Origin of the sequence: Inquilinus sp. NPDC058860 (genome assembly GCF_042743185.1) — a bacterium.
Classification (GTDB): Bacteria; Pseudomonadota; Alphaproteobacteria; order DSM-16000; family Inquilinaceae; genus Inquilinus.
In genome coordinates, this window is sequence record NZ_JBHYMS010000020.1 from 54,799 (window position 1) to 109,957 (window position 55,159).

The window sequence follows — 55,159 nt, forward strand, 5'->3', positions numbered from 1 at the left end:
ACGTCGGCGCTGGCAGGAACGTCATGCTGCTGCACGGCTGGACGTGCGATTCCCACGACTGGATCTGGCAGCTGCCGGTTCTCGAGAGCCGGTACCGGGTCGTCGCGGTGGATCTGCGGGGCCATGGCCGGTCCGAGGTCATGCCGCCGGGGGCCTACACGCCCGCCGATTACGTGGCCGACATCGAGTCCCTGATCGCGACGGCCTATGCCGGCCAGGCCTTCGTCCTGGTGGGGCACTCGATGGGCGGGCAGATCGCCGCCTGCCTCGCGGCCAGGCGGCCCGACCTGGTCAGCGCCGTCGTATCGGTCGACGGTGCCGTCGGCCTGTCATCCGACCTGGCCCCGGTCTTCCAGAAGACCGTCGACGATCTGAACGCCGGGAATCCGGGCGTGGTGGGGCCGGCGCTGTTCGAGCTGTTCTACGACGCCGCGACCGATCCGGCCTACAGGCGCTGGCACGCGAGGCGTTTTCAGGGAACGCCGCTGCACGTCGTGCGCGAATCCTTCGGTCCCCTGTTCCTGGGCGCCGGCCAGGTCGGCATCGGCAAGCCGAGCGAAGACTTCCTGAGAGGCCTGAACGTGCCGTTCTACCACCTGAGCCGCAATCCGGCCCAGGCCGGCCCGATGCGCTCATGGCTCTCGCACCCGAAATCGAAGGTCGATCTGTGGACCGGCGCCGGGCACTGGATCATGCAGGACCGGAAGGATGACGTGAACGCCGCGCTGGTCGCGTGGATCGATGCGCTCTAGCCAGCGACGGTCATGCTCGACCGCCCCCCGCGCTGCCAGGCCGTCGAGCCGTGCCGGCTGCCGTGAAGGCCGCCCCTCGGGGCGGCCTTCGACATGCCGCAACGGCTCAATGCCACTGCGCCTTGGCGTCCTTGGCCGTGATGGTGAGATGGACCCGGTCGTCGACATGGTCGACCCAGCCCGTCGGGATGTAGTGATGCTGCGACCCGGCATCCCGGTCCGACCGGGCGAGCTTGATGCGGTCCTCGCCTTCCATATGGTCGACCGTTCCGACATGCATGCCGTCGGAGCCGACCACGTCCATATGGTCCTTGATCTGAGACATCGGCGTCATGGGACATCCTCCTGGTTGCCTTGACTCACCAATGGAGGCACCCGCGCCGATGTTCCGCGGCCTGACGGCGCGCTTTGGGAGCGGGAAGGCCGCGGTATCGGCCCGTCAGCCGTTTCCGGCGAAGGGGCCGCCGAGATACGCGAACTTCTGCCGCAGCTGCGCCAGGTCGCGTTCGAACTGCTCCAGCGGATAGTCGATCTCGGGCGCGGCGCTGGCGTCGGGCTGCCCGGACAGATCCGGGTCGATCCGCCGGATCGAGTCGATCATGCTGTCGGCCTTGGTCACGACGGTCGGATCCTGCCGCGCGCCCTCGTCGGCCTGGAGCTGACGGACCGCGAAATGGACGTTCCACCGCTCGCGCGAGGTCATCCTGTGGCCGGCCTTCCAGCGCCGCAGCCACTGCTCCAGCTGGCCCAGCGCATAGCGCAGATCGCCGTCTCGATCGGCACCGGGCATCGCCTCTCTCCCCTTCGGTCGTTCCAGGGAGATGGCGGCGGCGGGGCGCCCCGGCAAGCTAGGCATGCCCGACCGGGCGGCCGCCGAGCCAGCTCAGATATTCGTATTTCGGCCGCAGCAGCTCCAGGTCGCGCTCGAACTCCGGCAGCGTGTAGTCGACGCCGGGGGCGCCGGCGGCCTCGACCAGGGGCGAATGCTCCGGGTCCGCCGCGGCCAGCAGGTCGGCGATCTCCTGATGCGCCGAGGGATCCGTGTCGTCGTGGACTTCGCCCTCGTCGACGTGCAGCTCGCCGACCGCCCGCTTGATCGCGGCCAGCTGGAGCCCGTTCGGAGCCCGGCCGGCACGCCAGCGCGCCAGCCAGGCCTCCAGCTGGTTCATGGCGTAGCGCAGCTCGTCGTCGCGTTCGTTGGCGGGCATGGTCGGGCTCCCGGCTGTGGTCCGATGGTGATGCGCGCCTTCGGCGGAGGGGGCAAGAATTCCCGCCCCGCCCCGCCGATGACAACGTTGTCTTGACAGCATCCTGCCGGCCCGTCTCTCCTTGCGCGGGGGTGATGTCGTCCTGCCGGCGGCCCGTAGCGGAAGATTGCGGCTGGGGCGGACGGCGTCGCACCATCCCGGCTGCGCCCTGACGGGCTTCGCCGGGCGAATCGACAACGCACCGGCCGCGATGGTCCGGGTCAGGCAGGGAGAGAATGATGACGAAGGATCTGGCGCGCCGCGCCGTCTGCGGTGCCGCCCTCGCGGTCGCGGCCCTGATCGCCGCCACCGGCACGGCCGACGCCGCCGCCAACTGCATCAAGGGCGACCGCAAGCCGCCCTTCACCGTCGGCTGGGCCAACATCTACTCCGTGCCCACCTGGATGAAGCAGACCGAAGGCACCATCGCCAAGGAGGTCGAGGCGCTGAAGGCCAAGGGGCTGGTCGACAAGCTGGTCATCACCGACGCCCAGGGCAACGCCAACACCCAGATCCAGCAGGTCCAGTCGATGATCGACGCCGATGTCGACGCGATCATCCTGATCGCCGGGTCGGCCACGGCGCTGGACCGCGTGGTCGCCGACGCCTGCGCCAAGGGCATCGCGGTGATCAACTTCGACAGCCTGGTGCAGACCGACAAGGTGACGGCCAAGCTGAACACCGATTCGCTGGACTGGGGCCGCCAGGCCGCCGAGTGGCTGGTGAAGCAGATCGGCGGCAAGGGCAAGATCATCGTGCTGAACGGCCCGGCCGGCATCTCGGTCAGCGACGACCGGCGCAAGGGCGCGACGCCGGTGCTGGCCGCCAATCCGGGGGTCGAGGTGCTGGCCGAGACCAACACCGACTACAACGTCGCCCCGGCGCAGGAGGCGGTGACCAGCCTGCTGTTCGCCAACCCGGAGATCGACGGCATCCTGTCGCTGGGCGGCGCGCTGTCGGCCGGCGCGATCCTGGCGATGGACCGGCAGGGCCGCGACTTCGTGCCGACCACCGGCGAGAACTACCGCCAGTTCCTGGAGCTGTGGAAGCAGCACGAGATGAAGGGCTGGGCGACGATGCAGCCGAACTGGCTCGGCGCGCTGGCCGTCTACACCGCGGTGCAGGCGCTGTCGGGCAAGGACGTGCCGGCCTTCGTCAAGGTGCCGTTGCCGGTGATCGACGACAGCAGCATCGACGGCTACCTGAAGCGGGCCGACCAGTTCCCGGCCGACGGCTACATCTTCTCGGAATACGACACGGCGCTGTTCGATACGCTGCTGGCGGCAAAGTGAGCATGGGAGGCGGGGGCGGCGCCGTGACGGCGCCCCCCATTCTCGCTGCGGACGGCGTGTCCAAGGCCTTCTTCGGCAACCCGGTGCTGCGCGACGTCTCGATCGCGCTGCATCCCGGCCGGGTCCATGCCCTGCTGGGCGAGAACGGGGCCGGCAAGTCGACCCTGATCAACATCCTGTCCGGGGCGCTGCGGCCGGATGGCGGGTCGCTGACGGTCGACGGCCGCGGCGCCGGCCATCTGACACCGCGCGAGGCCCAGCGCGCCGGCATCGCCGTGGTGCAGCAGGAGCTGAGCCTGGCGCCGCATCTGTCGATCGCCGAGAATATCGGCCTCGGCGCCTATCCGCGGCGGCTGGGGCTGATCGACTACGGCGCGCTGGCGGCGCGGGCCCGGGCGGCCTGCGACCTGGTCGGGCTGGACGAGCCGCTGGACCTGCCGGTCGACGCCCTGTCGCTGGGCCGCCGGCAGATGGTCGAGATCGCCAAAGCCCTGTACCGCAAGCCGCGGGTGCTGATCCTGGACGAGCCGACCTCCTCGCTGTCGGCGCATGAGGCGCAGACCCTGGCCCGGCTGGTGCGGCGGCTGCGCGACGAGGGCACGGCGATCCTCTACATCTCGCACCGGCTGAACGAGGTGCTGGACCTCTGCGATTACGCCACCGTGCTCAAGGACGGCAGCCGCACCGCCGACCGGCCGCTGGAAGGCGTCGACCCGGAAGGGCTGGTGCGGCTGATGGTCGGGCGCGACCCGGGCGACCTGTTCCCGCCCTGGCAGCCCGCCGCGCAGGCGGAGACCGCGATCGAGATCCGGGGCTTCCGGGCGGGGGCCGCGCGGGAGGTCGACCTGACCGTGCGCTACGGCGAGGTGGTCGGCATCGGCGGGCTGGTCGGGCAGGGGCAGGAGGACCTGCTGCTCGGCCTCGTCGGCGCCCTGCCGGCGGCGGCCGATGCCGCGCGCATCGCCGGCGCCGGCCGGCCCTTCGCCAAGGTGACCGAGGCGACGGCGGCGGGCCTGGCGTATGTGCCGGCCGACCGCAAGAAGGAGGGGCTGCTGCTGCCGCACAGCATCGCCTTCAACCTGATGCTGCCGACGCTGGCGCGGCCGGCGCGGACCTTCCGCGACCGGGCGGGGGAGGCGGCGACGGTGGCCGATCTGGCGAAGCGCCTGACCATCAAGGGCGACACGGCACGGCCGGTGCAGGCGCTGTCCGGCGGCAACCAGCAGAAGGTGGCGCTGGCCAAGTGGCTGCCGCTGGCGCCGCGCGTGCTGCTGCTGAACGACCCGACGCGCGGCGTCGATGTCGAGACCAAGCGGGAGATCTACGTCATGCTGCGGGCGCTGGCGGCGCAGGGGAAGGCGATCGTGCTGCTCAGCTCCGACACGCCCGAGCTGGTCCATCTCTGCGACCGGGTGGCGGTGATGTTCGCCGGCCGCACCGTGGCGACGCTGGAGCGGCCGGGCATCAGCGAGGAGGCGATCGTCGGCGCCGCCATGGGCGTCGCGGCGCCGGGGCTGGCGGCATGACTGGGGCGCTGTATCGGGCGATCCAGGGCCGCCGGCACCAGGGGCTGCGCGGGCTGTACCTGATCGTGGCGCTGTTCCTGGCGCTGTATGTCGCGCTGTTCCCGGGGCTGGTCAGCGTCGAGGGCGTCGCCAAGTTCACCCAGAACTGGTTCCCGCTGGCGCTGGTGGCCATGGCCCAGGCGATGATCATGCTGACCGGCGGCATCAACCTGGCCGTCGGCGCCATGGTCAGCCTCGGCGCCGTGGTCGCCGCCACCAGCTTCGACGGGATGCTCGGCGTGCCCGGCGGGGTGCTGGCGGTGGCCGCGATCGGGCTCGCGGTCGGGGCCGGGGCCGGCGCGATCGTGGCGCTGTTCCGGCTGCCGGCGATCATCGTCACCCTGGCCGGGTCCTTCATCCTCGGCGGCGCGGCGCTGCTGGTGCTGCCGCGGCCGGGCGGCGACGTGCCGGACTGGCTGTCGGAGCTCCTGGCCGGCAACCAGCCGGTGGCGCTGCTGCTGCTGGTGCTGCTGGCGGTCGGCTGGAAGCTGTACCTGGCGACGCCGATCGGCATCGGCCTCTACGCCGCCGGCGACAACCCGGTCGGCGCCTACCGCTCCGGCGTGCCGGTCGACCTGGCCAAGATCGTGGCCTATGCGATCAGCTTCATGCTGGCGGCCTTGGCCGGGCTGTTCGTGGCGGCGCAGACGGGATCGGGCGACCCGGTGATCGGCACGCCCTTCACCCTCAATTCGATCGCCGCGGCGGTGCTGGGCGGGGTCGGCTTCCTCGGCGGGGCCGGCACCATGCGCGGCGCCCTGGCGGGCAGCCTGCTGCTCAGCGTCATGATCAACGTCATGTTCTTCCTGGGCTTTCCGCCCGTGGCGCAATACATCGCCCAGGGGCTGATCATCGTCGGCGCCGTGGCGCTGCCGCAGATCCGCTGGAGGCGGGCATGAGCGCACTCGCGACCAGGCTGCCGGCGATCCTGCGGCACAAGGCGGTGCTGGCCTGGCTGGTGGTGGCCGCGGTGTGGATCGCCGCCAGCCTGCTGACCCGCGGCTTCGGCGCCTATGGCCATCTGCGCTACCTCCTGGAGCTCGCGGCCGTGATCGGCCTGGTCGCCGCCGGGCAGACGCTGGTGGTGATCGGCGGCGGCATCGACCTCGCGGTCGGCGCGGTGATCACGGTGACGGCGATCCTGCTGCCGCTGCTGTCGGTGGCGTGGGACCCGACCGGGCTGGTCGGGGTGGCGGCGACGCTGCTGGTCGCGGCCGGGATCGGCTTCCTCAACGGAATCGGCATCGCCGCGCTGAGGGTGCATCCGCTGATCATGACCCTGGCAATGGCGACGCTGCTGCAGGGCCTCTTGGTGATCGTCGCCGGCGGCAGCGCCATCACCGTGCGCAACCCGGTGGTGGAATGGCTCGGCTCCGCCCGCCCGGCCGGGGTGCCGGTCGGCATCCTGCTGTGGCTCGTGGTCTCGGCCGGGGTCTTGGTGCTGCTGCACCGCACCGCGGCGGGCGCCCGGATCTTCGCCCTCGGCACCAGCCCGCTGGCGGCGCGGTTGTCCGGCGTCGATGTCGGGCGGACGACGGTGCTGCTGTACACGCTGAGCGGCCTCGCGGCCGGCATCGCCGGGGTGCTGGTGCTGGGCATGAACCGGCAGGGCTATGTCGGCATCGGCGACCCGTATCTGCTGACCTCGATCGCCGCGGTGGTGCTGGGCGGCACCTCGATCCTGGGCGGGCGCGGCACCTATGCCGGCACCATCCCGGGGGCGATCCTGCTGGTCACCATCACCGCGCTGATCACCGTGGTGAACGCCTCGCCCGGCTGGCGCAGCATCCTGTTCGGGGGGCTGATCCTGGGCCTGCTGCTGCTGTCGGGGCGAGAGGCTCGGCGCTAATCGATCCGGTAGAGCCGGCGGGCGTTGTCGTGGAACAGCGCCCGCTGCTCGGCCGGGGTCAGGTCGGCGGTGCAGGCCTTGAAGCCGTCCCAGACCTGGTCGAAGGAGGCGTGCAGCCCAGCCACCGGGAAATCGCTGGCGAACAGCGACCGGCCGGGGCCGAAGGCGTCGAGGCAGGCCAGCACCACCTCCCGCAGGCTCTCCGCGGTCCAGTCGTGGTCATAGGCCACGAGGTCGGAGATCTTGAGATGGACGTTCGGCTCGCGGCCCAGCGCCAGGAGGCCGGCGCGCCAGCGGGCCATGCCCTCTGCGTCGCGGTCGGCCGGGCTGCCGCAATGGTTCAGGATGAAGATCTGGTCCGGGAAGTCGCGCACCAGCCGCAGCGCATCCGCCATCTGGCCCGGATAGATCATCAGGTCGAAGGACAGGCCGTGGCCGGCCAGAAGCGCCAGGCCGCAGCGCCAGGCCGGGTCGTCCATCCGGTCCGGCCGGGCGACGAAGCTGCGCGCCGGGTCGGGATGCCAGCTCAGGATGTCGCGGATGCCCGCGACCCGGGGGAAGGCCGCCTGCCGTTCGAGCAGGGTCGCGGCGTCCGGCGAGTCGAGCGGGACATGGGCGACATATCGCGCGGCGATGCCGTCCGCCTTGTCCAGCGTCTCCAGCCACTCCGTCTCCGCCACCGGGTCGGCGGGATCCCAGCCGGCCTCGATATGCACGGTCGCGACCACCGGCTGGTTCCGCGCATCCGCCCGGTAGTCGGCCGGCAGGTAGTTCCGGCGCAGCGGTCCACTGTCGCCGAACACCATGTCCCGCGCCGGGCGCAGCCAGGGATGGCGGTCCATCGACAGATCCCAGAGATGATGGTGCGCGTCGACGATCGGGCCGTCATAGGGCTGGGTCATGGGGCCTCTCCCGCGGGCTCATGGATTTATGACAACGTTGTCTTGACAGATAACCCGCCGCTGCCGTCTAACAAAGCCCGAAGGCAGGGAAGGGGAGCGGCGATCGTGGCCGACGGGAGCATCGACATGCTGCATGACGGCATCCGGGGCGTGCCGCCGGGCGCCGGGCCGATCCCGCTGGATGCCGTGGCGGCGCAGGGCTGGCACCCGGCCGAGGGCGCGATGTCGCTGCCGGTGCTGACCCTGGACGAGGAGGCCTTCGCCGGCAATCGGGCGCTGATGCTGCGCTATGCGGCGGAGCAGGGGGCGGCGATCGCACCGCATGCCAAGACGCCGATGGCGCCGGCGCTGGCGGCCTCGCTGGTCGCGGCCGGGGCCTGGGGCACCACGGTGGCCGACATCCGCCAGGCCGCGGTGATGCTGCGCGCCGGGCTGAACCGTCTGCTGCTGGCCAACCAGGTCGGCGGCCCGGGCGGCGCGCGCCGCCTGGCCCGGCTGCACGAGGCCTATCCCCGGGCCGAGATCTACGCCTTCGTCGATTCCCCCGAGGCCGCCGCGGCGCTGGACGCCGCCTGGAACGAGGCGCGGCTGGCGCCGCTGCCGGTGGTGGTCGAGGTCGGGTCCGGCCGCGCCGGCGCCCGCGACCTGGCGGCGGCGGAGCGGGTGATCGCCGCGGTCAGGGCCAGCGAGGGTCGGCTACGCCTGGCCGGTGTCGGCGCCTATGAGGGCGCGGCGGCGACGGCGGATGCGGAGCGGACCAAGGTCGCGATCGCCGGCCTCGCCGCGCTGGCGGCGGAGGCGTTCGGCAAGGTCCGCGCGGCGGTCGGGCCGCAGGCGCCGCTGATCCTGACCGCCGGCGGCTCGGTCTATTTCGACCTGATTGTGCAATATCTCGGTCCCGTCGCGGCCGCCGACGGCAAGGCCCGGCTGGTGCTGCGCAGCGGCGCGATCTTCTTCCACGACCACGGCATCTACAAGCGCGGCCTGGCGGCGCTCGACGCCCGGCAGGGCTTCCGCCTCGGCGGCGAACCCGCGAGCGCGTCGGACGGCTTCCGCCCGACGCTGCGGATCTGGGCCGAGGTGCTGTCGCGGCCCGAGCCCGGCCTCGCCGTCTGCGGCATGGGCATGCGCGACGTCTCCCACGACCAGGACCTGCCGACGCCGCTGCGACTGCACCGCGACGGCCGGCCGGTGCACGGCTTCGCCGGGCCGGACGAAGCGAAGGTGGCGAAGCTGAACGACCAGCACGCCTTCCTGGCGCTCGGCGCCGGCAGCCAAGTCGCGGTCGGCGACGTGGTCGAGTTCGGCATCTCCCACCCCTGCACCTGCCTCGACCGCTGGCGCGTGATCTGGGGCATCGACGGCCGGTGCCGCATCCAGGCCGCCTATCCCACCTGCTTCGGCTGATCCGGCCGATGATCGTCGCCGCCGCCCGCCTGCGTCCTGAGAAGACAACGTTGTCATGGATCGACTGAACTTCCGGCCGCTATGGCGCTACGAGGGGCAACTGCTGGACGGCGCCCTGATGACGCTGCTGCTGACCGGCATCGCCGCGGCGGCGGGCCTCCTGATCGGCGTTGCCGGGGCGCTGGCGCTGCGCCACGGCCCGCGGCCGCTGCGGCTGCTGGTCCGCGCCTATGTCGAGCTGATCCGCAACACGCCGGCGCTGATCCAGCTGTTCCTGATCTTCTTCGTGCTGCCGGGGATCGGGCTGAGGCTGCCGCCCTTCGAGGCGGCGGCCGTGGCGCTGAGCCTCTATTTCGGCGCCTATGCCACCGAGATCGTGCGCTCCGGCCTCGACTCGATCCACCGCAGCCAGGTGGAGGCCGCGTCCTGCCTCGGGCTCACGCGCTGGCAGGTGTTCCGCCACGTCGTGCTGCCGCCGGCGCTGCGCAACGTCTACCCGTCGATCACCAGCCAGTTCGTGCTGCTGCTGCTCGGCTCCTCGCTCGCCTCCCAGGTCTCGGCGGAGGAGCTGTTCCACACCGCGGGATTCGTCGAGAGCCGCAGCTTCCGCAGCTTCGAGGTCTATGCCGTGGTCTGCGTCCTGTATCTGGCGATGGTGGTGGCCTTCAAGCTGCTGTTCGCGGCGGCCGGCCGGCTGGCCTTCCGCTGGCCGGTCCGGCGCTAGGAGGGCGGGAATGCGCATCTTTTCCGCCGGCGATCTGCTGTCGCTCCTGTCCGCGCTGCAATGGACCGTGGCGCTGACCCTGATCGCGCTCGGCTGCGGCGGGCCGCTGGCCCTCGGCCTCGCCGTGATGCGCGCCGGGCGGGCGGCGCTGCCGCGCTGGATCGCGGCGCTGCTGCTGCAGCTGGTGCAGGGCGTGCCCCTGCTCGGCCTGCTGATGTTCTTCTATTTCGGCATGCCGGTGTTCCTCGGCGTCGACGTGCCGGCGCTGGTCGCCGTCGGCGTCGCCTACACCATCTGGACCGCGGTGTTCCTGGGCGAGATCTGGCGCGGCGGCATCGAGGCGGTGAAGCCGGCGCAGTGGGAGGCGGCGGAATGCCTGGGCCTGACCAAGTGGCAGCAGTTCCGCTGGGTGATCGGGCCGCAGGCCTTCCGCATCGCCCTGCCGGCCACGGTCGGCTTCCTGGTGCAGCTGGTGAAGAACACCTCGCTGGCCTCGGTCGTCGGCTTCGTCGAGCTGGCGCGGGCCGGGCAGATCGCCAGCGCAGCCACCTTCCAGCCGCTGCTGACCTACGCCGTCGTCGCCGCGATCTACTTCGCGATCTGCTTTCCCCTGACCACCTGGTCGCGCTCGCTGGAGGCCCGTCTCAATGGCGCTCGTTGAAGTCCGGAACCTGTGCAAGCGCTTCGGTCCGGTCGAGGTGCTGAAGGGCGTCTCGCTGGATGTGGCGGAGGGCGAGATCGTCACCATCATCGGCCGTTCCGGCTCCGGCAAGTCGACGCTGCTGCGCTGCATCAACGCGCTGGAGACGATCGAGGACGGCGAGGTGCGGATCGAGGGCAAGCCGGTCCGCGCCGGCATGAAGGAGCTGCGGGCGCTGCGCCAGCGCGTCGGCATCGTGTTCCAGAGCTACAACCTGTTCCCGCATCTGACGGTCGAGCGCAACGTCACCCTGGCGCCGATCCTGACCGGCCGGATCCGCAAGGGCGAGGCGCGGGCGCTGGCGGCGGAGGTGCTGGGCCGGGTCGGCCTGGCCGACAAGATCGACGCCTGGCCCGAGCGGCTGTCCGGCGGCCAGCAGCAGCGCGTCGCCATCGCCCGCTGCCTCGCCATGTCGCCGCAGCTGATGCTGTTCGACGAGGTCACCTCGGCCCTCGACCCCGAGCTGGTGGGCGAGGTGCTGCGGGTGATGGAGCAGATGGCGCGCCAGGGCATGACCATGATCCTGGTGACGCACGAGATGGGCTTCGCCCGCAACGTCGCGACCAAGATCGTCTTCATGCACGAAGGCAAGGTCTGGGAGGAGGGGCCGCCGGACCGGATTTTTGGCGCTCCGCAGACGCCGGAGCTGCGCAGCTTCATCGGTTCCGTGCAGTGACTCGAACAAACAAACAGAAGGAGGTTCTCACATGATCACCGGATTCCGCCGCCTGCTGGCCGCCGCCGCGGCGGTCGCGGCCCTGGTTCTGCCGGCCGCGGCCCAGGCCGACAAGCTGCAGGACGTGCTCGACGCCGGCAAGCTCAGGGTCGGGGTGCTGATGGATGTGGCGCCCTGGGGCTTCAAGGACGAGAAGGGTGAGGCCGTGGGCCTCGACATCGACCTGGCCAGGCTGATGGCCGCCGACATGGGCGTGGAGCTCGAGTTGGTTCAGGTCACGGGCGCCAGCCGGATCCCGAGCCTGCTGGCCGACAAGGTCGACGTGCTGATAGCCGCCGCCGGCGCCACGCCGGAGCGGGCGCAGCAGGTGTCCTTTTCGCAGCCCTATGCCGCGGTCGACCTCGGCGTCTACGGGCCGAAGAGCATCAAGCCGTTCGAGGATGCCGCGGCCATGGCCGGCCACAGCATCGCCGTGGCCAAGGGCACGACGCTGGACCTGTGGCTGACCGAGAACGCGCCCGACGCCGCCTATAACCGCTTCGAGGACGCGCCGTCGGCCGTCGCCGCCTATCTGTCGGGCCAGGCCGAGATGTTCGCCGAGAACAGCGCCATCGCCCGCACCGTGTCGCAGCAGAACCCGGGCAAGGAGGTGGAGCTGAAGTTCCTGATCCGCCAGTCGCCCGCCCATGTCGTGATCCAGCACGGCCAGCCGGACCTGCTGAACTGGATCAACACCTTCCTCTACTACAACCGCCTCAACGGCAAGCTGGCCAAGCTGCAGACCACCTGGTTCGGCGCGGCGCAGCAGCTGCCTCTCATGTGAAGCCTTTCGCCGTCGCCCCGCCGGGCGGCGGCATTCCCCGCGCCCCGAGGACCGAGATGCATACGGGTCTGTTCCACACCATCGATTTCGACGCCGACGGCCGCGTCCTGGACCATCTGGGAATCCCCTTCTCGGTCGACCGGTCGCCCTATTTCCACGTCAAGGTCCCGGTCGCGCGGATCCGGAACGGCGACGGCCCCAGCGTGCTGCTGATGGCCGGCAACCATGGCGACGAATACGAGGGCGAGTTCGCCCTGGCCCGGCTGATCCGCCGGCTGGACCCGGCCCGGATGCGCGGCGCGGTGACCATCCTGCCGATGGCCAACGCACCGGCGGTGCGGGCGTCGACGCGCTGCTCGCCGCTCGACGGCGGCAACCTCAACCGCGCCTTCCCGGGCGACCCGGACGGCACCCCGACCCGGCGCATCGCCCATTTCCTCGAGCATGAGCTGTTCCCGCGCCACGACGTGGTGTTCGACCTGCATTCCGGCGGCACCTCGATGGCGCATCTGCCCTGCGCCCTGATCGAGCGGCACGCCGATCCGGCGCGGCAGGAGCGGGCGGTGGCGCTGATGCGGGCGCTGGGCCTGCCCTGGGGCTTCATCGCCGACAACGGGCCGGCGGCGCCGACCTCGATGGGCGCCGCGGCGCGGGCCGGCACCATCGGCCTGTCCGGCGAGTTCGGCGGCGGCGGCACGGTGACGCCGGCGACGATGCGCGGCGCCTCGGCCGCGATCGACGCCCTTCTGCTGGCGCTCGGCGTGATCGACGCGCCGCTGCTGGGCCCGGCGCCGGCAGCGAGACCGATGCGCCTCCTGTCCCTGGCCCGGCACGCCCAGGCGATCTATGCCACGGCGCCCGGCTGGTTCGAGCCGGCGGTCGAGGTCGGCGCCGAGGTCGAGGTCGGGGACCTGGCCGGCTGGTATCATGATCTCGACCGGCTGGAGGTGGCGGAGGCGCCGCTGCGCTTCGCCGAGGCCGGCGTGGTGATCTCGCACCGGTTGCACAGCCGGTGCGAACCGGGCGACTGTCTGATCCAGGTGGCCGAGGTGCTGGACCCCGGCCAGTGAGGCGCCGGCCGGACAAAGGGGAGCGGATGACGGATTCGGAGAAGCGGCCGCCCCGCATCGACGAGGTCGCGCGCATCGCCGGGGTGTCGCCGATCACCGTCTCCCGCGCGCTGCGCCAGCCGGAGAAGGTGGCGGAGGACAAGCGCCGCCGCATCCAGGCGGCGATCGAGCAGACCGGCTACGCGCCGAACCAGGACGCGATCCGCCTGCGCTCCGGCGGCCGGCCCGCGGCGGTGACGTCGGCCGGGGCCGCGGCCGAGGCCGAGGCTGCGCCGTCGACCCTGGTCGCCGCCTTCGTCTCCAACATCGCCAACCCCCAGTTCTCCCGCGCCGTGCGGGCCTGTGCCGACGTGCTGGAGCCGGCGGGCTACCGGCTGATGATGGGCGAGACCGCGTATTCCTATGCGCGCGAGACGGCGATGATCGGGTCGCTGCGCGAGCTGCGGCCGGCGGCGGTGCTGTTCACCGGCGTGATCGAGCTGGAGGAGAACCGCGAGGCGCTGCGCTCGCTCGGCGTGCCGGTGATGGAGACCTGGGCCTATCCACAGGACCCGATCGACATGCTGGTCGGCTTCTCCAACTTCGACGGCGGCCGGCTGGTGGGCGAGCATTTCGGCGAGCGCGGCTATCGCCGCATCGCCTATGTCGGCCGCGGCGGCGGCCGCGGCGTGCTGCGGCTGCAGGGCTTCAAGGAGGGCCTGGCCAAGCACGGGCTGCGCCCGGCGGCCGAGCTGCCGGTCGACGGCCCGGCCGGCCTGGCCGAGGGACGCCGGGCAATGGCCGCGCTGCTGGACCAGGGCGAGCCGCTCGACGCCGCCTTCTTCGGCAACGACCTGCTGGCGATCGGCGCACTGTCCGAGGCGCGGCGCCGCGGCCTGGCCGTTCCGGGCGACCTGGCCGTGGCCGGCTTCGGCGACATCGAGCTGTCGGAGGCGCTGGAGCCGGGCCTGACCACGGTGCGGATCGACAGCGACGACATCGGCCGCCGCGCCGGCCGCATGCTGCTGGCCCGCCTGGGCGGGGAGAGGCCGGAGCGCGGGATCGAGTTGGTGGAGCTGAGCCTGGTGGTGCGGGCGAGCGGGTAGAGAGCGAACCTCGGGGTTCGCGCGGTGACAGCCTGCAGCAGGGCAATCGGCTGAAGGACTATTCACCTATTCTTGCTGTCATGCCCGGGCTTGACCCGGGCATCCAGAAGATGTCGACATTCACTGGATTGCCGGGTCAAGCCCGGCAATGACAATAAAGTAAAGGACTCTCATGCAAGAGATCCGTCATTGCGAGGAGGCGAAGCCGACGAAGCAATCCATGTCTCCGCTCGTGCGGTCCTGGATTGCTTCGCTGCACTCGCAATGACGATCCTTTCATGCGCCCGCTGGTATCAGGCTGCGGGAGAGTTGATCGAGGTGATGAGCGATGGCGGTGACGAAGAGAAGGGGTGAGAGCGGCATCCTTGCATCGGTCCACAAGACCGCGGCGGGCCTGCACAAGGCCGGTCTCGTGGACAAGGCGACCATGCGCGAGTTCGACGCTTTGTGCCTGACGCCGGTCGAGCCTTTGACACCCGATGAAATCCGGGCTCTGCGCGAACGCGAGCAGGTGTCGCAGCCTGTCTTTGCGCACTACCTGAACGTCCGGAAGGATGCCGTCAGCAAATGGGAGCGCGGCGAGAAGCGGCCGGACGGACCCTCGCTGAAGCTGCTGAATCTCGTAAAGGCAAAGGGACTGCGGGCGATTGCCTGAGAGCACGTATCAGGACGTGGCGGAAGCGAACGCAACACGCGCCGAGGGAACGGCTGGGGCGGGAACAGCCAAACCGACATCCCCCGTTTGAAGGATGACGGGGTCGCTGCGGCGGCACTATCGTACAGTCCTCTTCTGCCAACGCCGAGATGGGCGGCGTTTCCGTCGCCGGGACATTATCGTCCCAGCCAGGCTCGGCCCGATATGTGCACGATTGACCGAAGTCGTTTCATTATCCTGTTTCATGGAGGCATTGATGCCCAGGGCCCCCACGATCCCAAACCCACCGGCTTGGACCGCGCCCAGCGCGCCAGCTCAGGTCGGCGGCGTCCCATTTGCTCCGGCCGCGTCAGGGGCGGTCTATTGGCCGATCCGCACGACCGATAGACGCGGCCGGGAGGTCAACTACGAAGAAGGCGACGGCGACATCGTCACCAGCAATGCATCCAGGCGGTTCATGGCGCCGCGCGGGGGCGGGGCACGGCATCACGCCGGCGTGGATCTGTGGGGCAAGGCCAGCGAGATCATCCGCGCCTGCGAAAGCGGAACGATCGTCAATTTCTATCATTTCTACCTGGGGACATATGCACTGCTGATCCAGTGCGACAGCGGGATCGTGATCAACTACGGCGAGGTCGCACCGGACTCCTTGATTCAGTTCGGCCTGAATGTCGGTTCCAAAGTGAATGCCGGCGACAAGATCGGCCGCGTCGGGCTCATGAGCAGCGGCAGTCAGATGTGCCATTTCGAAACCTACATCTCCGGAACCATCCAGAATTCGAGCTGGAAGGCGCACAAGCCGCGGCCGCCGAGCCTGCTGAACCCCACCCAATATCTGATCGATCTGGCCGCCCGGGGCTCGTAGAGAGGGGCTGTCATTCTGCCAGGATCAACAGCCTGGACGCGTGGCCGGCGCCTTCGGGATCTGGGGCTCAAGGCCGGCCCGCCGCGTAGTCGCGCAGCACCCGCCCCAACACCCCCAGATCCCCGCGCAACCCCTCGAACCCCGCCGTCCGCTCCCGGCTCTCCTCGTCCATGTACAGCCGGCGATTGATCTCGATCTGCAGGCTGTGGCGGCCGCGGGGCGGGTCGGAATAGGCCGAGACCAGCTCGGCGCCGCGGAACGGCACGTTGAGCGCGACCGAATGGCCGAGGCCGCGCAGGGTCTCGGCGGCCAGTTGCACGAAGCCGGGCTCGCAGCTGGCGCCGTCATAGTCGCCGAGCACGAAGTCGGGCCGCACCGTGCCGGCCGGGTCGGGCGACAGGGCGTGGCCGAAGGCCGGCATCGAGTGGCAGTTGACGTGGTAGACCCGGCCGAAGGCGCCGTGCACCGCGTCGAGCAGGGCCTTGAGCCGGTCGTGATAGGGCCGCCAGTAGCGGTCGATCCGGGCCTCGACCTCGGCCACCGCCAGGCGCCGGTCGTACATCGCCGCGTCGCCCCAGGCGTAGCGCCAGATCAGCCCCATGCCGCGCCGGGTCGAGCCGCTGTCGCGCACCGGATGCGGCCACGGGCCGTCGACCAGCTCGGGATCGACGTCGAGCAGCGACCGGTTGACGTCGAGGAAGCTGCGCGGGAACTGGGCGACCAGGAAGGGGGCGCCGAGATCCGGCGCGAAGTCGAACAGCGCGTCGACATGGGTGTCGGATGCCATGCGCACCAGCGCCGGCGGCACCGCCGGGCGGAAATCCGCCGGCAGCGCCAGGCCGCTGTGCGGGCTGTCGAACACCATCGGGCTCGGCGTGCCGCGCGGCGGGACGACGGAGAGGACGCCGTCGATCTCGACGGCCTCGATGCGGGGGGCGGGCTGGGTCATCGGCGGGTGGCGGTCAGCGGGTCGCGGCGGAGGCCTGGGAGGTGGGGTAGGTGGTGTCGGCCATGCCGGTGAAGCCGCCGCCCTCGCGGGCGATGGCCGAGGGCGAGGCGAAGGGGCGGGGATAGACCGCGCGCTGGGCCGGGCGGATCGGGCCCAGCGGCTCCAGCGCGGCGACGCAATCCGCCGGCAGGTCGATGTCGACGGTGATGCCGGCGGCCGGCCCGGCATTGATGCGCGGCGCGTTCAGCGCCTCCTCGACGCCCATCCCGGCATGCAGCAGCATGGCGGCCACCTGGGCCAGCGCCGGCACGATCTGGTTGCCGCCGGAGGCGCCGAGCACGGCGAGCGGGCCGTCGGCGTCGGTGATCGCCACCGGGCACATGTTGTTGGGCCCGAAGGCGCCGGGCCGCAGGCTGTTCGCCCGGCCGGGCCGCGGGTCGAACCAGGACATGCCGTTGTTCAGCAGCACGCCGGTCGCGGGCGACAGCACCCGGGCGCCGAAGCGGTTCAGGAGGGTGAAGGTCAGCGCCACCATGCGGCCGTCGCGGTCGGCGGCGTTGAGCTGGGTGGTGCTGGAGGTCGTGCTCAGCTCGGCCGGGGTCAGCCGGGCGCGATGGCCGGCGAAGGCGTCGCGCAGCGCCGCCGTCATCGCCGTGTAGAAGCCGGGGTCTAGCGGCCCGGCGCCGCGCTGCGCGTCGAACTGGCGGAGCGCTCCGTGCAGCCGGCGGCCGCCGCTGCTGTCGCCGGCGACATGGACCTGCCGGCCGGCGATCTCGGCCGCGGAGGCCTGGTAGACGCTCGGCCGGTAGGCGGCCAGGTCCTCGGCGGTGATGAAGCTGCCGCCGCGGCGCAGGTCCTCGGCCAGGCGCTCGGCGGTCCGGCCGGTGTAGAAATCCTCCGGCCCGGCCTCGGCCAGCCGCTCCAGCGTCGCGGCCAGCGCCGGCAGCGGCAGCACGGTGTCCGGCTCCGGCACCGTGTCGCCGGGCATCAGCACGGCGCGGGCGCCGTCGTCGCGGCGCAGGTCGGCTTCGGCCATGGCGATGGCGAGCGTGGCGTGCCAGTCGACGGCCATGCCCTGGCGGGCGCGCTCGATCGCCGGCGTCAGGGCGCGGTCGAAGCCGATCGTGCCGAAGCGCCGCAGCGCCTCGGCCAGGCCGGCGACGCAGCCGGGCACCACCGCCGCCGCGTAGCCGCGGACATTGGCCTGGTTCGCCGAGGCCGGCATGCCGAGGAAGGTGGTCGACCCCTCCGGGTCCGGCCGGTAGGTCTCGGGGTCGAAGCGCAGCGGCGCGCGGCCGGTGAACTCCACCACCTCCACCCGGCCGTCCGGCTCCGCCACCAGCAGATAGCCGCAGGCGCCGAGGCCGCTCATCCAGGGCTCGACCGTCTGCAGCACCAGGGCGCCGGTGACCGCGGCGTCGACGGCGTTGCCGCCGGCCTCCAGCACCGCGGCGCCGGCCTCGGCCGCGGCCCAGTGCTGGGAGGTGACGACGCCGTGCGGCCCGCTGGCCGCCGGCTTGTGTAACTGCCAGCGCTCGACCCGGGCGGCGGCGAAGCGGGGATCAGCCATGGTCGGCCTCCTGGTCGGCGGCGACCAGCCGGCTGGCGCCGGAGAGGTCGCCCAGTTTCTGCCCGGCCTGGGCGCGAGCCTGCCGCTCGGCGATGCGGGCCTCGCGGGCGATCGCTTCGTCGGCCGCCGCCTCGGCCTCCCCGGGCGGCAGGACCAGCACGCCGGTGGCGTCGGCCAGGATCGCGTCGCCCGGCAGCACCGGGACATTGCCGCAGGCGACCGGCAGGTTCAGCGCCCCGCCCAGGTCGTTCAGCCGGGTGGTGATCGCCGAGGCGCCGCGGCACCAGACCGGCAGCCCGGCCTCGCGGATCTCCTCCGGGTCGGTGCAGGGGCCGTCGAGCACCACGGCCACGGCGCCGGTCCGCTTCACCGCCCGGGCGACGCCGCCGCCGAGGCAGGCGTGGCGGTCGTCGCCGAGCCGGTCGATCACCAGCACGTCGCCCGGCCGCAGCAGGCCGATGGCGTGGTGCAGCAGGGTCGAATCCGTGCCCGGGATGGCGACCGTGACGGCGGTGCCGACCAGCGTGCCGCGCACCGGAAGCAGCGGCGCGATGCTGCGGTGGACGAAGCCGCGATGGCGGAAATGGCCGATCGTGGCGATCTCGACCCGGGCCAGCTTCCCGGCCAGGGCCGGGGCGATCTGCGGCGGCACGGCGCCGATCTCATACTTTCTCATGCAGCTTCGCTCCTTCCGGCCCGGCGGCACCCCCGTCGCGGCCCCAGTCGCGGCCGGGCACGGCCGACAGCAGCTCGCGCGTATAGGCCTCGCGCGGGGCGCCGAAGAGGGCGGCGGGCTCGCCCTCCTCGACGATGCGGCCCTGGCGCATCACGGCGATGCGGTCGCAGATCCGGCTGGCCACGCGCAGGTCGTGGGTGATGAACAGCATGGCGAAGCCCAGCCGCTGCTGCATCGCGGCCAGCAGGTCGAGGATCTGGGCCTGGACCGAGACGTCGAGCGCCGAGACGGATTCGTCGGCGATCAGCAGGTCCGGCTCGATCGCCAGCGCCCGGGCGATGCAGATGCGCTGGCGCTGGCCGCCGGAGAATTCGTGCGGGAACCGGCCGGCCGCCTCGGCGTCGAGGCCGACGGCCTGCAGCAGCTTGAGCGCGCGCTGCCGGGCCTCGGCCCGGTCGAGGCCGTGGATCACCGGCCCCTCGGCGATCGCGGCGCCGACGCTCTGCCGCGGGTCGAGCGCGCTGTAGGGATCCTGGAACACGATCTGCACCCGCCGGCGCGCCGCCCGCAGCGCCTTGCCCTTGAGGGCGGAGAAGGAGCCGCCCGGCAGCGTGATGTCGCCGCGCTCGGGCTCGATCAGCCGGATGACGCATTGCGCCAAAGTGGATTTGCCGGAGCCGGATTCGCCGACCAGCCCCAGGGTCTCGCCGCGGCGGATCTCGACATCGACCCCGTCCACCGCCTTGACGCTGCGGCCGCCGCCGAACAGCCCGGATTTGCGGAAGGTCTTGGCGATGCCTTTGGCCGAGACCGCGACCGGACCCAGCCCCGGCCGGGCGCGCCGCGGCTCCAGCATCGGCACCGCGGCCAGCAGGTCGCGGGTGTAGGCCGCCTGCGGCCGCCGCAGCACCCGGTCGCGCGGGCCTTCCTCGACCAGCTGGCCGTTCTGCATCACCGCGACCCGGTCGGCGATCTCGGCGACCACGCCGAAATCATGGGTGATGAACAGGATGCCGGTGCCGTGCTTCTGCCGCAGGTCCAGCATCAGCCGCAGGATCTGCGCCTGGGTGGTGACGTCGAGCGCGGTGGTCGGCTCGTCGGCGATCAGGATGGCGGGGTCCAGCGCCAGCGCCGTCGCGATCATCACCCGCTGGCACTGCCCGCCGGACAGCTGGTGCGGATAGCTGTGGTACAGTTGCTCGGGGTCGGGCAGGCGGACCTCGCGGAACAGCGCCAGCACGCGCTCGCGGATCTCGGCGGCGGAGAGCCTGGTGTGCAGCCGGAAGGTCTCGGCCACCTGGTCGCCGACCCGGTAGATCGGGTTCAGCGCGGCGCTCGGCTCCTGGAAGATCATGGCGAGGCGGCGGCCGGAGAGGTCGCGCCGCTCGCGCTCGGGGAGGGCCAGCAGGTCGCGGCCCTCGAAGATCACGCGACCGCTCGGCGCCGGCAGGTTGGCCGGCAGCAGCCCCATCACCGCCAGCGCCGTCATCGACTTGCCGGAGCCGGATTCGCCGACGACGCACAGGATCTCGCCACGGCCGAGCGCCAGCGACAGGTTGGAGACGGCATCCGGCCGCTCCGCCGCCGGCGGCAGCGGCACCCGCAGATCTTCGATGGCGAGCAGCGGCGTCATGCCGGCGCCGTCTCGACCCGGCGCGGGTCGCAGCGGCGGAAATGGGCGACGAAGCGGGCGGTGAAGCCGGTGATATGCTCGACGATGCGGGCGCCTTTCGCGGCGTCGGCCAGGGTCGGGTCGCCGCCCAGCATGCCGTCCGGATTGACCTCGGTGACGTCGAGCGGCATCTGCACCGGCAGCCCCTCGAAGCTGACCGCGGCGACGCCGTCGGTCGGCAGGCCGAAGGCGCGGGAGGGCGTGGCCGGGCGCACCAGGTCGGGGCGCATCAGCTCCGGGAACAGGTGCAGATAGACCGAGGTCAGCGGGTCGCCGCCATGACCGCGGGCCCGGCCGGCGGCGTCGCCATGCAGCTCGCGCCACAGCTCCGGCGGGATCAGGCGCCAGATGTTCAGCGCCGCCACCGCCACGCCGCGCTCGCGCCGCAGGCGGCGCAGCGTCTGGTCGATCAGCGGCGCGTTCGAGCTGTGGCCGTTGAACACCACCAGATGCTCGACGCCGTGGTCGAGGAAGGCGGCCACCGTGTCCTCCAGCACCGCCGAGAAGGTCTCGGCGCGCAGCTGGATGCCGCCCGGCACGGTGCGGAAGAAATCGGCATAGCCGAAGGGGACGGTGGGGGCGGCGATCGCATCCGCCGCCTCCGCCGCCAGCAGCGACAGCCGCTCGGTCAGCATGTAGTCGCCCATCGGGGCATGCGGGCCCTGCTCCTCCTGGCTGCCGAAGGGCAGCAGGACGACCGGGCGCTCGGCCAGACGCTCGCGGAACTCCACGAAGGTCATGTCCTTCAGGGCGTGCTTGCGCAGCGGCATCGATCTCAGCCCAGCTTCAGGTAGTCGCCGTACATGCGCATGTCGCTGTCGGCGATCGGCGTCCACTGGATGTCGGCGCGGTGCGCCCAGTTGTAGACGCTCTTCCACAGGTAGAAGCCGGGGGTGACCCGCTGCCACTCCTCGGACAAAGCGAGATAGGCCGCCTTGCGCTTCTCGAACTCGGTCTCCTTCTCGAAGGCGCGGCCGAGCTCGACGAATTTTTCCGTCGGGGTCCAGGACTTCCAGCTGGCGGTGGAACGGGTCGCGGTCGGGCCCCAGTCCAGCCACAGCGGCTGGTACGGGTCGCCCGGGATGAAGTCCGAGCTCATCGACATGTTCATCAGGTGGTAGGGGCGGCGGTAGACCAGCTCGAAATTGTCCAGCACCTGGGCCTCGACATTGACGCCGATCTCGCGCCACTGCTCGACCATGATCTCGGCCGCGGCCTCGTAGTTCGGATAGAACTGGCGGGTGATGTGCCACAGCAGCTTCTGGCCGTCATAGCTGGTCTCCTTGACCAGGGCCTTGGCCCGCTCCGGATCGAAGGGCAGCTTCGGCTTCAGGTCGGGGTCGTAGAACTTGCCGTATTCCTTGAAGTTGAACGGCACCGCCGGGTGGAAGGTGGCGTCGCCGAACAGGGCCGCGACGATCTCGTCCATGTTGACGCCCTGGACCATGGCGTAGCGCAGCTTCGGGTCGACCAGCGGGTTGTCCGGCGGGTCGGGCAGGGTGTTGAAGGCGAAGGCCGGGTAGTTGTCGGCCTGGCGGCGGACCAGCTTGACGTCGGAATAGCCCGCCAGCGTCGGCTCCTGGTCGGTCGGGATGTTGACGATGAAGTCGAACTCCTTCGACACCAGCCCGGCCAGCCGCGCCGCGAATTCCGGCACGATCTTCCACACCAGCTGCCGCGCCGGCGGCGGGTCGCCCCAATAGCCGTCGAAAGCGTCGAGCACCATCACCTCGCCGGAACGGAAGGTGGTGACCTTGTACGGGCCGGTGCCGATCGGCGCCTGGCCGAAGCGGTCGACGCCGACCTCGAGATAGTATTTCTTCGGCACCACCAGGCCGATATTGCCGGTCAGCTTGCCCGGGACGTTCGGGTCGGGCGCCGCGGTCTCGATCTCGATGCTGTGCGGGCCGGTCGCCTCCACGCGCTTGAAGCCGGCGGTGAAGGTCTTGCCGCGCGGCTCGAACGGCTTCGGGCCCCACAGCCGGTCGGCGCCCAGGGTGAAGGCGACGTCCTCGGCGGTCATGTCCGTGCCGTCGTGGAACTTGACGCCCTGGCGCAGCTCGATGGTCCAGACCGTGCCATTCTGCTGCCACTTGGTCGCCAGCTTCGGCTTCAGCGCCAGGCCGTTGGGGTCGGAGATGTAGTCGCGCTCGATCAGCCCGTCGTAGAAGTTGGGGAAGATCCGGCCCGAGGTGGTGCTGAGGCCGTTGATCGGCGACATCGTCTGCCACAGGTTGTCGACCGCGATGGTCAGCACCGGCCGCTCCGCCGCCCGTCCGTATCGCAGCGGTGTCGCCAGCGAGACGGCGCCGGCGCCGAGCGCCAGCTTGCCGAAACCGCGTCTCGTGAACATCGAAGCCTCCTCTGTTTGTTTCGTTCTCAGGCGGTGCGGACGCGCAGCATCGGGTCCAGCCGGTCGCGCAGCCAGTCGCCGACGATGCTCATCGACAGGGTGACGGCGAAGATCACCAGCCCGGGCCAGACCGCAATCCACCAGGCGCTGGACAGGTATTCGCGGCCGTCGCCGAGGATCTGGCCCAGGCTGGTCATGGGCGGCTGGATGCCGAGGCCGAGGAAGCTCAGCGAGGTCTCCAGCAGGATGATCTGCGGGAAGTTGAGGGTGACCTGGACGATCAGCGCGCTGGCCACATTCGGCAGGATGTGCCGCAGGTAGAGCCGCATCGGCGCGGCGCCCAGCGCCACCACCGCCTTGGCATAGGGCTGGCCGGCGGCGGACAGGACCACGCCGCGCGCCAGCCGGGCATAGGACTCCCAGCCGTGCAGTCCCATCAGGATGACGAACAGCGTCAGGCTGTTGCCGAAGAAGGCCAGCAGGGTCAGCGCGATCAGGATGAAGGGCAGGGACGCCTGGAAGTCGACCAGCATCATCAGCGACTCCTCGACCCAGCCGCGGAAATGCGCGGCGATGAAGCCGATGGCGCTGCCGACCACCGCCCCGATCAGCGTACCGGCGACGGCGACCGACAGCGACATCTGCAGCCCGCCGACCAGCCGGGCCACCATGTCGCGGCCGAGCCGGTCGGTGCCCAGCAGGTAGCGCGGGTCGCCGCCCAGGAAGGACGGCGGCTTGAGCCGGGCGAGCAGGTTCTGCTGGGTCACGCCGTAGGGCGTCAGCCAGCCGCCGAACAGGGCGGCCAGCAGCGCCGCCGCCAGGATCGCGAAGGCCGCTGCGAGGAGCCAGGGGAAGCGCCGCATCGCCCGGCCCTCAGCGCGCCGTGCGGATGCGCGGGTCGAGCAGCCCGTACAGCAGGTCGACCGCGAGATTGGCCGCGACCATGGTGGCGGCGACCAGCAGCACCAGCGCCTGCACCACGGCGAGGTCGCGCGAGGTCACGGCGGTGACCAGCAGCCGGCCGATGCCGGGCCAGGCGAACACCGTCTCCACCACCACCGCGCCGCCGACCAGGGCGCCGAGATTGAGGCCGATCACGGTGACGATCGGGATGGCGGCGTTGGGCAGGGCGTGGCGCAGCACCCGGTACAGGGGCGGCGCGCCCTTCGCCGCCGCGGCGCGCATATAGGGCTTGCTCAAGACCTCCAGCATCGCCGAGCGGGTGAAGCGCGCCAGCGTGCCGGCGGTGTAGACGCCGAGCGTCGCCGCCGGCATCAGCAGGTGCAGGATCGAGCCGGTGCCCGAGCTCGGCAGCCATTGCAGGGTCAGCGAGAACAGCAGAATTAAGAGGATGCCGAGGAAGAAGTTCGGCAGGGCGAAGCCGAACACGGCGAAGCCCATCACCAGCCGGTCGAGGGCCGAGCCGCGGCGCAGCGCCGCGACGATGCCGGCCGGCACCCCGACCAGGATGGCGACGGCATAGGCGGACAGGCCGAGCAGCACGGTCCAGGGCACACGCTCGGCGATGATCTCGGTCACCGGCCTTCCGTCGCGGTAGGAGGTGCCGAACTGGCCCGACGCCATCTGCACGACGTAGCGCAGATACTGCTCGGGCAGCGGCCGGTCGAGGCCCCAGGCCTCCCGGAACTGGGCGATCTCCTCATTGGTGGCGTCCGGGCCCAGCAGCGACTGCACCGGGTCGCCCGAGACGCGCAGGACGATGAAGGCGAAGGTCACCACGAACCAGAGCGTCAGGAGGGTCCGCGCGGCTTTCACCGACCAGAAGCGCACCATGCAGCAGCCTTCTCCGTCGTCGGGGCGGGCAGGGCCTGTCTCGGGAGGGCGCCCGCGATCGGCAAGAAAGGGTCCGATCCGGGGCGTCGAGGGCGCTAGCGAACCACAGCGATCCCATGGGATCTATCATAAAATTACAGGGGGATTTATATGTCACAGATATGAATAGGGGCATCGAGCTGCGTCATCTGAGCTACTTCGCCTGCCTGGCGGAGGAGCTGCATTTCGGCCGCGCCGCCGACCGCCTCGGCATGGCCCAGGCGCCGCTCAGCCAGCAGATCCGGCAGCTGGAGGAGCGGCTCGGCGTCCGCCTGTTCGACCGCACCACGCGGCGGGTCAAGCTGACCGCGGCCGGCGAGATCCTGCTGCGCCATGCGCGCGACGTGCTGAGCGGCCTGGACCGCGCCATCTCCCACACCCGCGCGATCTCGGGCGAGCATGTCGGCCACCTCGTCGTCGGCGGCGTGCATCTGGCGCTGTCGCAGTTCCTGCCCGCCATCATCCGCGCCTTCCGCCAGGACTATCCCGCGGTGACGGTCGACGTCGTGCCCTTCACCACCGCCGAGCAGCTGAAGACGCTGGAGGCGGGCGGCATCAACGTCGCCTTCATCCGGCCGACCAATGCGGCCGGCTTCATGCAGATGGAGAGGCTGTCGAGCGAAGGCTTCGTCGCGGTGCTGCCCAGGGCGCATCCGCTCGCCGCCAAGCCCGACCTGTCGCTGCGCGATTTCTCCGGCCAGCCCTTCATCGGCTATGCGCCGATCCTCGGCGCCAGCTACAGCAACCTGGTGCTGGACGCGCTCCGCCAGGCCGGGGTGCGACCGATGGTGGTGCAGGACGCCTCGCACACCCTGTCGATCGTCACCCTGGCCGCCGCCGGGGTCGGCCTCGGCATCGTGCCGTCCTGGGTGTCGCACATGCCGCTGCCGGAGCTGGTGTACCGACCGCTCGACGACCTGCCGCGGGCGGTGGAGCTCGCCATCGCCTGGCCGGCCGGCGAGACCTCGCCGGTGGTGCTCGACTTCGTCCGCATCTCCCGCCTCGTCGCGGCGCAACGCCGGGCGAATTAGTGGAGGTTCGATGATCACGCAGTCACGGCCCGGTTGCGGGCGATGACCTCGTCATGGGTGAGCTTGTCGCCGGCTGCCATGAACTCCCTGATGAGGGCTTCACGGCTGCCGGGAGCACGGGACCGATCGGCGGACTGCAGCGCCGACTCCAGTTCGCTCGCCGTCAGTTCCGTGCAATAGGCAGGGGTGCCGGGCTGCTGCCGCCAGGACTCTGTGAGGCCCCCCGCATCCACCGCGTCGAAACCGGTGGCCTCTACCAACTCCATGGCAATGGCCTTGGCCTTCAGATCATCACCCGCGACCGGAATGGCGATGCGACCCGATGCTCCGGCCGGTCGTCCCTTCCCGGACAACGTCGCCGCCAGCACGGCGTTCCACGCTTTGACGACCGGTCGACCGATCCGCTCGCCGACCCAGACGCTCTCGGGCTTGCCGCCCTCGACTTCGGCGATCGCACCGTCGCGGAACGGATAGTAGTTGGAGGTGTCGACGACGACGTCGGCGGGCACGTCGTCAAAGAGGCCCGCAAGCTCGGGATGCCTCGCAAACGGAATCGAAAGGACGACCGCTTCGACGCCCTGAACGGCATTCTCCTTCGAGACAGCGGTGGCGCCGAGGTCGCGAGCCAGATCGCGGATGGTGTCCGGCCCCTTCGAATTGGCGAGCTTGATCTCGTGGCCGCCGGCGGCGAGCTTTCGTGCCAAGGTCGCACCGATGCTCCCCGCACCGATGATTCCGATCTTCATGGGATGTCCTTCCCGAATGCAGATGAGCGCCGCTTCAGTCGCGGGCGGGGCGGGCGAACGCATTGAGCGTGTCCCTGAGTTCGGCCAATCCGCCATCGGTCAGTTGGCAGACGGTCTTGATCTTGTCGGTGATGCCCCAGAGCTCCTCGCGCAGGGCCTCGCCGCCCGCCGTGAGGTTGATCAGAACGCGGCGCTCGTCGTCGCGGTCGCGTGTACGGGTCACCATGCCGGATGCTTCGAGCCGCTTGAGAAGCGGCGTGATCGTCCCCGTATCCATGCCGAGTTTCGTGCCCAACTCTCCGACAGCGCGCGGCGTACCCGCGAAAAGCTCGAGCATCACCAGATACTGCGGGAACGTCAGTCCCAGCGGCTCCAGGAATGGCTTGTGAAGACGGGCCATCCGGTTGGCCGCACCGTAAAGCGCGAATGAAAGCTGGGTGCCGACCTGGCGACGGGCATCGGGTTTGATCTCAGGCATCGAGGTATTCTAGTGCAGCATTATCTAGTGAGCTAGATAATTTCTCCGAGGCGACCCCCGCTCCGGCCGGCGCCGGGTGATGGGCGAATTTGCTCAGGATAGATTGGCGCCGGCGACCCGCCGCTTCTCGAATCCGCGGAAGCTCCTGCGCGCCAGCGGCAGCAGCGTCGCCGCCAGATAGGCCAGCCCCGTCAGCAGCAGCGCGGCGGGAAGGCCGACGCCGCTGATCAGCGCGCCGCCGAAGAGCCCGCCGAAGGGGATCAGGGTCCAGCAGAGCGCAGTGCTCATCGACGTGACGCGACCCATCAGGGGCTTGGGGATCCGCTCGAACATCACGGCGAACAGGATCGGGTTGAGGAAGCCGGAGGCGAACCCGCCGACCGCCAGGGTGGCGAAGACGAGCGCGAGCGGCGCGTCCACCGCGAGGACGAGGAAGCGCGGGAATCCGGTCAGGAGGAACGCGATCGTATAGACGACGAGGCGCGGCATCCGTTCGCCGATCGAGGCGGCGATGGCCGCGCCCACCATGGAGCTGCCGGAGAACGCCGCCAGCATCGCCCCCAGCCATTCAGGGCCGTGACCGGCATCCAATGTCCAGACCGGCAGCAGGACGGCGTGAAAGGCCTGGTCCAGGAGATTGGTGGCCGCCACCATGATGACGATGCCCATCAGCACCGCATCCCGGCGCAGAAAGCTCCAGCCTTCCAGCAGCTCCCGGCCATAGGACGCCGCTGCCGCGACCGGGATGTGGCGCAACGCGGGAATGCCCGCCCCGACGACCACGGCGGCGACGGCGAAGGTGACGGCGTTGAAGACGAGGGCCTGGGCCGGGCCGGTCGCGGCGATCAGCGCGCCGGCGCCGGCCGCCCCCACCGTCGATGCCAGCCTTTCGATGGTGCCGACGACGCCGGTCACCCGTTCCAGCGGCACCGCCGCCAGCTCCGCGATATCGGGGACCATCGCCTGCTTGGCCGCGTCGGCCGGGCCGCGCAGCGCGCCGAGGGCGAAGACGACGGGAAGCAGGGCCGGGACGGTGAGCATGCCCAGCAGATGCAGCAGCGGCACCAGCCCGACCACGATCGCCGAGGCCGCATCGCAGAGGATAGCGATCCGCTTGGGGCCGACACGGTCGATCAGCGGGCCGCCCAGCGCCTTGGCGACGACATAGGGCAGCATTTCCGCCATCGCCACCAGCCCGGTCGATATGGGGCTGTTCGTCGTGCTCAGCACCAGCCAGGGGATGGCGATCGTCGACAGCCTCGTGCCGGAGATCGAGACCGTCTCGGCGGCGGCCAGGGCGAGAAAGGGCCCGCGTGCGCTCACGGCCCGGCATCCTCCTCGCGATGCGGTAGCCGGCCCGGATAGGGAAAGGCGCGCAGCATGATCGTGAAGGGCGCCGTGCCCGGGGGCAGCGGTTCCCCCAGCGGCGGGGCGTCCCGCATCGCCTCCAGCATGATGTCGGTCAGCCGCCTAGTCAGGGCTTCGGCCTGCTCCGCCGTCAGCGGGACGGTGATGTCGCTGGCTGTGGCGGCCTTGCGCCATCGGGCCGGCAGCTCGGCGTACTCCTCGACGGCCTGCTGCATCTGGCCGACCTGCAAGGACAGCGACGCCTGGGTGAAGGCGACGCCCGCATCCAGCTCCGCGCCCTCGGCGTCCGTCTCGAGCACGGAGGTCAGCTCATGGCTGGCGCGCCACCAGCGGTCGCGGCGGGACGGACCCGGCTTCTCCTCGATGAAGCCGTATTGGGCCAGCTGGCGGAGGTGATAGCTCGTCGCGCCGCTGTTCAGGCCCAGCCGCGCCGCCAGCTGCGTCGCGGTGGCGGGGCCGTCGACCCGGAGCATGCCCAGCATCCGTAATCGGACCGGATGCGCCAGCGCCTTGAGCGCCGTCGGATCGGGGACGACCCGGCTGACGTCGCGGGGCGCGGCCACGGCGGGAGTCGGCGAAGGGCGAGGCGACTTCATCCATCCAGCCTAATTTCACAAAGAAATATTTGCAAAGGTTTATTTGCATACGGCCGGGGGAAGTCCGGCTATGTCGACGAAACGCGGGGCGCGGCGCTGTTCAGCCGCATGGCTGCTGCGGCGGCCAGCAGGCCGAGGAAGGACGCCAGCAGCATCAGCCCCAGCAGGAGCGTCGGCGACGGCTCGCCGGACAGGGCGAGGCCGGTCAGCGTCGTCATCAGCGCGCCGCCCAGGACGGTCAGGGCGCCGGTGATGCCCGCCGCGCTTGCCGCCAGCCGGGGGCGCACCGACATCGCGCCGGCATTGCTGTTCGGCGTCGTCATGCCGTTGCCCAGCCCGACGAAGATGGTGGATCCGAAATAGAGCGCCGGCGTCAGATGGCCCGTGGCGATGACCGCGAGGCCGGCGAGAAGGCCCAGGCAGGCGACCATCCGGCCCATCAGCATGACCGTCGCCGGCGGATGCCGGCCGACCAGACGGCTCGACAGCCAGCTGCCGGCGACGAAGCCCGCGGTGATGCTGCCGACGAACGCCCCCAGCTGCGCCGTACCGATCCCGAAAATGGCGGTGGCGATCCGGGGCGCCCCGGCCAGGAAGATGTAGAAGGCGCCGGTCGAGAAGGCGGTGCACAGCGCATGGCACCAGAACAGCGGCTCGCGCAGCAGCGCAGTCAGGCGCCTGCCGTCATCCCCCGCGTCGGCCGAGGGCCGGAGGGTTTCGCCCACATCCGACCATGCCAGGCACAGAAGCCCCGCCCCGGCCGCGGCATAGAGCAGGAAGACCATGCGCCATCCGAAGGCGGCGTCCAGGACGCTGCCCAGCATCGGCCCCAGCATCGGGGCCAGCGCCATCGCCATGCCGATGCGGCCCAGCAGCCGTGCGGCCTCGGCCTCCCCGGCCGTATCGCGGACGATCGCGAGCGACAGGACGTAGCCCGAGACCACGGCCGCCTGCAGCATCCGGAACGCCAGCAGCATCCACACGGTCTGGGCGACCGCGCAGCCGAGCGACGCGAGGGTGAAGACCGCGAGCGCCGCCAGCAGCACCGGGCGCCGGCCGATCCGGTCGGCGAGCGGGCCCACCCCGAGTTGGACCGCGGCCGAGACGGCGAGATACCCGCCGAGGGCGAGGCTGACCAGGCCGTAGTCGGCATCCAGGTCCCGCGCGATATTGGCCAGCGACGGTACGATCATGTTCAGCGTCACCACCGACGTGGCGGTCATCAGGATCAGCGTCGACAGGGCGGGCGGGGTGGCGGCCTTGCGCATCGGTGTCGGGACCCTCTGAAAACAAAAAAAGCCCCCGAACGGTGGTCCGGGGGCGCATGGCGGCGGAGATGGCGTCCGCTATCGGGCCATGCACCTTTCGCCTGCGATCGTGAAATTTGATGGAAGCATCTTCTGTCCCCTGCGCAATAAGACTAATTCCGGATCGGATCTTCACGCAAGTCTGTTTCGAACCCGCTGCGGAGCCGCAGCCGCGACGTGATGCCTTCGTCACGGGCGCGACCCGCTGCGTTTCGGCTTGCGCCGCGGCCGTCCCGCATGGTTAATCGTGCAACCTGCTTAATCGTGACACCAGGATGCCCGGCAAGCCGCCCTCCATGCTCGATCTCGCGCGCACTCTCGGCGTGTCGCGGGCGACCGTGTCGAACGCGCTGCGCGGCAAAGGGCGGCTGTCGCCGGAGCTGGCGGGACGGATCCGCGCCCTGGCGGCGGAGCTGCGCTACATCCCGGCCCATGCCGGCCGTGCCCTGCGCACCGGCCGCAGCGCCACCATCGGCCTGATCGTGCCGGATTTCGGCCAGCCGCTGTTCCCGATCTTCGCCCAGGCGATCGAGCGCGCCGCCAAGAGCCGAGGCGTCGCCGTTCTGGTCGGCGACAGCCTGGGCACGGCGGAGGGGCAGGCGGCGGAGATCGACAACCTGCTGGGCCGCGGCATCGACGCGCTGGTGATCATCCCGACCCGCGGCACCACGGTCGACGTCGCCGCCATCCCGGTGCCGGTGGCGGTGATCGACAGCGCCGCCACACGCGGCAACACGGCGGCCAGCAATCATCGCGACGGCGGCCGCCAGGTCGCCCGCCACCTGGTCGGGCTGGGCCATCGCGACATCCTGCTGCTGGCCGGGCCCAAGAATTCCAGGGTGGCGCGCGAGCGCACCGACGGCATGCGCGAGGTCTTCGCCCGGGCCGGCATCACCCCGCGCATCCGGCATTCCGTCACCAGCTTCGAGATGGGGGCGGAGATCGCGGCCGAGGTCGACCTGGCCGGCGTCACCGCCTGTGCCGCCGCCTATGACGCGCTGGCCGTCGGCTTCGTCACCGGCCTGGCCGCGCGCGGGGTGCGGGTGCCGCAGGACGTCTCGGTCACCGGCTTCGACGACCTGATGTGGGCGCGCATCGTCTCGCCGCCCTTGACCACCGTGCGACAGGATCTCGCCGCCATCGCCGACCATGCGCTCGCCGTCGCCACCGGCGAACGGCAGGGGGCAAAGCTGTTCCCGGTCGAGCTCGTCCTCCGGGCCTCGACCGCCGGGCCACGACACGTCAACGACAACCGGAGAGGGGGTGCTTCATGATCACGACACGGATGGCCGCCGGCGCGGCGCTGGCCGTTCTCGGCCTCTCGCCCGCCTTCGCCGAGACGCCGACCCTGACCATCTCGGTCTACGGCGTCGCGCAGGATGCCTACAAGAAGGACCTCTACGACCCGTTCGAGGCGAGCTGCGGCTGCAAGCTGGTGGTCGAGACCGGCAACAGCAGCGAGCGGCTGGCGAAGCTGGAAGCCAACAAGGCGGCGCCGGTGATCGACGTCGCCGCGATCGCCGACTTCAACGCGCTGGAGGCGGCGAAGAAGGACCTGATTCAGCCGATCGACGTCTCCAAGCTCTCCAACCACGGCGCGCTCTACGACTTCGCCCAGGACCCGCTCGGCGGCCACCTGGCGGTCGGCTACACCTTCTACTCGACCAGCATCGTCTACCGCTCGGACAAGGTGTCGATCGCCAGCTGGAAGGACCTGTTCAAGTCCGAGCTGGCCGGCCGCATCGCCCTGCCCAACATCACCACCACCCAGGGTCCGTTGGCGATCCATATGATCGACAAGGCCGAAGGCGGCACCACGCCCGACCTGAAGGCCGGGATCGACGCTATCGCCGCGCATCGCGAGGACATCGTCACCTTCTACGAGCGCGGCTCGCAGATCCCGCAGCTGTTCGAGCAGGAGGAGATCCTGGCGGCGGTGGTCGGCCGCTTCGGCTGGGCCAACATCAAGAAGCTCGACCTGCCGATCCAATGGGCGACGCCGAGCGAGGGCCAGACCGGCGGCATGAACGTGCTGACCCTGGTCAAGGGCACGAAGAACGAGGCGCTGGCGCTGAAGTTCATCGACTACTGGCTGTCCCAGGAGGTGCAGACCAGGCTGGCGATGGACCTGGTCGACAGCCCGGCCAACAAGTCGGTCGAGGTGCCGGCCGAGACGGCGGAGGCGCTGACCTACGGCGCAGAGACCGCGGCCAACCTGAGTTTCATCAAACCCGCGGCGATGCTGGAGAACCGCGAGGCCTGGGTCGCCGGCTGGAACGCCAAGGTCGCGCAGTAGGGCCGGGGCCCCATGTTCGAGAAGCGAGGCATCGGCCTGGCGTTGGCGGCGCCCGCGGCGCTGTTCGTCGCGGTCGGCTTCCTGTTGCCGGTCGCGATCCTGCTGGCCGGCAGCTTCCATTCGGCCGCCGGCTGGGGGCTGGAGAACTTCACCGAGTTCTTCGCCAAGCCGCTGAACCGCGACGTGTTCTTCCGCACCTTCCGCCTGGCGCTCACGGTCACGGCGGTGGCGGCAGTGATCGGCTATGCCGTGGCGCTGGTGATCGTCGATGCCTCGCCGGGGGTGAAGGGCAAGCTGGTCGGCCTGCTGGTGCTGCCGCTGATGATCTCCCCGGTGGCGCGGACCTATGCCTGGCTGGTGATCCTCGGCCGGACCGGCATCGTCAATGTGGCGCTGACCCGGCTCGGCCTGTCGGACGAGCCGATCCGCTTCCTGTTCAGCGAGACCGCGATCTTCATCGGCCTGATCCAGCTGTTCTTCCCGCTGATGGTGCTGCCGCTGGTCAGCGCGCTGGAGAACCTGCCGGCCGACGTGGTGCCCGCGGCGCGGGTGCTCGGCGCCTCCTGGTGGACGGTGTTCCGGCGCATCCTCTTGCCGCTGACCCGCGAGGGGCTGGTGGTCGGCGGCACGTTGGTCTTCGTCGGCTCGCTGACCGCCTATGTCACCCCGGCGATCCTCGGCGGCTCCAAGGTGCTGATGCTGGAGACGCTGATGTACCAGCGCGTCTCGGTCGCCAACGACTATGCCGCCGCCGGGGTCATCGCCGTGATCCTGATCGGCATGAGCATCCTGACCCATAGCGGCCTGAAGCGGCTGGCCACGGCGCGGCGGAGGGCCGGCTGATGCGGATCGCCGGCCACACCCTGCTCGCCGCCGTGATGGTGTTCCTGATCGGCCCGTTCCTCCTGATCTGCATCGCCGGCCTGTCCGCCGGCGAGACCCTGGCCTTCCCGCCGCCGGCCCTGTCGCTGCGCTGGGTCGAGACCGTGTTCGAGGTCGAGAGCTTCCGCTCCAGCTTCGCCCTGTCGATGACGCTCGGCCTCGGCGCCACCGGGGCGGCGCTGCTGCTGGGCATTCCCGCCGCCTATGCGCTGGAGCGGTACGAGCTGCCGGGTCGCGAGGCGGTGCGCGGCGTGGTCACGGCGCCGATCATCGTGCCCGGCATCATCGTCGGCCTGGCGCTGCTGCGGCACCTGGTCATCCCGGCCGGCATCCCGGTCATCGCCGCGCTGTTCGTCGCCCACACGGCCCTCTTGGTGCCCTATGCCGTGCGCATCACCTCGGCCAGCCTGAAGAACCTGCGGGTCGACATGGAGGAGGCGGCGGTGCTGCTCGGCGCCAGCCGGGCCGGGGCCTTCTTCCGGGTGGTGCTGCCGAACATCCGCAACGGCATCATGGCCGCCTTCGTCATCGGCTTCGTCACCTCCTTCAACCAGGTGCCGGTGTCGCTGTTCCTGTCCGGACCCGGGGTGTCGACGCTGCCGATCGATATGATGTTCTACATGGAATTCAACTACGACCCGTCAGTGGCCGCGCTGTCGGGCCTGCTGGCGCTGATGTCGCTGGCCATCGTGCTGGTCGCCGAACGCCTGCTGGGGCTGTCCCGCTATGTCTGACGCTTTCCTCGATATCGACGGGCTGACGCTGGCCTATCACGGCCAGGTCGCGGTCGACCGGCTGACCGTGTCGATCCGGCGCGGCGAGCTGGTGGCGCTGCTCGGCCCCTCCGGCTGCGGCAAGACCACGACGATGCGTGCCATCGCCGGGCTGATGGCGCCGGCCGGCGGGCGGATCACCCTGGCCGGGCGCGACATCACCCGGGTGCCGGCCAACAGGCGCGGCGTCGGGCTGGTGTTCCAGTCCTACGCCCTGTTCCCGCATCTGACGGTGGCCGAGAACGTCGCCTTCGGCCTGCGGCTGAAGAAGCTGCCGGAGGCGGAGATCACCAGCCGGGTCGGCGCGGCGCTGGCCAATGTCGGCTTGACCGGCTTCGCCCAGCGCCTGCCCAAGGCCCTGTCCGGCGGCCAGCAGCAGCGCGTCGCTTTGGCCAGGTCGATCGTGGTCGAGCCGCAGCTGCTGCTCCTGGACGAGCCGCTGTCCAATCTCGACGCCCGGTTGCGGCTGGAGATGCGCAGCGAGCTGAGCCGGCTGCAGCGCGAGCTCGGCATCACCATGATCTACGTCACCCACGACCAGGCCGAGGCGCTGGCCCTGGCCGACCGGATCATCGTCATGCGCGCCGGCCAGATCGAGCAGATGGGCCGGCCGGACGAGATCTACGAGGCGCCGCGCTCGCCCTTCGTCGCCCGCTTCATGGGCTTCGAGAACACCTTCGCGGTGGAGGAGGGCAGGCTGGCCACGGCCGGCGGCAGCCTGGCGCCGGGCTTCGCCTTGCCGGCGGCGGCCAGGGCGCTGGGCTGGCGGCCGCAGGCGGTGGCGCTGGGCGCCGGCCCGCATCGCGGCCGGGTGCGCGGCGTCTCCTATCTCGGCCAGACCGTCGAATACCTGCTGGAGACGCCGGCGGGGCCGATCAAGGCCGAGGTGCCGGCCGCCGCGCCGCGGCACGAGGCGGGGGCGGAGATCGCCTTCGACCTGCCGCTGGCGACGGCGGCGGTGATGGAGCGGGCATGATGCGCCGGGTCTGGATCGACACCGATATGGGCTTCGACGACGTCGTCGCCATCGCCATGGTGGCGGATGCGCCGGATATCGCGATCGCCGGCCTGTCGCTGGTCGCCGGCAACGCGCCGCTCGACCGGGTGGCGCAGAACACCCGCGACGCCGCCGCCTTCTTCGGCTGGGCGATGCCGATCCACCCCGGCCGCGACCGGCCGCTGCTCGGCGAGCTCGTCACCGCCGCCTATGCTCTCGGCGACGGTGCCATGCCGACCGTCGGGCGCAGCTTGCCCGAGGCGGACACGCCCCTGTCGGGGGAGCCGGCGCTGCCGGCCCTGGCCCGGTACCTGGAGGAGGGCGGCTCCGAGATCCTGGCGCTGGGCCCGCTGACCAACATCGCCGCCCTGGTGATCGCCCGGCCCGACCTGGCCGCGCGGATCCGGCTGGTCTGGATGGGCGGCAGCGCCGGCCCCGGCAACCACACGGCCACGGCCGAGTTCAACGCCGCGGTCGACCCGGAGGCGATCCAGGCGGTGATCGATGCCGGGGTCCGCATCGCCATGGTCGGGCTCGACGCCTGCCGGCCGGTCACGGTCTCGGTGGCCGATGCCGGCACGCTGCGGGCCGTCGGCGGCGACCGCGCCGCGGTGCTGACCGACCTGCTGGAGGGCTATGCCCGCATCGGCCAGCCCGGGGTGCCGCATCCGCTCTACGACCCGGTGGCAGCCGCGGCCTGGATCGAGCCGGCGACGATGGGATTCCGCCCGGCCCGGCTGGATGCCGAGCTGTCCGGCCGCCTGACCCGCGGCATGACCGTCATCGAATGGCGGGTGCCGCGCAAGGCCGCCGCCAATGCCGACATCGCCACCGTGCCGGATGTGGAGCGCATCCGGACGATGGCGCTCGGCGCGCTGGAGCGCGCCGCCCAACCGAAGGTCCAGCCATGACCCGCGAACCGTATGACCTCGACGATCCCGGCCTGCGCGACCGCGCCGTGCGCGCGGCCCGCGGGCTCGAGCCCTTCGACGTGCTGATCACCGGCGCGAGCCTCGTCGACGTCGCGACCTCGGAGGTCCGCGCCGCCGATATCGGGCTGGTCGGGCCGCTGGTCGCCAGCGTGCACGCCCCCGGCAGCCGCGGCGACGCCGGGCGGGTGGTCGACGCCGCCGGCCGCTTCGTCGCGCCCGGGCTGATCGACACGCATCTGCACATCGAAAGCTCGATGGTGACGCCGCGGCGCTATGCCGAGGTGGTGGTGCCGCAGGGCACGACCACGATCTGCTGGGACCCGCACGAGGTCGGCAACGTCGCCGGCCTGGCGGGGGTGCGCTGGGCGGTCGAGGCCGGGCAGGGGCTGCCGCTGCGGATCCTGACGCTCGCCCCGTCCTGCGTGCCCTCGGCGCCGGGGCTGGAGGTGGCGGGCGCCGAGTTCGGCGGCGGCGAGATGGCGGAGATGCTGCGCTGGCCGGAGATCGCCGGCGTCGCCGAGGTGATGAACATGCGCGGCGTGCTGGACCGCAGCGAGCCGATGCAGGGCGTGGTCGCCGCCGGCCTCGCCAGCGGCAAGCTGGTCTGCGGCCATGCCCGCGGGCTGGAGGGGGCGTCGCTGCAGGGCTTCGCCGCCGCCGGCATCCAGTCGGACCACGAGATCACCTCGGGCGATGACCTGCTGGCCAAGCTGCGCGCCGGCTTCACCGTCGAGCTGCGCGGGTCGCACGACTATGTCCTGCCCGGCGCGGTCCAGGCGCTGGCGACCCTGCCGCATCTGCCGCAGACCCTGACCCTCTGCACCGACGACATCTTTCCGGACGACCTGGTCGCCGTCGGCGGCATTGCCGACGTGCTGCGGCGCCTGATCCGCTACGGCATGCGCCCGGTCGACGCGATCCGGGCGGCGACGCTGAACGCGGCGATGCGGCTCGGTCGCCGCGACCTCGGCCTGGTCGCGCCCGGCCGCCGCGCCGACCTGGTCGTGCTCGACGGGCTGGAGACGCTGGGGGTCGAGCGGGTCTTCGCCTCGGGCCGCGAGGTCGCGGCCGAGGGGCGCCTGACCGCGGGGCCGCTCGGCCGACCGGCGGACGTCTTCCGCGACACGGTGAAGGTGCCGCCGCTGACCGCCGACGACTTCGTCCTCCGCCTGCCGGGGCGCGGCACGGCCGTGGTCAATTCGATCTTCCGGCCGCGCTTCACCGAATGGCGCGACCTCGCGGTCGAGGTGAAGGACGGCGCGGTGGTGCTGCCGGAGGACAGGATCCTGATGGCGGTGATCCACCGCCATGGCCGGCGGCCGGCGGTGCCGCAGATCGGCATCCTGGACGATTGGGGGCATTGGCGCGGCGCGCTGGCCACCACGATCTCCCACGACAGCCACAACCTGACCGTGTTCGGCCGCGACCCGGCCGACATGACGGCGGCGGCCAATGCGGTGATCGCGGCCGGCGGCGGCATGGCGGTGGCCGAGGGCGGCGCCGTGACCGCGCAGGTGGCGCTGCCGGTCTGCGGCCTCCTGTCCGACGCGCCGGCGGTGGAGGTGGCGGCCGATTTCGCCGCGGTGAAGGCGGCGGCCGACCGGATCGTCGACTGGCAGCCGCCCTACCGCACCTTCAAGGCGGTGGTCGGCGCCAGCCTGGCCTGCAACCCCGGGCCGCATGTCACCGATCTCGGCCTGACCGACGGCACTACCGGCGAGATCCGCCCGCTCGCGGCCGCGGGCTGAGCAATCGGGTGAAGGAACATCTGCCCATTTCCTGTCATGCCCGGGCTTGACCCGGGCATCCAGGGAATGTCGAAGCCGCTCTGGGTGGCCCCTGGATTGCCGGGTCAAGCCCGGCAATGACAGGAGATAACAAGCAGAACCTGGTTCGGCCTCTCATCCGATTGCCCTGCGGCGGTGGGCTGAGCCGGTCGACATCGGCGGGAATCGAAGTATTCTCGGCGACCTGTCTGTCAGCGAGGGGAGCGCCATGACCGACACGAAAGCCGCCAAGGCGAAGGCCGCCAAGCCGCGCAAGCCGAAGGCGACGGAACCGGCGGCGGCGCCGGTCCTGCTCTCGGGCGGCAACCCGCAGATCGCGAAGGGCTACGGCGACGAGCCCGTGCAGGCCTATATCGCGGCCATGCCGGGCTGGAAAAGCGAGGTCGGGCGCCGCCTCGACGCGCTGATCGAGCGCACCGTCCCGGGCGTGCGCAAGGCGGTCAAGTGGAACTCGCCGATGTACGGGGTGGAGGAGAAGACCTGGTTCCTCGGCATCCATTGCTTCACGAAATACATCAAGGTGGCGTTCTTCCGCGGCGCGTCGCTGCAGCCTCTCCCGCCCGGCACGTCCAAGCAGAAGGAGGTGCGCTACCTCGACATCCGCGAGGACGAGCCACTCGACGAAGCCCAATTCTGCGCCTGGGTGAAGCAGGCCAGCGAGCTGCCCGGCGAGAAGATGTGAGCGGCCGGCGGGAGATGGGAGCGACAGCAATGAATGCAGCGACGGCAGAAGCCTCTCCCTCCCGGCTCATCGATGCGAGGATCGAGGAGCTGGGGGACTGGCGGGGCGAGACGCTGGCCCGGGTCCGGGCCCTGATCAGGCAGGCCGACCCCGAGGTGGTCGAGGAGTGGAAGTGGCGAGGGGTTCCGGTGTGGTCGCATGCCGGCATCATCTGCACCGGCGAGACCTACAAGGCGGTGGTGAAGCTGACCTTCGCCAAGGGCGCGTCGCTGGCCGACCCGTCCGGCCTATTCAACTCGAGCCTCGACGGCAACACCAGGCGCGCCGTCGATATCCGCGAGGGCGACGAGATCGACGAGGCGGCGTTGAAGGATCTCATCCGCGCTGCCGTGGCCTTGAACCTTTCGGCGCAGGCGAAGAGAAAGCGCGGCTGAGGCCCACCATGCCGCAGATCGCGAATGATGCGCGCTTCTGGGACCGGGCCGCGGGCAGATACGCCGCCGATCCGATCGCGGATCTGGCGGGCTACGAGCGCACGCTGGAGCGCACGCGGCACTATCTCAAGGGCGGCGATGCGGTCTTCGAATTCGGGTGCGGCACGGGGACGACGGCGCTCGGGCTCGCATCTGCCGTCGGGCGCATCGTGGCGACCGACATATCGGGCGAGATGATCGCGATCGCCCGCGGGAGGGCCGAAGCCGCGGGATGCGCCAATGCCGATTTCCAGGTCGCGACGCCCGATGCGATGGCCTGCCCGGACCGGACCTTCGACGTCGCCCTGGGGTTCAACATCCTGCATCTGGTGGCGGCGCGGGAGGCCGCCCTGAGAAACGTCCATCGGATGCTGAAGCCGGACGGGATTTTCATTTCCAAGACGCCGTGCGTCGGCGACGCGAACCCGATGATGCGCATCGTCCTGCCCCTGATGCAGCTCGTCGGCAAGGCCCCCTATGTGAGCGTCTTCGGCGCGAAGGACCTGGAGCGCGAGATCGCGGCGGCGGGGTTCGAGATCATCGAGCGCGGGCGCCATGCCTCGCGCGGCAAGGATTTGCGGCCGTTCCTCGTGGCAAGGAAGCGGTGAAGCCTCCTGTGAATCCGATTGTTGAGCCGGCAGGCGCGAAAAAAAGGGCCGCGCCGTGACGCGGCCCCGGGCGGGAAGCCGCCGCCGATCAGCTGTTGCCCGCCTCATTGATCGTGAAGTTGACGAAGCCGTTGCCGTTGACCACGCCGTAATCGTATTGGATGCCGGTCGGCGGGTTCGACTGGTTGAGGACGGGCACGAAGCTGGAGCCGCCGCCACCGCCCCCGCCGCCGGCATTCGGGCCCGAGAAGATCACGCCGTCGTCCACGCCGGCGCCACCGCCGCCTCCGGCATAGCCACCGCCCCCGCCGCCGCCCCCGATCCCGTGGTTGTACGAGGTCCCCCAGCCGGCGCCCCCGGTGCCGTCAGGCGGAGGGCTGCCGGTCTTCCCGGTGGACGGATTGTCGCTGATGACGGCCGTTCCGCCGGCACCGGGGGTGGCCCCGACGGCTCCCTGACCGCCGTTGCAGGTGGTGCTGCCGTTGCTCTGCTTGCCGGGGTTGCCATTCGCGCCGTTCTGGCCGCTGCTGCCGCCGGTTCCTCCCGTTCCGCCACTGCATCCGAGGCCACTGCCGCCGCCGCCGCCGGCGAAGATGATGTACTGGCCCGGCGGGCCCGACTGGCCCGACGGCATCAGCAGGATGTCCGAGCGGCCGCCACCGCCCCCTCCGGCCCCGTCGTGATGGGCCTGCCCGCCGGTGCCGCCGCCGTTGTAGCCGCCGGGGCCGCCGTTGCCGCCCCCGCCGCCCTGCCCCCCGACCTGGACATACAGCAGGTACGGCGGCTGCCCCCAGTCCGAGGTCACGGGGATCGTGGCGTAGACCTGCGCTCCCTGGCCGGCTGCAGGGCCGTGGGTGCCGACGCCGCCCGCCGCGCCGCCGGCCACCACGCTGATGCTCGTGACCGTGGCGCCCGGGGTGCTCGGCACGACGCGGATCGGCCATGTGCCGGGTGTGTTGAAGGAGTAGGTGCCGCCACCCGCGGTGCCGGTCTGGATCTCGTTATCCGTCATCTCCAATTCTCCTCTCGTCTATGAATTTCCGGGCAACCCAAAGCCAAGGCTGCCCGCCTCAATGACCCGCTCGTTCGTCCGGCACGGCCACGCTCCCGTCGCGGTGCCGGCGATCCTTTGCGGATAGGAAGCCAAGCTTATCTGCCTATCCTGTTATGCGAATAGGTCCAGGTCGGGCCGATCGATGAGTCCAGATGCCCTGCGCATAGGTCCAGACGGCACCAATCGATGAGTCCAGATTCCATTGGGGCAGGTTCAGGCGGCAGGCCTCCGCGAGCGCCCGATGCGGCGATCCGTCAGCGCTTGCCGATGGTCGAGGACAGCGCCGCGCGGACGATCTGCCAGGCGGCCTCGACCAGCCCGGCGGTGACCCGGCCGGCGGCCGGGGCGTCGCCGCGGCGGATGGCGTCGATCATCTGCTGGTTGGCCTCGATCGCGATCGCAGTCATCTCCGCCGACACGCCATAGGCCAGGTGGCGATAGCGCAGCGCCGGCCTCTGCACGATCGCCAGCAGCCGCTGCAGCACGGCGTTGCCCGAGGCCTCGTGCAGCGTCTCGGTCAGCGCGACATTGGCGTCGAAGCAGCGCTCGACGTCGCCGGCCTCCAGCGCCGACCGCATGGCGGCGAGGGCGACCGAGAGCTCGCCGGCGACCGCGACCGGATTGGCCGACCGGGCCGCGCCCTCCGCCGCCAGCGCCTCCAGCTTCACCCGGCAGGAATAGATCTGGTCCAGGTCGGCCAGCGACATCGGCGCCACCCGCACGCCCTGGCGCGGCCGGCGGATCACCAGCCCGGTGCCCTCCAGCAGCCGCAGCGCCTCGCGCACCGGCGACCGGCTGATGCCGTAGCGCTCGCACAGCTCCTCCTCCACCAGCTTGGCGCCGGGGGGCAGCTCGCGCAGGATGATCTTGCGCTCGAGGAAGGCGAGCACCGTCTGCGACAGCACCGGCCGGCGCGGGGTGCCGCCGTCTTCGTCCGGGATGGCGGTCTCCATGGTCGCGGGTCAGAACCTCTGGACCTTGAGGCCGAGGACCTTCTCGGTCACCACCACGACCAGCAGCGTCATGACGATGCTGATGGTGGAGACGGCCGCGGCCTCCGGCGTGAAGTTCAGGCGAAGATAATCGAACAGCTGGATCGGCAGGGTCGAGGTGCCGACGTCCTTCAGCAGGAACGAGATCGCGAAGGTGTCGAAGGAGATGATGAAGGCGAACAGGCAGCCGCCGATCAGCCCCGGCTTGATCAGCGGCAGGGTGATGCGCACGAACACCCGCCACGGCCGGGCGCCGAGGCTGCGCGCCGCCAGCTCCCACGACCGGTCGAAGCCCTGCAGCGAGGCCGAGACGTTCATGAACACGAAGGGCAGGGTGATCAGCACATGGCCGGTGACCAGCGCCACCAGGTTCCGGGTGCCGATGCCGATCGCATAGAAGAAGAACAGGAGCGCGATCGCCGTCAGCACCTCGGGCAGCAGCAGCGGCGCCAGCACGGCGATGCGGATCGCCTCCTTCGCCCGGCCGGCATGGCGGGCGTGGTACAGCGCGGCGGCGGTGCCGATCGCGGCGGACACCAGGGTCGCGATGGTGGCGACCTGCAGCGAGGTCCAGATCGCGGTGACGAACACCTCGTTGCCGAAGAACGCCTCGTACCAGCGCAGCGACAGGCCCTGCGGCGGGAAGGCCAGGAAGGCGCCGGCGCTGAAGGAGGCACCGACGACGACCAGGATCGGCGCCAGCAGGAAGGCGTAGACCAGGCCGCAGAAGATCGGGAACAGGATCGGCCGCCGCTGCTTCATGCCGCCCACCGCATCCGCGTGGCCCGGGCGAACAGCACGACGCAGAGCCCGCCGGCGACGCTGAGCATCAGCGCCAGCGCCGAGCCCAGCGGCCACTGGAAGGCGTCGGTCAGGGTGTCGACCACGGTCAGGGTCATGGTCTTCACCCGCATGCCGCCGATCAGCACGGGTGTGACATAGGCGCTGAGCGCCAGCACGAAGACCAGGATGCAGCCGGACTGGATCCCGGGCAGGGCCAGCGGCAGCACGATGCGCCGGAACGCCACCCGCCGCGTGGCACCGAGCGACCGCCCCGCCGCCTCCAGCGCCGGGTCGATGGTCTGCAGCGCCGCCATGACCGGCAGGATCATGAAGGGCAGGAAGACATGGGTCAGGGCGATGACGATGCCGAGCGTGTTGTACATCAAGGGCAGCGGCGTCAGGGTCAGGCCGAGCGACCGGGCCGCCTTGTTGATCACGCCGTTGTTGCCGAGCAGGATGGTCCAGCCGAAGCTGCGGACCACGATCCCGACCAGCAGCGGCGACAGCACGATGCCGTACAGCACCGGGCGCCATCGCGACCGGCTGCGGGCCAGCTGCCAGGCGACCGGGAAGCCGACCAAGAGCGTCGCCGCGGTGGTCAGCATCGCGATCCACAGCGTGCTGCCGAGCTGGCTCAGGTAGTAGCCGTCGGTCAGGGCGCGCTGGTAGTTGCCGAGCGTCAGTCCCGGCCCGTAGGGCGCGCCGGTGGCCGGCGGCCGGAAGCTCATCAGCACGATGTTGAGATAGGGCACCAGCAGGAACACGCCGAGCAGCACCGCCGCCGGTGCGATCAGCAGCCAGGTCCAGGGCAGCCGTTTGCGCCGGGCGGTCATGGCGCCTCCGGCACGACCCAGAGCGGGGCGGCGGGCGGCCGCACCGCCACGCGCTGCCCCTCGGCGAAGCGGGTCTGGGTCAGGCTGTGGGCCTCGACATCGCTGCCGTCCGGCAGCCGGATGCGGTAGTTGACCATGGCTCCCAGATAATAGCGGCCCTCGACCACGCCCTCCGTGGCCGTGGTGCTGATCCCGGCCGGGGCCAGGGTGATGGCCTCTGGCCGCAGCAGGGCCCGGACCGAAGCGCCCGGGGCGGTACCGTTCAGCCCGTCGGCGGCGCAGTCGCCGAACACGGTCCGGATCTTGGCGTCGGCGCCGTTGGCCACGACGATGCCGGGCAGCAGGTTGGCTTGGCCGACGAAGCTCGCCACCCTGGCATCGGCCGGCCGCTCGTAGATCGCTTCGGGCGCTCCGGCCTGGGTGATGCGGCCGCCGAACATCACCACGACGCGGTCGGACATGGTCATCGCCTCGGCCTGGTCGTGGGTGACGTAGATGGTGGTGATGCCGACCCGCCGCTGCAGGTCGCGGATGAACACCCGCATCTCGTCGCGCAGCCGGGCGTCCAGGTTGGCCAGCGGCTCATCCAGCAGCAGGATGCTCGGCTCGATCACCAGCGCCCGGGCCAGGGCGACGCGCTGCTGCTGGCCGCCGCTCAGCTCGCGCGGGTAGCGCTCCTCCATCCCGCGCAGCTGCACCATCTCCAGCACCCGGGCGACACGGGTTGCGGTCTCGGCCCGGCCGACCTTGCGCATCTCCAGTCCGAAGGCCAGGTTGCGGGCCACGGTCATGTGCGGGAACAGGGCGTAGGACTGGAACACCATGCCGATGTCCCGCCGCTCCGGCGGCAGGGCCGAGACGTCGCGCCCGTCGAAGGCGATGCTGCCGTGCTCGGCCTCCTCGAATCCCGCGATCAGCTTCAGCGTGGTGGTCTTGCCGCAGCCCGACGGGCCCAGCAGCGAGACGAACTCGCCGCTTGCGATCGACAGCGACAGCCGGTCGACCGCGCGGGCCGCGCCGAAGCTGCGGGTCAGCTCTGAAATGACGACTTCGGTCACTGGAAGGTCCGGTTCCAGCGTTCCGTCATCTCGGTGGCATTGGCGTTCACCCAATCCCAGTCCCAGGCGAGGATGCGGCTCATCTGCTCGCCATAGACCGGCACGTCGGCGCGCAAATCCTCCGGCACCTCGACCGTGCGGTTGACCGGGGAGACGAAGAACTCCCGCGCCAGCATCAGCTGGGTCTCGGGCGACAGGATGAAGTCGATGTATTTGTACGCCAGCTCCCGCGCCGGGGCGTTGGCGCAGATGCTGAAGGTCTGGTCCCACATCAGCAGGCCTTCCTCCGGCACGATGCAGTCGACCGGCAGCCCCTGGTGCTTCAGCCGCGCGATCTCGCCGAAGTCGTAGGGCGCGACCACGATCTCGCCGGTCGACATCAGGGTCGACATGTTGAAGTCGGTCTGCAGCACGGGGGCCAGCTCGCCCAGCTTCTCATAGGCCTTGTCCAGGTCCTGCGGGCCGCTGCCGAACAGCTTGCCGGTCAGCATCACCATCGCCTTGCCGGCCGAATTGACGATGTTGTAGAGGCCGATGCGGCCCTGGAACTCCGGGTTGGTCCACAGGTCTTTCCAGGATTTCGGCGGGGTCTGCACCAGGTCGGTGCGGTAGCCGAGGCCGAGCGGCGAGATCATGCCGACCGCGGCCCAGCCGTCGCCGGTCTGGGCGATCGGGTACAGATCCTTGTAGTGAGGCACCAGCGAGAGGTCGAACTTCTCGAAATACCCCTCCTTGCGCAGCAGCGAGGCGAAGACCTCGTTCATCATCACCATGGAATAGGGCGGCTGGTCCTTGCCGGCTGCGCGCAGGGTCGAGGTGAAGGTGCGGCCGAAGCCGATGTCGAGCTTGGTCTTGGCACCGGTCGAGGTCTCGAAGGCAGGCACCAGGCTCTTGCGCCAGAACGCCTCCCAGACCCCGCCATAGGTGGTGATCACCAGCTCCTGCGCCGCGGCCGCCAGGGCCGGGAAACGCAGCATGGCCGGGCCCATCAGGGCCGCGCATGCCATGACAACCTGCCGTCGAGTGGGCTGCATGTCTCAATCTCCGCTGTTCGTGGCCTCGCTGTGGACCGCCGACCCGGGCGGCGCCTCCCCGCGGGACCTCTGCCGGGTCCCTTGGCGTTCTCCGAGACCATTTGGAAACGCTACTGGTGCGGCCGTCTGGAGGCGGTTTCTCCGCTTCCGGTGCTCACGGACCCAAACGTCCGCTGCGCGCCGGTTCTCGAAACCACCACCAGCCGACTCACACCAGCGCATTTCCAAACGGTCTCTCAGGACGCCTTCTTGCGGTATTCGTAGTTCTTGTTCAGCCGATCCAGGAGATAGTCGCCGTAGCGCACCGGCGGGTGGCGCGGCGCCTCGCCCGGCGCCAGGATGGCGGCGGGGCAGTCAACCACCGAATCCATCGACGGGTCGTAGAAGAAGGGCTGGGAATAGCGCTCGCGGCCGCTCAGGTTGAGCACCCGGTGCGGGGTCGAGGCGAAGCGGTCGTTCGACCAGCGCGCCAGGATGTCGCCGACATTCATCACGAAGGTGGTCGGGATCGGCGGCGCCGGGATCCAGTCGCCGGCACGGTTGCGGACCTCGAGCCCGCCGACCGAATCCTGCGCCAGCAGGGTGATGAAGCCGTAATCGGTGTGCGGGGCCGACCCGAACAGCCCTTCCTCGCGCCGCTGCTCCGGATAGTGCAGCAGGCGGAGGAAGAGGGTGGGGCGGTCGAAATGCGGCAGGAAGTAGGTCGGCGGCAGGCCCAGCGCCTCGGCGATCGCCACCGCCATGTCGCGGCCCAGGGCCGACATCGCCCGCATGTAGTCGAGCGCCGCCTGCCGCAGCTCCGGGATCTCCGCCGGCCACTGGTTCGGGCCCTGCAGCGGCTCGCCCAGCGCCGGGTCGTCCTCCGCCACGTCGTGCATCACCATCAGGGATTCGCTCTGGTTCGGCTTGGTGACGTTGGCGACGGAAGAGGTGACGATGGTCGAGGTGCTGAACGGCATGTAGCCGCGATGCGCGCCGTTCATGCGGATGCGCAGCTTGGCCTCGGCCGGCAGGTCGTGGAACTTCACCGACAGCCGGTGCAGCCGCTCGCCCAGTTCCGCCGGCACGCCGTGATCGGCCAGATAGACGAAGCCGATGGTCTCCAGCGTCCGGCGCAGCTCGGCCACCGTGCCGGCCCGATCTTCCGGCCTGGCGCCGCCGCGCAGCGGCGACACGTCCAGCACCGGGATGTTCGAGAATTCTCCCCGACCCATGCGCAAGCTCCCCTGTTTGGGATATCTGTATACAGAAACTCATTTCTGTATACATTTTTCTGACAAGCAAGGAGGCGAGTTTGGCCGAAGCCATCATCATCGACACCGATCCGGGGCAGGACGACGCCTTCGCCATCCTGCTGGCGCTGGCGTCGCCGGAGCTCGAGGTCCTCGGCCTGACCACCGTCGCCGGCAACGTCCCGGTCGCGGTCACCGCCGCGAACGCCCGGCGGGTGGTGGAACTGGCAGGACGATCGGAGATCCCGGTGCGGGCCGGCTGCGAGCGGCCGCTGCTGCGGCCCGCCCGCTTCGCCGAGGAGGTGCACGGCAAGTCCGGCCTGGACGGCTGGGATTTCCCGGCCCCGGCGCGGCCGCCGGAGCCCGGCCACGCGGTTGACTGGATGGTCGAGACGCTGCTGGCCCGGCCGGATGGCGCCACCACCCTGGTGCCGGTCGGTCCCCTGACCAACGTCGCCATGGCGCTGCGCCGCTGCCCGGCGATCGCCCGCAAGATCCGCCGCATCGTGCTGATGGGCGGCGGCTTCTTCCAGGGCGGCAACATGTCCCCGGCAGCGGAGTTCAACATCCTGGTCGACCCGGAGGCCGCCGCCATCGTGTTCGGCGCCGGCATCGACCTCGTCGCCGTGCCGATCGACTGCACCTATGCGGCACCGACGCCGGACAGCTGGATCACCGATCTGGAGGCGCTGGGCACCCGCGTCGGGGCCGCCGGCGCCGGGATGATGCGGTTCTTCCAGCGCTTCGGGAACGAGAAATACGGCACCGCCACCCGGCCGCTGCACGACGCGCTGGCGGTCGGGTACCTGCTGTGGCCGGATCTGTTCACCGGCCGGCGCTGCAACATCGAGATCGAGACGGCATCACCGCTGACCCTCGGCATGACCGTGGTCGACTGGTGGGGCATCTCCGGCCGTCCTGCCAATGGCATGTGGCTGACCGGATGCGATGCGCCGGCCTTCTACGGGCGGATGCTCGAGCGCCTGGCCCGGCTGGGCTGACGCTACAGCGGCGGCGCGGCCAGCGCGTCCTGCAGTGCCGCGAGGAAGGCCTGCGCGGCCAGCGACAGCGGCCGCCGCTTGGGCACGATCAGGCCGATCGAGACCGGGATGCGCGGCGTGAAGGGCCGCACGGCGATGCCGGGCGCCGCCGCCGCGTCCCAGACCGAGTACTCGTCGACCAGGGCCAGGCCGCGGCCGCGCTCGACCAGCTTGCGCACCACATGGCTGTGGTTGGCCGAGAGCGGGTTGCGGATCTGCACGCCCTCGTCGGCCAGCGTCTTGGCGATCGCGGCGCCGAAGGGCAGGGTCTTCGGATAGGTGATCAGCGGCAGGCCGGCCAGGTCGGCCGCCTTGATCTCACCGTGCCGCGCCAGCGGATGCGCCGGCGGCATGATGCAGACCATCGACCCGGTGCGCAGCGTCTGCGCCATCAGGTCCATCTCCTGGCTCGGATGATGGACCAGGCCGAGGTCGTAGTTGCCGCGGCTGACGAAGGAATGGATCTTGTCGGAATCGAGGATATCGATCTGGACGAACACCTCCGGGTGGCGGGCGTTGAAGGCCTCGACCACCAGCGGCAGCAGGGCCACGCCGAAAGTGGCGAGCGTGGCGACCTGGACGAAGCCGCTCTTCAGCCGCGCTAGGTCGACCGACAGGCTCTCGAAGAAGGCCAGCTCCTCCATCAGCCGGGCCGCATGGGTGAACAGGATCTCGGCTTCCGGCGTCGGCTGCAGCCGGCCGCCGCTGCGCTGGAACAGCGCGATGCCGATCGAATCCTCCAGCTGCTTCAGCGATTTGCTGGCATTCGGCTGGGTCGTGCCCAGGGCCGCCGCAGCCTCGGTGACCGACCCGGTCTTCATGAACACCATCAGGGTCTCGAGGTGCCGGATCTTGATCTTGTGCATGGCGTCCCTGCTCATTCCAATTCGGAATGGAAAGCTCGATTAAATGAATTTTCCATGACGGCGCGGGGCTGCCTAGCATCGTTTCGCGATCACCGGGCGGGCGAGGCACCGCCGGATCAAGAATTCGAGCGCAGGGCCACGAATACGTGCCGGAAAACGGCACGGGGTCCGCCCTGCGGACACGGGAAGGCTTCGGTTCACGACGTCGGGAGACGCGTCATGGCGTTCGGCTGCGCGGTCGGAATGGGCATCGATGTCGCCGCCGGTTGATCCGGTCGCCTCCGACGCCGCCCTGCCGGCCAGGGTCGACGTGGTCGTGGTCGGCGGCGGCATCGTCGGCGCCGCGACCGCGCTGTCCCTGGCCGAGAAGGGCCTGTCGGTCGCCCTGTGCGAGAAGGGCCGCATCGGCGGCGAGCAGTCCAGCCGCAACTGGGGCTGGTGCCGCAAGATGGGGCGCGACCCGTCCGAGCTGCCGCTGGCGATCGAAAGCCTGCGCCTGTGGGAGGGGATGAACGCGCGGGTCGAGGCCGAGACCGGCTTCCGCAAGAGCGGCATCCTCTATCTCTGCGAGACGCCGCAGGACATCGCCCAGCACGAGGCCTGGCTGGAGCACGCCCGCCAGTTCCAGCTCGACTCCCGGCTGGTCGACGGCGACGAGATCGCCCGGCTGCTGCCGGGTGCCGCGCGGCGCTGGCCGGCGGCCCTCTACACCCCGAGCGACGGCCGGGCCGAGCCGCAGAAGGCCGCCCCCGCCATCGCCGAGGCGGCGCGCCGGCGGGGCGCGGCGGTGCTGACCGGCTGCGCCGTGCGCGGCATCGAGACCACGGCCGGGCGGGTCGCCGGCGTGGTCACCGAGAAAGGGCCGATCGCCTGCGACGCGGTGGTGCTGGCCGGCGGCGCCTGGTCGCGGCCGTTCTGCGGCAACATGGACCTGGCCTTCCCGCAGCTGAAGATCCTCGGCTGCGTCATGCGCACCGCGCCGCTGGAGGGCGGGCCGGAGGAGGCGGTGGGGGCGTCGAACTTCGCCTTCCGCAAGCGGCTCGACGGCGGCTACACCATCGCCCAGCGCAACGCCAACCTGGCGCCGATCGTGCCGGACAGCTTCCGGTTGTTCTTCGACTTCCTGCCGGCGCTGCGCAAGCAGCGGCACGAGCTGCGGCTGCGCATCGGCCGCCGCTTCATCGAGGAATGGCGCCTGGCGCGCCGCTGGGCCCTGGACCAGGCCACGCCCTTCGAGCAGGTGCGGGTGCTGGACCCGGTGCCGGATGACGGCATCCTCGACGAGGGCCGCGCCAACCTGGTCAAGGCCTTCCCCGCCTTCGAGCGCATGGTGGTGCAGGAGCGCTGGGCCGGGCTGGTCGACGTCACGCCGGACGCGGTGCCGGTGATCTCCGCGGTCGACGCGGTGCCCGGCTTCTTCATCGCCAGCGGCTTCTCCGGCCACGGCTTCGGCATCGGCCCCGGTGCCGGCCGGCTGATGGCCGACCTGGTGGCCGGCGACGCCCCGGTCGTCGACCCGGCCCCGTTCCGCTACGCGCGCTTCGCCAAGGCCCCGCTGCGGGCTGCGGCCTAGGAGGAGCGCCATGGTTTCTCGTTCTTCGGTTTCGTGAGGTCACCTCGCATGGCTTGGCGCATTGGCGTGGATTCCGGCGGGACGTTCACCGACGTCTGCCTGTTCGACGACGCGAGCGGGCGGCTCGACGTCTGGAAGGTCTCCTCGACCCCGGACGACCCGTCCCGCGGCATCGTCCAGGGGGTGGAGGAGGGGGCGGCCCGGGTCGGCGCCGAACCGGGCGCGATCGGCTATTTCGGCCACGGCACCACGGTCGGCACCAACGCGCTGATCCAGCATCGCGGCGTTCGCACCGGCCTGCTGACCACCGACGGCTTCCGCGACCTGCTGGAGATCGGCCGGCAGAAGCGTCCGGACCTGTACGACCTGCAGGCCGACAAGCCGGAGACGCTGGTCAGCCGCGACCTGCGCATCGACATCCCGGAGCGCATCCGCCACGACGGGACGGTCGAGACCCCGCTGGACGAGGCGGCGCTGCGCCGGGCGGTGCGCGACCTGCGCGCGGCCGGGGTCGAGGCGGTGGCGGTCAGCTTCCTCTACGGCTTCGTCCGCAGCGAGCACGAGGAGACGGCGCTGCGCATCCTGGCCGAGGAGTTCCCGGAGGCCTTCGCCTGCGCCTCGCACGGCGTGGCGCCGGAGTTCCGCGAATACGAGCGGGTCTCGACCACGGTGGTGAACGCCTATCTCGGCCCGGTGATGCGCGGCTATATCGAGCGGCTGGGACAGCGGCTGTCGGAGATCGGGGTCAAGGCGGCGCCGCGGCTGACCCAGTCGAATGGCGGCGTCATCAGCTTCGAGACGGCGGCGCGGCTGCCGGTCCGCACCGTCCTGTCCGGGCCCAGCACCGGCGTGGTCGCGGCCCAGGCGATCGGGGCGGTCGCCGGCTTCCCGGACCTGATCACCTTCGACATGGGCGGCACCAGCACCGATGTCGCGCTGCTGGCCGGTGGCCAGTGCCGGCTGGCGGGGGAGGCGGTGGTGCATGGCTATCCGATCAAGGCGCCGATGCTGGACATCCACACGGTCGGGGCGGGGGGCGGCTCGATCGCTTACGTCGACAGCGGCGGGCTGCTCAAGGTCGGGCCGCGCAGCGCAGGCGCCTTTCCCGGGCCGGTCTGCTACGGCCACGGCAATGACGAGCCGACGGTGACCGATGCCAATGTCGTGCTGCAGACGCTGAACCCGGTGTCGCTGCTGGGCGGCCGCATGGCGGTGCGCCGCGACCTGGCGGAGGCCGCGATCGGCCGGCTGGCGCAGCGGCTGGGCCTCGGGCCGATGGAGACGGCGCAGGGCATTCTCACCGTCGTCACCGCCAACATGGCCAAGGCGATCCGCGTCATCAGCGTGCAGCGCGGCCACGACCCGCGCGACTACACGCTGATGGCCTTCGGCGGCGCCGGGCCGCTGCACGCCGCCCGCATGGCCAAGGAGCTCGACATCGGCCGGATCCTGGTGCCGCAGACTCCGGGGATCCTCTGCGCCATGGGATTGCTGCTGACCGATCTGCGCGCCGATTTCGCCGCCACCCGGCTGACCACGCTGGACCCGGCGGCGCTGCCCGCGGTCGGGGCCGCCTTCGACGGGCTGCTGGTCCGGGCCGAGGAGTGGTTCGCGCAGGAGGAAGTGCCGCAGGGCGCCCGGCGGATCACCCGCACGGTCGACATGCGCTATGCCGGCCAGAACTACGAGCTGCCGGTGGCGCTGCCGGACGGGCCGGTCGGGCCGGCAACGCTGGAGGCCCTGGCCGCCGGCTTCGCCAAGGCGCATGAGCGGCAATACGGCTTCGTCGCCGCCGGCGAGCCGGTGCAGCTGGTCACCTTCCGGGTCGAGGCCGCGGGCGTCGTCACCAAGGCCAGCTTCCAGCCGCAGCCCGATGCCGGGCCGGAGGCCGGGCATGCCGTCACCGGTGCGCGCGAGGTCTGGCTGCCGGAGGCGGGGGGCTGGGTGTCCTGCCCGGTCTATGACCGCGCCCAACTCAAGCCCGGCAACCGCATCGCCGGCCCGGCCGTGGTCGAGCAGATGGACAGCACCACCGTCATCCTTCCCGGCATGACGGCCCATGTCGAACCCTATCTCAACCTGGTCCTGGAGGTCCGATGAGCGTCGCCGTCCCCGAGCGCCGCGAGGCCGCGCTCGACCCGATCACGGTCGAGGTCATCGGCAGCGCCTTCGCCTCGATCGCGGAGGAGATGGGGGAGGCGCTGGTCCGGGCCAGCTACTCGACCAACATCAAGGAGCGGCGCGACTGCTCGACCGCCCTGTTCGACCTGGCCGGCAACACGCTGTGCCAGGCCGAGCACATCCCGATGCATCTCGGCAGCTTCATCGGCATCATCCCGCACATCATGAAGCGCCATCCGCTCGACCGGATGCGGCCGGGCGACGTGTTCATCGGCAACGACGCCTATGAGGGCGGCGGCACCCATCTGCCCGACATCGTGCTGGCGGAGCCGATCTTCGTCGACGGGCGGATGGTGGCCTGGGCGGTCAACACCGCCCATCACGCCGACTTCGCCGACCGCGGCCACGCCCATATCTACCAGGAGGGGATCCGGATCCCGCCGATCCGGCTCTATCGCGCCGGCCAGTTGAAGGCCGATGTGCAGGAACTGGTGCTGCTGAACTGCCAGGTCCCGCGCGAGCGCCTGTCCGACTTGCGGGCGCAGATGGCGGCCAACCGCCTCGGCGTGCAGCGGATGACGGCGCTCTGCGCCAAATACGGCGTCGACGTCGTGCTCGCGGCCGGCGCCGCGCTGCAGGATTATGCCGAGCGCAAGATGCGCGCCGGCATCGCCGCGATCCCGGACGGCACCTACCGCTTCGCCGATCGTTTCGACAATCCGGAGCTGGACGGCGAGCTCGACTTCGTGGTCGAGATCATCGTGGCCGGCGACGAGATGAAGCTGCATTTCGACAGCCCGCCGCAGGTCCGCGGCGGCCTCAACGTCGTCTACACGGCGCTGCTGTCGACGGTCTATTACGCGGTGAAGACGGTGGTCGACCCGACCATCCTGCCCAATGCCGGGCTGGCGCGGCCGCTGACGGTGACGGCGCCCGAGGGCACGGTGCTGAACTGCGTCCATCCGGCGGCGGTCAACGGCCGGGTGGCGACCTGCCAGCGCATCGCCGACCTGATCCACGGCGCCCTGGCCCAGGCGGTGCCGGAGCGGCTGACCGCGGCCAGCAACGGCTCCTGCGCCTCCGCCACCTTCATGGGGCGCGACCCGAAGACCGGCGGCCTCTGGGTCTATCTCGAGACCATCGGCGGCGGCAGCGGCGCCCGGGCCGGCAAGGACGGGCTCGATGGCGTCCATGTCCACATGACCAACACCTCGAACCTGCCGGCCGAGGCGTTGGAGCTGGAATATCCGCTGACCCTGCTGCGCTACGAGCTGGTCGACGGCTCCGGCGGCCCGGGCACGCGGCGGGGCGGCATGGGGCTGCGCCGGGTCTACCGGGCCGAGGCCGATTGCCGGGTGCATATCGACGGCTCGCGCCTGCGCTCTTCCCCCTGGGGGCTGGAGGGCGGGCAGGAGGGCGGCCGCGGCGGCTTCGTCTTCGGCCCCGGCGTCGCGCCGTTCGACCACGGCAACGGCGACCTGAAGCGCGGCGACGTCATCGAGATCATCACGCCGGGCGCCGGCGGCTACGGCCCGCCCTCCGGACGCGCGGCCGAGGCGGTCCGGCGCGATGTCGCCGAAGGACGGATCGACAGGGAAACGGCGCAGAGGGTGTACGGCGCCGCACTCTGACCACGACAACAAACAGGGAGAGGTCATCATGCTCTTGTCCCGTCGCACATTGCTCGCCACCGGGCTCGCCGCCGGCGCCGTGCTGCCGGCGCTGCGCCTGCCGGCCTGGGGCCAGGCGTCGCCGGACACGCTGCGCTTCGGCCTCTCCAGCTATCCGCCGAACCTGCAGCCCTGGGTGAATTCCGGCGGCGCCGCGGGCTCCGTCTCGGCGCTGCTGCATCGCGGCCTCCTGTCCTACGACGCGGAGGGCAAGCTGCAGGGCGAGCTGGCCGAGAGCTGGCAGCCGGAGGGCGACAAGGCCTGGGTGTTCCGCCTGCGGGAGGCCTTCTTCCACAACGGCGCCCCGGTCACCGCCGCCGACATCCAGTGGAACATCGAGCAGATCGCCGCCGAGAAATCGACCGCCTATCTGCGCACCCAGCTGCAGGGGGTGGAGCGGGTCGAGACGCCGGACGAGCGCACCGTGCGCCTGGTCATGAAGCAGCCGACCGTCTGCGTGCCGCACTGGTTCGCCAACTACTACATGCCGATGGTGGCCAAGGACTCGACCGCCGACGACCCGCTCGGCATCGGTGCCGGGCCCTTCGTGCTGCAGGCGCAGGACCGCGGCGTCTCGCTCGACCTCGTCGCCTTCGACAAATACTACAAGCCCGGCCTGCCGAAGCTGAAGGCGGTCAGAATCGTCGCCTATCCGGACGAGAACCTGCGGGTGGCGGCGCTGCAGGCCGGCGATGTCGACCTGATCGACTACGTCCCCTGGCAGTCGATGCAGTCGATCGAGGCCGACCAGAACCTGAAGCTGGACAACCAGCTCGGCCCCTTCATGTACCTGACCTTCAACGGCCGGACCGGCCCCTTCGCCGATCCGCGCATCCGCAAGGCGGTGGCGCTGGGCATCAAGCGCGACGAGATCGTGCAGGCGGCCTTCTTCGGCCGCGGCGCGCCGCTGGAGGGCCTGCCCTTCCCGCCGGGCACGCCCTTCTACGACGAGGTCGCTGCGCATGGCTGGCGCTACGACCTCGACAAGGCCAAGGCGCTGCTGGCCGAGGCCGGCGTGGCCGACGGCTTCTCCTGCACGCTGCTGTCGACCGCGCAATACGGCATGCACAAGAGCACGGCCGAGGTGATCCAGCAGAACCTGGCCGAGCTCGGCATCCAGGTGGAGCTCAACATGCCGGACTGGCCGACCCGGGTCAGCCTGGGCAATCGCGGCCAGTACGAGTTCGCGGTGATGGGCACGGCGATGGAAAGCCCGGACCCGGAAAGCCTGTCCTCCTTCGTCGATTCCTCGCTGTCGCCGTCCTACATCCGCAGCACCGGC

Annotated in this window: 55 protein-coding genes (2 of these 55 running past the window's edge); 30 read left to right on the top strand and 25 right to left on the bottom strand. The window is 70.8% G+C overall.

What is annotated here, in order from left to right:
• Positions 1–752, top strand: partial view of an alpha/beta fold hydrolase gene (locus ACFW16_RS16035; protein WP_380306661.1) — the 3' portion only. Its footprint begins 121 nt before the window's first position; only the last 752 of its 873 coding nucleotides appear in the window; the start codon falls outside the window, past its left edge; the stop codon is at positions 750–752.
• A 106-nt stretch (positions 753–858) separates the two neighbouring features.
• Here the strand turns inward: ACFW16_RS16035 and ACFW16_RS16040 are convergent, their stop codons facing one another.
• The 3 genes from ACFW16_RS16040 to ACFW16_RS16050 all read right to left on the bottom strand — a co-directional run bounded on the left by ACFW16_RS16040 (position 859) and on the right by ACFW16_RS16050 (position 1,960).
• On the bottom strand, positions 859–1,086 hold the full coding sequence (locus ACFW16_RS16040; protein WP_380306663.1) for a DUF2171 domain-containing protein: 228 nt from the start codon (positions 1,084–1,086) through the stop codon (positions 859–861).
• Positions 1,087–1,191: 105 nt separating this feature from the next.
• Positions 1,192–1,542: a hypothetical protein gene (locus ACFW16_RS16045; RefSeq protein ID WP_380306665.1), complete on the bottom strand. Its 351-nt coding sequence runs from the start codon at positions 1,540–1,542 to the stop codon at positions 1,192–1,194.
• A 58-nt stretch (positions 1,543–1,600) separates the two neighbouring features.
• A complete protein-coding gene (locus ACFW16_RS16050; protein ID WP_380306667.1) occupies positions 1,601–1,960 on the bottom strand; it encodes a hypothetical protein in 360 nt (119 codons plus the stop codon).
• 278 nt (positions 1,961–2,238) lie between these two features.
• Here ACFW16_RS16050 and ACFW16_RS16055 point away from each other — a divergent pair, with 278 nt between their 5' ends.
• From ACFW16_RS16055 to ACFW16_RS16070, 4 genes are read left to right on the top strand one after another with little or no spacing between them, the layout of a single operon-like run.
• A complete protein-coding gene (locus tag ACFW16_RS16055) occupies positions 2,239–3,291 on the top strand; it encodes an ABC transporter substrate-binding protein (RefSeq protein WP_380306669.1) in 1,053 nt (350 codons plus the stop codon).
• A 23-nt stretch (positions 3,292–3,314) separates the two neighbouring features.
• On the top strand, positions 3,315–4,817 hold the full coding sequence (locus tag ACFW16_RS16060; RefSeq protein WP_380306671.1) for a sugar ABC transporter ATP-binding protein: 1,503 nt from the start codon (positions 3,315–3,317) through the stop codon (positions 4,815–4,817).
• The gene (locus ACFW16_RS16065; RefSeq protein WP_380306673.1) at positions 4,814–5,755 is read left to right on the top strand and encodes an ABC transporter permease; all 942 of its coding nucleotides are present in this window, start codon (positions 4,814–4,816) and stop codon (positions 5,753–5,755) included. Before ACFW16_RS16060 ends, ACFW16_RS16065 begins: the two co-directional genes overlap by 4 nt.
• Complete coding sequence (locus ACFW16_RS16070) at positions 5,752–6,705, top strand: ABC transporter permease (protein ID WP_380306675.1); 954 nt, start codon at positions 5,752–5,754, stop codon at positions 6,703–6,705. The genes ACFW16_RS16065 and ACFW16_RS16070 overlap by 4 nt, the downstream gene beginning before the upstream one ends.
• Here ACFW16_RS16070 and ACFW16_RS16075 read toward each other — a convergent pair.
• Positions 6,702–7,607: an amidohydrolase family protein gene (locus tag ACFW16_RS16075; protein WP_380306678.1), complete on the bottom strand. Its 906-nt coding sequence runs from the start codon at positions 7,605–7,607 to the stop codon at positions 6,702–6,704. The genes ACFW16_RS16070 and ACFW16_RS16075 overlap by 4 nt on opposite strands.
• A 105-nt stretch (positions 7,608–7,712) precedes the next feature.
• On the opposite strand from ACFW16_RS16075, the gene ACFW16_RS16080 reads away from it, so the two are divergent.
• The 9 genes from ACFW16_RS16080 (at position 7,713) to ACFW16_RS16120 (ending at position 15,612) form a co-directional block, all read left to right on the top strand.
• Complete coding sequence (locus ACFW16_RS16080; protein ID WP_380306680.1) at positions 7,713–9,014, top strand: amino acid deaminase; 1,302 nt, start codon at positions 7,713–7,715, stop codon at positions 9,012–9,014.
• Between the two features lie 55 nt (positions 9,015–9,069).
• Positions 9,070–9,738, top strand: coding sequence for an amino acid ABC transporter permease (locus tag ACFW16_RS16085; protein WP_380306682.1), 669 nt, complete (start codon positions 9,070–9,072; stop codon positions 9,736–9,738).
• A gap of 10 nt (positions 9,739–9,748) precedes the next feature.
• On the top strand, positions 9,749–10,399 hold the full coding sequence (locus tag ACFW16_RS16090; RefSeq protein WP_380306684.1) for an amino acid ABC transporter permease: 651 nt from the start codon (positions 9,749–9,751) through the stop codon (positions 10,397–10,399).
• On the top strand, positions 10,386–11,114 hold the full coding sequence (locus ACFW16_RS16095) for an amino acid ABC transporter ATP-binding protein (RefSeq protein ID WP_380306686.1): 729 nt from the start codon (positions 10,386–10,388) through the stop codon (positions 11,112–11,114). The genes ACFW16_RS16090 and ACFW16_RS16095 overlap by 14 nt, the downstream gene beginning before the upstream one ends.
• A gap of 31 nt (positions 11,115–11,145) precedes the next feature.
• Positions 11,146–11,937: a transporter substrate-binding domain-containing protein gene (locus ACFW16_RS16100; protein ID WP_380306688.1), complete on the top strand. Its 792-nt coding sequence runs from the start codon at positions 11,146–11,148 to the stop codon at positions 11,935–11,937.
• 56 nt (positions 11,938–11,993) lie between these two features.
• Positions 11,994–13,007: a succinylglutamate desuccinylase/aspartoacylase family protein gene (locus ACFW16_RS16105; protein ID WP_380306690.1), complete on the top strand. Its 1,014-nt coding sequence runs from the start codon at positions 11,994–11,996 to the stop codon at positions 13,005–13,007.
• 26 nt (positions 13,008–13,033) lie between these two features.
• On the top strand, positions 13,034–14,092 hold the full coding sequence (locus ACFW16_RS16110; RefSeq protein ID WP_380306692.1) for a substrate-binding domain-containing protein: 1,059 nt from the start codon (positions 13,034–13,036) through the stop codon (positions 14,090–14,092).
• A 328-nt stretch (positions 14,093–14,420) separates the two neighbouring features.
• Positions 14,421–14,747 (top strand): helix-turn-helix domain-containing protein, encoded by a 327-nt coding sequence (locus tag ACFW16_RS16115; RefSeq protein ID WP_380306694.1) that lies wholly within the window; start codon positions 14,421–14,423, stop codon positions 14,745–14,747.
• A 214-nt stretch (positions 14,748–14,961) separates the two neighbouring features.
• Positions 14,962–15,612, top strand: a complete 651-nt coding sequence (locus tag ACFW16_RS16120; protein ID WP_380306696.1) for a M23 family metallopeptidase — start codon at positions 14,962–14,964, stop codon at positions 15,610–15,612.
• Positions 15,613–15,679: 67 nt separating this feature from the next.
• On the opposite strand, the gene ACFW16_RS16125 is transcribed toward ACFW16_RS16120, so the two are convergent.
• From ACFW16_RS16125 to ACFW16_RS16160, 8 genes are read right to left on the bottom strand one after another with little or no spacing between them, the layout of a single operon-like run.
• On the bottom strand, positions 15,680–16,561 hold the full coding sequence (locus ACFW16_RS16125; RefSeq protein WP_380306698.1) for an N-formylglutamate amidohydrolase: 882 nt from the start codon (positions 16,559–16,561) through the stop codon (positions 15,680–15,682).
• Positions 16,562–16,574: 13 nt separating this feature from the next.
• Positions 16,575–18,131, bottom strand: coding sequence for a gamma-glutamyltransferase (locus ACFW16_RS16130; RefSeq protein WP_380306700.1), 1,557 nt, complete (start codon positions 18,129–18,131; stop codon positions 16,575–16,577).
• A complete protein-coding gene (locus ACFW16_RS16135; RefSeq protein ID WP_380306702.1) occupies positions 18,124–18,807 on the bottom strand; it encodes an RraA family protein in 684 nt (227 codons plus the stop codon). Before ACFW16_RS16135 ends, ACFW16_RS16130 begins: the two co-directional genes overlap by 8 nt.
• Positions 18,794–20,440 (bottom strand): ABC transporter ATP-binding protein, encoded by a 1,647-nt coding sequence (locus ACFW16_RS16140; protein WP_380306704.1) that lies wholly within the window; start codon positions 20,438–20,440, stop codon positions 18,794–18,796. The genes ACFW16_RS16135 and ACFW16_RS16140 overlap by 14 nt, the downstream gene beginning before the upstream one ends.
• Positions 20,437–21,249: a creatininase family protein gene (locus ACFW16_RS16145; protein ID WP_380306706.1), complete on the bottom strand. Its 813-nt coding sequence runs from the start codon at positions 21,247–21,249 to the stop codon at positions 20,437–20,439. The genes ACFW16_RS16140 and ACFW16_RS16145 overlap by 4 nt, the downstream gene beginning before the upstream one ends.
• Positions 21,250–21,254: 5 nt before the next feature.
• Positions 21,255–22,832 (bottom strand): ABC transporter substrate-binding protein, encoded by a 1,578-nt coding sequence (locus ACFW16_RS16150; RefSeq protein ID WP_380306708.1) that lies wholly within the window; start codon positions 22,830–22,832, stop codon positions 21,255–21,257.
• 26 nt (positions 22,833–22,858) lie between these two features.
• On the bottom strand, positions 22,859–23,695 hold the full coding sequence (locus ACFW16_RS16155; RefSeq protein WP_380306709.1) for an ABC transporter permease: 837 nt from the start codon (positions 23,693–23,695) through the stop codon (positions 22,859–22,861).
• 10 nt (positions 23,696–23,705) lie between these two features.
• Positions 23,706–24,626, bottom strand: a complete 921-nt coding sequence (locus tag ACFW16_RS16160) for an ABC transporter permease (RefSeq protein ID WP_380306711.1) — start codon at positions 24,624–24,626, stop codon at positions 23,706–23,708.
• A gap of 161 nt (positions 24,627–24,787) precedes the next feature.
• Here ACFW16_RS16160 and ACFW16_RS16165 point away from each other — a divergent pair, with 161 nt between their 5' ends.
• Positions 24,788–25,696 (top strand): LysR substrate-binding domain-containing protein, encoded by a 909-nt coding sequence (locus tag ACFW16_RS16165; RefSeq protein ID WP_380306713.1) that lies wholly within the window; start codon positions 24,788–24,790, stop codon positions 25,694–25,696.
• Positions 25,697–25,710: 14 nt separating this feature from the next.
• Here ACFW16_RS16165 and ACFW16_RS16170 read toward each other — a convergent pair whose 3' ends face one another.
• The 5 genes from ACFW16_RS16170 to ACFW16_RS16190 form a co-directional block, all read right to left on the bottom strand.
• Positions 25,711–26,538: an NADPH-dependent F420 reductase gene (locus ACFW16_RS16170; protein WP_380306715.1), complete on the bottom strand. Its 828-nt coding sequence runs from the start codon at positions 26,536–26,538 to the stop codon at positions 25,711–25,713.
• The gene (locus ACFW16_RS16175) at positions 26,477–26,920 is read right to left on the bottom strand and encodes a MarR family winged helix-turn-helix transcriptional regulator (protein WP_380306717.1); all 444 of its coding nucleotides are present in this window, start codon (positions 26,918–26,920) and stop codon (positions 26,477–26,479) included. The genes ACFW16_RS16170 and ACFW16_RS16175 overlap by 62 nt, the downstream gene beginning before the upstream one ends.
• 93 nt (positions 26,921–27,013) lie before the next feature.
• A complete protein-coding gene (locus tag ACFW16_RS16180; RefSeq protein WP_380306718.1) occupies positions 27,014–28,243 on the bottom strand; it encodes an MFS transporter in 1,230 nt (409 codons plus the stop codon).
• Entirely contained in the window at positions 28,240–28,851 is a 612-nt protein-coding gene (locus ACFW16_RS16185) for an ArsR/SmtB family transcription factor (RefSeq protein WP_380306720.1), read from the bottom strand. Before ACFW16_RS16185 ends, ACFW16_RS16180 begins: the two co-directional genes overlap by 4 nt.
• A 101-nt stretch (positions 28,852–28,952) precedes the next feature.
• On the bottom strand, positions 28,953–30,152 hold the full coding sequence (locus ACFW16_RS16190) for an MFS transporter (RefSeq protein ID WP_380306722.1): 1,200 nt from the start codon (positions 30,150–30,152) through the stop codon (positions 28,953–28,955).
• A gap of 335 nt (positions 30,153–30,487) precedes the next feature.
• On the opposite strand from ACFW16_RS16190, the gene ACFW16_RS16195 reads away from it, so the two are divergent.
• The 10 genes from ACFW16_RS16195 to ACFW16_RS16240 all read left to right on the top strand — a co-directional run bounded on the left by ACFW16_RS16195 (position 30,488) and on the right by ACFW16_RS16240 (position 39,621).
• Positions 30,488–31,465 carry a LacI family DNA-binding transcriptional regulator gene (locus ACFW16_RS16195; protein WP_380306724.1) on the top strand — a complete coding sequence of 326 codons (978 nt, stop codon included), beginning with the start codon at positions 30,488–30,490 and terminating at the stop codon, positions 31,463–31,465.
• On the top strand, positions 31,462–32,487 hold the full coding sequence (locus ACFW16_RS16200) for a polyamine ABC transporter substrate-binding protein (protein WP_380306726.1): 1,026 nt from the start codon (positions 31,462–31,464) through the stop codon (positions 32,485–32,487). Before ACFW16_RS16195 ends, ACFW16_RS16200 begins: the two co-directional genes overlap by 4 nt.
• Before the next feature lie 12 nt (positions 32,488–32,499).
• Positions 32,500–33,330 (top strand): ABC transporter permease, encoded by an 831-nt coding sequence (locus ACFW16_RS16205; RefSeq protein ID WP_380306728.1) that lies wholly within the window; start codon positions 32,500–32,502, stop codon positions 33,328–33,330.
• Positions 33,330–34,103 (top strand): ABC transporter permease, encoded by a 774-nt coding sequence (locus ACFW16_RS16210; protein ID WP_380306730.1) that lies wholly within the window; start codon positions 33,330–33,332, stop codon positions 34,101–34,103. Before ACFW16_RS16205 ends, ACFW16_RS16210 begins: the two co-directional genes overlap by 1 nt.
• Complete coding sequence (locus ACFW16_RS16215) at positions 34,096–35,118, top strand: ABC transporter ATP-binding protein (protein ID WP_380306732.1); 1,023 nt, start codon at positions 34,096–34,098, stop codon at positions 35,116–35,118. The genes ACFW16_RS16210 and ACFW16_RS16215 overlap by 8 nt, the downstream gene beginning before the upstream one ends.
• The gene (locus ACFW16_RS16220; RefSeq protein WP_380306734.1) at positions 35,115–36,050 is read left to right on the top strand and encodes a nucleoside hydrolase; all 936 of its coding nucleotides are present in this window, start codon (positions 35,115–35,117) and stop codon (positions 36,048–36,050) included. The genes ACFW16_RS16215 and ACFW16_RS16220 overlap by 4 nt, the downstream gene beginning before the upstream one ends.
• The gene (locus tag ACFW16_RS16225; RefSeq protein ID WP_380306736.1) at positions 36,047–37,819 is read left to right on the top strand and encodes an adenine deaminase; all 1,773 of its coding nucleotides are present in this window, start codon (positions 36,047–36,049) and stop codon (positions 37,817–37,819) included. Before ACFW16_RS16220 ends, ACFW16_RS16225 begins: the two co-directional genes overlap by 4 nt.
• 247 nt (positions 37,820–38,066) lie before the next feature.
• A complete protein-coding gene (locus ACFW16_RS16230) occupies positions 38,067–38,540 on the top strand; it encodes a DUF1801 domain-containing protein (protein ID WP_380306738.1) in 474 nt (157 codons plus the stop codon).
• A gap of 29 nt (positions 38,541–38,569) precedes the next feature.
• Complete coding sequence (locus tag ACFW16_RS16235; protein WP_380306740.1) at positions 38,570–38,974, top strand: DUF1801 domain-containing protein; 405 nt, start codon at positions 38,570–38,572, stop codon at positions 38,972–38,974.
• Between the two features lie 8 nt (positions 38,975–38,982).
• Entirely contained in the window at positions 38,983–39,621 is a 639-nt protein-coding gene (locus ACFW16_RS16240; RefSeq protein ID WP_380306742.1) for a class I SAM-dependent methyltransferase, read from the top strand.
• 88 nt (positions 39,622–39,709) lie between these two features.
• On the opposite strand, the gene ACFW16_RS16245 is transcribed toward ACFW16_RS16240, so the two are convergent.
• The 7 genes from ACFW16_RS16245 to ACFW16_RS16275 form a co-directional block, all read right to left on the bottom strand.
• Positions 39,710–40,633: a hypothetical protein gene (locus ACFW16_RS16245; protein ID WP_380306744.1), complete on the bottom strand. Its 924-nt coding sequence runs from the start codon at positions 40,631–40,633 to the stop codon at positions 39,710–39,712.
• A 296-nt stretch (positions 40,634–40,929) separates the two neighbouring features.
• Positions 40,930–41,628, bottom strand: a complete 699-nt coding sequence (locus ACFW16_RS16250) for a GntR family transcriptional regulator (RefSeq protein ID WP_380306746.1) — start codon at positions 41,626–41,628, stop codon at positions 40,930–40,932.
• A gap of 9 nt (positions 41,629–41,637) precedes the next feature.
• Positions 41,638–42,429 (bottom strand): ABC transporter permease, encoded by a 792-nt coding sequence (locus tag ACFW16_RS16255; RefSeq protein ID WP_380306748.1) that lies wholly within the window; start codon positions 42,427–42,429, stop codon positions 41,638–41,640.
• Positions 42,426–43,283, bottom strand: a complete 858-nt coding sequence (locus ACFW16_RS16260; protein ID WP_380306750.1) for an ABC transporter permease — start codon at positions 43,281–43,283, stop codon at positions 42,426–42,428. The genes ACFW16_RS16255 and ACFW16_RS16260 overlap by 4 nt, the downstream gene beginning before the upstream one ends.
• Positions 43,280–44,341: an ABC transporter ATP-binding protein gene (locus tag ACFW16_RS16265; protein ID WP_380306752.1), complete on the bottom strand. Its 1,062-nt coding sequence runs from the start codon at positions 44,339–44,341 to the stop codon at positions 43,280–43,282. Before ACFW16_RS16265 ends, ACFW16_RS16260 begins: the two co-directional genes overlap by 4 nt.
• Positions 44,338–45,348 (bottom strand): PotD/PotF family extracellular solute-binding protein, encoded by a 1,011-nt coding sequence (locus tag ACFW16_RS16270; protein WP_380306754.1) that lies wholly within the window; start codon positions 45,346–45,348, stop codon positions 44,338–44,340. Before ACFW16_RS16270 ends, ACFW16_RS16265 begins: the two co-directional genes overlap by 4 nt.
• Before the next feature lie 263 nt (positions 45,349–45,611).
• Positions 45,612–46,589, bottom strand: a complete 978-nt coding sequence (locus ACFW16_RS16275; protein ID WP_380306756.1) for an isopenicillin N synthase family dioxygenase — start codon at positions 46,587–46,589, stop codon at positions 45,612–45,614.
• A gap of 80 nt (positions 46,590–46,669) precedes the next feature.
• Here ACFW16_RS16275 and ACFW16_RS16280 point away from each other — a divergent pair, with 80 nt between their 5' ends.
• A complete protein-coding gene (locus ACFW16_RS16280; RefSeq protein WP_380306758.1) occupies positions 46,670–47,608 on the top strand; it encodes a nucleoside hydrolase in 939 nt (312 codons plus the stop codon).
• A 2-nt stretch (positions 47,609–47,610) separates the two neighbouring features.
• Here ACFW16_RS16280 and ACFW16_RS16285 read toward each other — a convergent pair whose 3' ends face one another.
• Entirely contained in the window at positions 47,611–48,513 is a 903-nt protein-coding gene (locus ACFW16_RS16285) for a LysR family transcriptional regulator (RefSeq protein WP_380306760.1), read from the bottom strand.
• 253 nt (positions 48,514–48,766) lie between these two features.
• On the opposite strand from ACFW16_RS16285, the gene ACFW16_RS16290 reads away from it, so the two are divergent.
• The 4 genes in view from ACFW16_RS16290 to ACFW16_RS16305 are tightly spaced (at most 48 nt apart) and all read left to right on the top strand, a layout consistent with a single transcriptional unit that may run on beyond the window.
• Positions 48,767–50,086, top strand: coding sequence for an NAD(P)/FAD-dependent oxidoreductase (locus tag ACFW16_RS16290; RefSeq protein WP_380306762.1), 1,320 nt, complete (start codon positions 48,767–48,769; stop codon positions 50,084–50,086).
• Between the two features lie 48 nt (positions 50,087–50,134).
• The gene (locus ACFW16_RS16295) at positions 50,135–52,186 is read left to right on the top strand and encodes a hydantoinase/oxoprolinase family protein (RefSeq protein ID WP_380306764.1); all 2,052 of its coding nucleotides are present in this window, start codon (positions 50,135–50,137) and stop codon (positions 52,184–52,186) included.
• Entirely contained in the window at positions 52,183–53,838 is a 1,656-nt protein-coding gene (locus tag ACFW16_RS16300; RefSeq protein WP_380306766.1) for a hydantoinase B/oxoprolinase family protein, read from the top strand. Before ACFW16_RS16295 ends, ACFW16_RS16300 begins: the two co-directional genes overlap by 4 nt.
• Before the next feature lie 28 nt (positions 53,839–53,866).
• A protein-coding gene (locus ACFW16_RS16305; RefSeq protein WP_380306768.1) for an ABC transporter substrate-binding protein crosses the window boundary here: on the top strand, positions 53,867–55,159 show its 5' portion. Its footprint extends 240 nt past the window's final position; only the first 1,293 of its 1,533 coding nucleotides appear in the window; it begins with the start codon at positions 53,867–53,869; its stop codon lies beyond the right edge, outside the window.

Coding starts and splice junctions, on each gene's coding strand:
- ACFW16_RS16040 (WP_380306663.1), bottom strand. CDS start 1,086: ATGACGCCGATGTCTCAGATCAAGGACCATATGGACGTGGTCGGCTCC.
- ACFW16_RS16045 (WP_380306665.1), bottom strand. CDS start 1,542: ATGCCCGGTGCCGATCGAGACGGCGATCTGCGCTATGCGCTGGGCCAG.
- ACFW16_RS16050 (WP_380306667.1), bottom strand. CDS start 1,960: ATGCCCGCCAACGAACGCGACGACGAGCTGCGCTACGCCATGAACCAG.
- ACFW16_RS16055 (WP_380306669.1), top strand. CDS start 2,239: ATGACGAAGGATCTGGCGCGCCGCGCCGTCTGCGGTGCCGCCCTCGCG.
- ACFW16_RS16065 (WP_380306673.1), top strand. CDS start 4,814: ATGACTGGGGCGCTGTATCGGGCGATCCAGGGCCGCCGGCACCAGGGG.
- ACFW16_RS16070 (WP_380306675.1), top strand. CDS start 5,752: ATGAGCGCACTCGCGACCAGGCTGCCGGCGATCCTGCGGCACAAGGCG.
- ACFW16_RS16075 (WP_380306678.1), bottom strand. CDS start 7,607: ATGACCCAGCCCTATGACGGCCCGATCGTCGACGCGCACCATCATCTC.
- ACFW16_RS16085 (WP_380306682.1), top strand. CDS start 9,070: ATGGATCGACTGAACTTCCGGCCGCTATGGCGCTACGAGGGGCAACTG.
- ACFW16_RS16090 (WP_380306684.1), top strand. CDS start 9,749: ATGCGCATCTTTTCCGCCGGCGATCTGCTGTCGCTCCTGTCCGCGCTG.
- ACFW16_RS16095 (WP_380306686.1), top strand. CDS start 10,386: ATGGCGCTCGTTGAAGTCCGGAACCTGTGCAAGCGCTTCGGTCCGGTC.
- ACFW16_RS16100 (WP_380306688.1), top strand. CDS start 11,146: ATGATCACCGGATTCCGCCGCCTGCTGGCCGCCGCCGCGGCGGTCGCG.
- ACFW16_RS16105 (WP_380306690.1), top strand. CDS start 11,994: ATGCATACGGGTCTGTTCCACACCATCGATTTCGACGCCGACGGCCGC.
- ACFW16_RS16110 (WP_380306692.1), top strand. CDS start 13,034: ATGACGGATTCGGAGAAGCGGCCGCCCCGCATCGACGAGGTCGCGCGC.
- ACFW16_RS16115 (WP_380306694.1), top strand. CDS start 14,421: ATGGCGGTGACGAAGAGAAGGGGTGAGAGCGGCATCCTTGCATCGGTC.
- ACFW16_RS16125 (WP_380306698.1), bottom strand. CDS start 16,561: ATGACCCAGCCCGCCCCCCGCATCGAGGCCGTCGAGATCGACGGCGTC.
- ACFW16_RS16130 (WP_380306700.1), bottom strand. CDS start 18,131: ATGGCTGATCCCCGCTTCGCCGCCGCCCGGGTCGAGCGCTGGCAGTTA.
- ACFW16_RS16135 (WP_380306702.1), bottom strand. CDS start 18,807: ATGAGAAAGTATGAGATCGGCGCCGTGCCGCCGCAGATCGCCCCGGCC.
- ACFW16_RS16140 (WP_380306704.1), bottom strand. CDS start 20,440: ATGACGCCGCTGCTCGCCATCGAAGATCTGCGGGTGCCGCTGCCGCCG.
- ACFW16_RS16145 (WP_380306706.1), bottom strand. CDS start 21,249: ATGCCGCTGCGCAAGCACGCCCTGAAGGACATGACCTTCGTGGAGTTC.
- ACFW16_RS16150 (WP_380306708.1), bottom strand. CDS start 22,832: ATGTTCACGAGACGCGGTTTCGGCAAGCTGGCGCTCGGCGCCGGCGCC.
- ACFW16_RS16155 (WP_380306709.1), bottom strand. CDS start 23,695: ATGCGGCGCTTCCCCTGGCTCCTCGCAGCGGCCTTCGCGATCCTGGCG.
- ACFW16_RS16160 (WP_380306711.1), bottom strand. CDS start 24,626: ATGGTGCGCTTCTGGTCGGTGAAAGCCGCGCGGACCCTCCTGACGCTC.
- ACFW16_RS16165 (WP_380306713.1), top strand. CDS start 24,788: ATGAATAGGGGCATCGAGCTGCGTCATCTGAGCTACTTCGCCTGCCTG.
- ACFW16_RS16170 (WP_380306715.1), bottom strand. CDS start 26,538: ATGGCGGATTGGCCGAACTCAGGGACACGCTCAATGCGTTCGCCCGCC.
- ACFW16_RS16175 (WP_380306717.1), bottom strand. CDS start 26,920: ATGCCTGAGATCAAACCCGATGCCCGTCGCCAGGTCGGCACCCAGCTT.
- ACFW16_RS16190 (WP_380306722.1), bottom strand. CDS start 30,152: ATGCGCAAGGCCGCCACCCCGCCCGCCCTGTCGACGCTGATCCTGATG.
- ACFW16_RS16195 (WP_380306724.1), top strand. CDS start 30,488: ATGCTCGATCTCGCGCGCACTCTCGGCGTGTCGCGGGCGACCGTGTCG.
- ACFW16_RS16200 (WP_380306726.1), top strand. CDS start 31,462: ATGATCACGACACGGATGGCCGCCGGCGCGGCGCTGGCCGTTCTCGGC.
- ACFW16_RS16205 (WP_380306728.1), top strand. CDS start 32,500: ATGTTCGAGAAGCGAGGCATCGGCCTGGCGTTGGCGGCGCCCGCGGCG.
- ACFW16_RS16210 (WP_380306730.1), top strand. CDS start 33,330: ATGCGGATCGCCGGCCACACCCTGCTCGCCGCCGTGATGGTGTTCCTG.
- ACFW16_RS16215 (WP_380306732.1), top strand. CDS start 34,096: ATGTCTGACGCTTTCCTCGATATCGACGGGCTGACGCTGGCCTATCAC.
- ACFW16_RS16220 (WP_380306734.1), top strand. CDS start 35,115: ATGATGCGCCGGGTCTGGATCGACACCGATATGGGCTTCGACGACGTC.
- ACFW16_RS16225 (WP_380306736.1), top strand. CDS start 36,047: ATGACCCGCGAACCGTATGACCTCGACGATCCCGGCCTGCGCGACCGC.
- ACFW16_RS16230 (WP_380306738.1), top strand. CDS start 38,067: ATGACCGACACGAAAGCCGCCAAGGCGAAGGCCGCCAAGCCGCGCAAG.
- ACFW16_RS16235 (WP_380306740.1), top strand. CDS start 38,570: ATGAATGCAGCGACGGCAGAAGCCTCTCCCTCCCGGCTCATCGATGCG.
- ACFW16_RS16240 (WP_380306742.1), top strand. CDS start 38,983: ATGCCGCAGATCGCGAATGATGCGCGCTTCTGGGACCGGGCCGCGGGC.
- ACFW16_RS16245 (WP_380306744.1), bottom strand. CDS start 40,633: ATGACGGATAACGAGATCCAGACCGGCACCGCGGGTGGCGGCACCTAC.
- ACFW16_RS16250 (WP_380306746.1), bottom strand. CDS start 41,628: ATGGAGACCGCCATCCCGGACGAAGACGGCGGCACCCCGCGCCGGCCG.
- ACFW16_RS16255 (WP_380306748.1), bottom strand. CDS start 42,429: ATGAAGCAGCGGCGGCCGATCCTGTTCCCGATCTTCTGCGGCCTGGTC.
- ACFW16_RS16260 (WP_380306750.1), bottom strand. CDS start 43,283: ATGACCGCCCGGCGCAAACGGCTGCCCTGGACCTGGCTGCTGATCGCA.
- ACFW16_RS16270 (WP_380306754.1), bottom strand. CDS start 45,348: ATGGCATGCGCGGCCCTGATGGGCCCGGCCATGCTGCGTTTCCCGGCC.
- ACFW16_RS16275 (WP_380306756.1), bottom strand. CDS start 46,589: ATGGGTCGGGGAGAATTCTCGAACATCCCGGTGCTGGACGTGTCGCCG.
- ACFW16_RS16285 (WP_380306760.1), bottom strand. CDS start 48,513: ATGCACAAGATCAAGATCCGGCACCTCGAGACCCTGATGGTGTTCATG.
- ACFW16_RS16290 (WP_380306762.1), top strand. CDS start 48,767: ATGTCGCCGCCGGTTGATCCGGTCGCCTCCGACGCCGCCCTGCCGGCC.
- ACFW16_RS16295 (WP_380306764.1), top strand. CDS start 50,135: ATGGCTTGGCGCATTGGCGTGGATTCCGGCGGGACGTTCACCGACGTC.
- ACFW16_RS16300 (WP_380306766.1), top strand. CDS start 52,183: ATGAGCGTCGCCGTCCCCGAGCGCCGCGAGGCCGCGCTCGACCCGATC.